Origin of the sequence: Neorhizobium galegae, assembly GCF_021391675.1 — a bacterium.
In the GTDB taxonomy this organism is placed as follows: Bacteria; Pseudomonadota; Alphaproteobacteria; order Rhizobiales; family Rhizobiaceae; genus Neorhizobium; species Neorhizobium galegae_B.
Genome location: NZ_CP090096.1, coordinates 576,033 through 633,703, shown reverse-complemented (window position 1 = coordinate 633,703; position 57,671 = coordinate 576,033). Strand labels below are relative to the sequence as shown.

Here is a 57,671-nt window from a genome sequence, read left to right as displayed (position 1 = left end):
ACACGCCGTTCAAGCAGGATCTCGAAAAGGCCAAGGCGCTGATGGCCGAAGCCGGGCTGAAGGACGGTTTCGACATCACACTCGACCATTATTCGGCGCAGCCCTATCCGGATCTCGCCCAGGCGATCCAGGCCAATCTCGGCGCCATCGGCATCCGCGTGAAGCTGCAGTCGGCCGAAAACCGCCAGGTCCTGACCAAGATGCGTGCGCGCGGCCATGAAATGGCGCTGTCGGCATGGGGCACGGACTACTTTGATCCGAATTCGAACGCCGAAGTGTTCTGCATCAACAAGGACAATTCGGACGACGCCAAGAAGAAGCCTTTCGCATGGCGCTCGAGCTTCAAGAGCGACGAGTTTACCGCCAAGGCGGAAGCCGCCCGCGACGAGAAGGATCCGGCCAAGCGTCTGGCTCTCTATGAAACGCTGCAGCGCGACTTCATGGCAAACAGTCCGTTCGCGGTGATGTTCCAGACCACCAGGACCGCCGCCTGCCGCAAGAACGTCAATGGTTTCCAGCTCGGCGTTCTCTCGGAAGGCAATTCCTACCTGGAGACCAACAAGGCGTGAACCGACGTTTCAAGAGCCTTGCAGCAACACTGAGCAGCGTCCTCCTGACGCTGTTCGGTTTGACTGTGCTGACATTCCTCATCGGCCGGGTCATGCCGGTCGATCCGGTGATTGCCGCCGTCGGCGACAATGCGCCCGAGGACGTCATTCTTCGCGTACGCACCGAGATGGGCCTCGACCAGCCCATTCCGGTGCAGTTCCTGCATTATCTCTACCAGCTCGCCCACGGCGATTTCGGCATGTCGGTTCTGACCAAGAACCCGGTGGCGCAGGACATCGTCCGTTTCTTCCCGGCGACGTTTGAGCTTGCGACGGCCGCCCTTTTGCTGGCCGCCCTGATCGGCATTCCGCTTGGTGTCTGGGCTGCCGTCCGCCGGGGCTCGTTCACCGACCAGGCGATCCGCGTCGTCTGCCTCGCCGGCCATTCCGTGCCGGTCTTCATGCTGTCGCTGATCTCGCTCCTGGTCTTCTATTCGGCGCTCGACATCGCGCCCGGCCCCGGCCGCCAGGACATCGTCTATGACGGCATGATCGACACGGTCACCGGCATCCTGACGATCGATACGCTGATCGCCGGCGATCTCGGCGCCTTCTGGGATGCACTGGCGCATATGGCGCAGCCGGTCATCATCCTTGCCTATTTCTCGATGGCCTATATCGCCCGCATGACGCGCGCCTTCATGATCGATGCGCTGAAGGGCGAATTCGTCATCACCGCCCGCGCCAAGGGCCTTACGCTGACCAAAGTCATCTGGGGCCATGCCTTCCCGACCGTTGCCGTCCAGCTCGTCACCGTCATCGCCCTGACCTATGCCGGCCTTCTCGAAGGCGCCGTCGTCACCGAGACGGTATTCTCGTGGCCGGGCATCGGCCAGTATCTGACCGTATCGCTGATGAATGCAGACATGAACCCGGTCATCGGCACGACGCTGCTGATCGGCCTGATCTATGTCGGCCTCAATCTGATTGCGGACATTCTCTACCGCGTCCTCGATCCACGGGTAAAATAATGATCGCCACCTTCCGAAACTGGGCGCTGGATGAAAGTCCGTCATCGCGCCAGCAGGCCGCCTGGGGCAACCGCTACCGTATCTGGCTGAACCTGCGCGGCAACGCGCTCGGCATGATCGGCCTGACCATCGTTCTCGTATTCATCGGAATCTCGCTGTTCGCGCCGCTGCTGGCGACGCATGATCCCGCCGCCCAGGAACTCGGCAATCGCCTTGCCGCGCCGAGCGCCGCCCACTGGTTCGGCACGGACGAACTCGGCCGCGACATCTATTCGCGCCTGTTTTACGGCGGCCGCGTCACGCTTGGCATGGTCATCGCCGTCGTCGTGCTCGTCGCGCCGATCGGGCTCGCCATCGGCTGCATCGCCGGCTATTTCGGCGGCATCGTCGATACGATCCTGATGCGCATCACCGACATCTTCCTGGCCTTCCCGCGCCTTGTTCTGGCGCTCGCCTTCGTGGCAGCGCTGAAGCCCGGTGTCGAAAGCGCCGTCCTCGCCATCGCACTCACCGCCTGGCCGCCTTACGCGCGCATGGCCCGCGCCGAAACGCTGACGGTGCGCGGCAGCGACTTCATCGCCGCCTATCGCCTCACCGGTGGCTCTTCCTGGCGCATCATCTTCCGGCATATCATGCCGCTCTGCGTACCGACGCTGATCGTTCGTGTCACGCTCGACATGAGCTCGATCATCATCACCGCCGCCTCGCTCGGCTTCCTCGGCATGGGCGCCCAGCCTCCGTCACCGGAATGGGGTGCTATGATCGCCACCGCGAAACGCTTCATCTTCGAACAATGGTGGGTTGCGGCCATTCCCGGCATTGCCATCTTCCTCGTTTCGCTCGCCTTCAACTTCTTGGGCGACGCGCTGCGCGATGTTCTGGATCCGAAGGGGAACTGACGGATGCTGGTCGAAATCAACAATCTCAAGATAGGTTTTCAGTCGCGTACCGGCTTGCATCAGGCGGTCAAGGGCGTCTCGATGACGCTCGGCACGGAAAAGCTCGGCATCGTCGGCGAAAGCGGTTCGGGCAAGAGCCTCACCGCCCGCGCCCTGATGAAGCTGCTGCCGAAGCAGACGGTCATCGAAGCCGACAAGCTCGCCTTCGACGGGATCGACATCCTGGCTGCCTCTGAAAAGCAGATGCGCTCGATCCGCGGCAAGCGCGCCGGCTTCATTCTGCAGGACCCGAAATATTCACTCAACCCGGTGAAGACGATCGGCAGCCAGGTGGCCGAATCCTGGCACACCCACAAGGGTGGCAGCAGGCGACAGGCGCTGGAAGCCGCAATCATGCTGCTGGAACAGGTGAAGATCCGCGATCCGAAAAAGGTCGCGGCCTCCTATCCGCACGAGGTTTCGGGCGGCATGGGCCAGCGCGTCATGATCGCAATGATGCTGGCACCCGATCCGGAACTCTTGATCGCCGACGAACCGACCAGCGCGCTCGATGCGACCGTGCAGGCCGAAATCCTGCGCCTGATCGAGGAACTGGTGTCGGAACGCGGCATGGGTCTTCTGCTGATCAGCCACGATCTGCCGCTGGTCTCGCATTTCTGCGACCGCGTCGCCGTCATGTATGCCGGCCATGTGGTGGAGGAGCTGAAGGCGTCCGAACTTCTCTCCGCCCAGCATCCTTATACGCGCGGGCTTCTGAACTGTATGCCCTCGCTGATCCACCCCAAGGAGCGCCTGCCTGTGCTGACCCGTGATCCGGAGTGGCTGAAATGACGATCGAGATCGACAATCTGCGCATCAGTTTCGGTGACCGCGAAGTCGTCAAAGGCGTGTCCTTCAATGTCGCGAAGGGCGCCAGTTTCGGCATCGTCGGCGAAAGCGGCTCGGGCAAGTCCACCGTGCTGCGCGCCATGGCCGGCCTCAACAACGAATGGTCGGGCCGCATCGCCTTTTCCGGTGAAGACGCTCCGCTGCATCGCCCGCCGGCCTTCTTCCGCAAGGTGCAGATGGTCTTCCAGGACCCCTATGGTTCGCTGCATCCGCGCCAGACGATTGACCGCATCCTGTCGGAACTGCCGCTCGTGCATGGCATGAACAAGATCGATGATCGCATCGCCAAGGTTCTGTCGGCGGTTGCCCTGCCTATCAGCGCGCGTTTCCGCTATCCGCATCAGCTGTCCGGCGGCCAGCGCCAGCGCGTGGCGATTGCCCGCGCCCTGATCGCCGAGCCGGAAGTGCTGCTGCTCGACGAGCCGACCAGCGCGCTCGACGTGTCGGTGCAGGCGGAAATCCTCAATCTGCTTGCGGATCTGAGGGCCGAGCGAAACCTCACCTATGTGATGGTCAGCCACAATCTCAGCGTCATCGCGCATCTTTGCACCGAAGTCGGCGTGATGATCGACGGCAACATGGTTGAACAGGTGACCGCCGAAGATCTGAGACTTGGCAATGTCAGTCACGCTCACACCCGCGAATTGCGCAGCCTGAGCGTGGAGCTCGAAGAACCGGCCTGACCTTTAGAAGGGTCTGGCCACCCGGTCCGGTTCAAGAGCAGTCAGCGGAGAACAGCATGTCGATCACGGCCTATTGGGGGGCGGCACAGGAAGCCGCCGGGAAATTCGCTGGCAGTTGGGGCGCCGACCAGCCTGGAGGCGCCGTGATCGGCTTCGATGCCAATGGCATCCGCTTTGCGGAAGTCGGCGGCGTCGGAAGTCTCTCCACCATGGCCCCGTTCTCGGCCGAGACGGTGGTGCGTTATGCCTCCGTAACCAAGCATGCCTTCTGCGCCATGATATTGTCGCATCCGGAAGCAATCTCCCTCGACGACACGCTCGGCCAGCATCTGCCCGAATTACAGGAACCGTTGGCAAGCGTTACGATCGGCCGCGCCCTCGACATGAGCGGCGGCCTGCCCGATACGCGTGAATGCCTGTCGCTGCTCGGCCTGTCAGTCTATACCGAAACCAAGGCCGGCCCCCTGATGGAGTTTCTCACGCGCCAGACGCGCCTGAACTATGATGCTGGTACGGAGATTTCCTATTCCAATACCGGCTACCGCCTCGTCGAGACCGCGCTCGAGCGCAAGGGATTGTTCTTCCGCGATTTCATCCGTACCGCCGGAATAGGAGCCGGCGCAGTCCTCGACGCCCCGGATGGCTGGAACGACGCCGTCGCAGGCCTCGTTCCCGGCTACTGGCACGACGGGAAGACGTGGCAGCTGTCCGCCGCCGGCCTGCACATCTCCGCTTCCGGCAGCATGACCGGCAGCGCAACGAGCCTTGCCAACTGGCTGCGCCTCCTGCTTGGCGGCGAAGGGTCTTTTGCCAGCATACTCGATCGTCTCTCGGCACCGCGCGCACTCGAAGGCGGCCGCGAAAGCGGTTACGGCCTCGGCCTGCGCCGTACCCTTCTCGGTGGTCGTCAGTTCACCGGCCATGGCGGCTCGCATCCGGGCTACAAGTCCTATTTCCTCCTCGACCACGAAAGCAAAAGCGGCTTCGTCATCGTCTCCAACCGCGAAGACACGAACGGCAACAAGATTGCCCAGGAAGCCATGGCAGCCCTCTTGGGCCTTGCCCTGCCCGCCCCTTCCCCCACGCTCACCGACGGCATCTATGTCTCAGAAACCGGTCCCTTCTGGGCCGAGGTCAAGGGCTCGACCGTCACCTGGCTCGATTCCGACGATACAGTTTACCAGGATGACGGCGAGTTCGTATCGTCGTTTTCGGCCTCGTCGCCGATGCGCCTGAAGATGGATGGATCCGCCATCGTTGGCGAGATCGGCCATACTGTGCGCCGCCTGCTGCCATCAGTCGATACAGGTGTCCCGGCCTCGCTCTCCGGGCGCTGGTTTTCCGATGAAGGCGCGTATTTCGAAATCGATGGCGGTGCCGTCGTAATGGGCGTTGGGCCGGTGCGTCATCGCATGCCGCTCATGGCGCTGGGCGGCGGCCGTTTTCTCTTCACGCTGAAGGATGGGCCGTGGACGAAGCGTGTCTGCCTTCACCTCCTGTCCGAAAATCGCCTCGAACTCGTCTTATCTCGTGCGAGAATGATCGAGTATAGCCGCGTCGGCTGATTGCATTTTTCCATCAATCATACCAATGGAGAACCGCGGTCGGTTTTCAATTGGAGCTTGTGGTGGAAGTCAAATGGCTTGAAGATTTCCTGGCGTTGGCCCAGACGCTAAACTTTACCAAGGCGGCGGAAGAGCGCCACGTCACCCAATCCGCCTTCAGCCGGCGGATCCGGCAGCTGGAAGCCTGGGTCGGAACCAGCCTGATCGATCGCGCCACCTATCCGTCGCGTCTGACCGATGCCGGCGAACGCTTCGTGCCGATCGCCGAACAGACCCTGCAAAGCCTCTATCAGGCCCGCCGAAATCTGCAGCACGAAGAGGGTAGTGACGCGCGCACGGTCACCGTGACGGCGCTGCATACTTTGTCCTTCACCTTCTTCCCGAACTGGCTGAACGAGCTCAACGCGAAGCTCGGACCAATCGTTACGCATATGCGGCCCGATTCCGGCAGCATGGAGGAGAACCTGAACTCGCTCGTCGACGGCGATTCAGATTTCCTGCTGACCTACCAGAACCAGCATGTGCCGATGCTGCTCGATCCGCAGTTCGAACATCATCAGCTGGGCGCAGAAACAATCATCGCAGTTAGCGCCCCCGACGCCTATGGACAGCACCAACACCATATCGAGCCGGGTTTCGCACATGTCAGCTATCAAAAGATCTCGTTCTTCGGCCAGCTCGTCGCCGGCGCAATGGGGGATCGGCTGCCGGTGGAAAACCGTGTCCATGTCGGAAGCATGTCGGTCGGCCTGAAGGGCATGGTCATGGCGGGCTGGGGGCTTGCCTGGATACCGGAAAGCCTGGTTACCGCGGAACTTGCCGATGGCCGGCTCGTCAGGGCGGCGGAGCCTGACTGGGATATCGATGTCGAGATCCGGCTTTATCGTTCAAAAGAAAACCGGCGGCCGATTGTCAAACGCATCTGGGACGTTCTGGCCGCCGGCTGATTTCATCAAACCGCGGTGCGGCGGGCGTTGTCCATGTATAGCGTGCGCAAGCGCTTGAACATCGGACCAGCCTTGCCATCGCTGACCGGCTTGCCGTCGATCGAGGTGACAGGCACGATGAAGTTCGAGGCGCTGGTCAGGCAGACTTCACGCGCAGCCATGGCTTCCTCAACAGAGAACGGGCGCTCTTCAATCGTCAGGCCCTGTTCGCGTGCGAGATCGAGCAATGCAAGGCGAGTGCAGCCCGGCAGCGTGGCATTGCCGTTGCCGCGGGTGACTATCTTGTCGTCATGGGTGATGATATAGGCCGTCGATGACGCGCCCTCAGTGATGAACCCGTCCTCGACCATCCAGGCCTCGTCACAGCCTTCGGCCTTGGCTATACGCTTGGCGAGAACCTGCGGCAGAAGGCAGACAGTCTTTATGTCGCGGCGTTCCCAACGCTGGTCCGGCACGATCTTGACCTTCAGGCCCTTTTCGACGGCGGCCACATGTTCCAGCGTCTTTGCCTGGGTGAAGAGCAGCAGGGTCGGCTCGAGATCGTCCGAATAGAGGAAATTGCGATCTTCGGCACCGCGCGTATATTGCAGATAGATCACGCCTTCGGTCAGCTTGTTTTCCTCGACCAGACGCTTTTCGATTGAAACGATCTCATCGGTCGAAATCGGCAATGTGCCGCCGATCTCCCGCACGCTGCGCTCCAGGCGCGCCATGTGCAGCGGGCTGTCGATCAGCTTGCCGTCGAGAACGGCAGTCACCTCGTAAATCCCGTCGCCGAACAGAAAACCACGATCGAAGATCGAGATATGCGCCTCGTTTTCGGGCAGGAAGGCACCGTTGAGATAGACGGTGCGGGGCATTGCGGCAGGCATGGGAAACTCCAGTCTAGAAAATCAGCGGCGCTTGAGGGCGTCGAGGGAAATCGCGTGAATGGTCGAAGGCTTGTCGGTCCCGGCATTGTAGCCGTGCGTGGTCGTCGCCATCGTCATCGAATTGAGGATGGCCTCCTCGCTCGCCTCGATGACGGCTTCGAAGAGCGGCGAGACGACGTCGTTGGAGAGAACGGGATAATTGGCGACCGACTTGCGACGCTCCGGCGTACGACGCACCTCTTCAGCCGTCGAGAAGGCGAGCGCATAGTCGCCGGACCCGTTGCTGAGTGCCGCGCCAGTGCGCGCCAGACCGCCAAAGCAGCGTTCGGCAAGACGGTTGAGGTTTCGTGAGCAGAGCGGTGCATCGGTCGCGACGATCATGACGATCGAACCGTCCTTGTCATGGCCTTCCGCCTCGTAAGATCGGCCGGCGACGGTCAGCTTTCCACCGTAATTCGACTGGACGAGAATGCCGACCACATAGGACGTGCCAGCGACTGGCACGATGCGCGAGCTGGTTCCGATACCACCCTTCAGTCCGAAGGCGACCGTGCCGGTGCCCCCGCCGATTGCGCCTTCCTCGACCGGGCCGGCCTTGGCAGCGGAGAGTGCTTCCAGCATTTCATCGACGCTCGGACGCGCCGCGCGGATATCGTTCAGCCGGGAATCGTTGGTCTCGCCGACGACGGCATTCAGCGAAACGATGCGTTCGTTGCCGGCCTGTGCCAGCGTATGGCGGTTGATAGCTTCGATTGCGCGACCGACGGCCAAAGTATTGGTGAGCAGGATCGGTGTCTCGATCTCGCCAAGCTCGGCGATCTGGGTCGAACCCGCGAACTTGCCGAAGCCGTTGAAGACGGCAAGTGCCGCCGGCACCTTATCCTGAAACAGATTGCCGGCATGCGGCAGGATGGCGGTTGCGCCCGTGCGGATCCGATCGTCCTCGACGCAGGTGACATGGCCCACTGAAACACCGGCAACGTCGGTGATCGCGTTCAGCTTGCCTACAGGATAATGGCCAACGGATATACCAAGCGAACGCAAAGGGGCACGATTTTCGTAAGTCATTGAATGAGCTCTGATATCGAAGTTACCTGCAGGTTACTTCAGACAAAGCGGTACGGACATGATAAAAATGGAATAGTTTCATGCCGGCTTTGCAATAGCCGCCGCGGTTGATCATCGCGGCCATCGAATAGCCGATGAAGGGCGTTGTTGCATCGGTCGATGAATGAATGGGTTCCAGTCGTTGATGCAGTGTCTATGCGGTCGCTGTCACGCACCGGACGGATTTCGGGCGCGCGCATGCCAGCATTCGATTGAGGATGATGCAGCTGATGGCAACTTCCGTCCGTTGCGCGGCGAATGAGCGTGCCCTCAGTCGGTGTCCGGTAATCGACTTGTAGCGACCGATCGCGGTCTCGACCAGAGTGTGAAACAGCACCGAAGGTTGACCCCGTTTGAAAAGGCGGTAAGCGCCTGACTCTACTTGCAAACTCGCAACGAGGGCGGGATCATCATCGGTGGCGATCGTGACCCTACCCGATCTGCATTTCATCTCAGGAGATCAAGGCTTTACGGGACCGATTATAGGGGTCAACCTTCGACACTGATTCACAGCCAAGCGACAAAAACATTCGACCGACGTATCCAGATCAGTGTGGCTCACACAGAGCCTTTGTTTGGAAGAGCGTGAGTATTTTTCTCGGCTGGCGCGGTCTTGGCTTCATGGGCGACGACGGCCTGCAAGAACCGCTCGAGCAGCGAGTTGAAGCTTTCCGGATTTTCCCAGAAAGGCGCGTGACCAACACCCTCCATCACATGAGCTTTGCCCTCGAAGAGCAACTGGATGTTCAAGCCCGGCAGATAACTGAGTTTGACAAAAGGATCCCGTGAGCCGTTCACGAAGGCAATGGGCATGTCCGCCTGTTCGACTGTGCGGCGCTGATCGATCCCCTGCCCCCTCAGCATTGCGCGCGAGAAAATGGCCCGCAACCTTCCATCGGAGCGCGTGATCGCGTCTCGAAAAGATGAATTGGTCGTGCCTCCGAAGCAGAGAGACTGAAACCGCTCCACGTCCCTGGAAGTAAAGTTCTGTTTTGATGCAAGAAGAATATCGAAAGACGGGCTAAAACCGCGCAGCATTCCGAGGAGACCATTGGGGACGGGTGGCGTCCCGCATAACATGAGGCCGGAAATGCCCTTACCGCTGGCCGCCATTTCGACCGCGACATGGCCGCCAAGTGACCATCCTAATACCGGGAAGCGGTGAAGGCCCAAGCGGGCGGTCACCTCGCCTATGCAGTCCGCAAGACCGGTGACGGTGTAGGTCGATTGCGGATCTCGGGCGTCGCTCGATTCGCCGTGCCCCGGAAGATCGATCGCTATCAGCCGCCAGTTCCGGGATAGATGGCTTTGCAATTGCCGTGTAAACACGTGCCTGGAGCTGCCGGAGCCGTGTATCATAACCAGCGGCGCTGCCCCAGCCATTGTGTCGCTGATGCACACGGACCCGTGGCGGGTGTCGATTGTACGGTCAAATACGGCCATAAGCTGCGGATTCCGAAAATCACAGCTTCAAGTCTTGCACAATAATGTCTACGGCAGGTGCATGATCATCGTAAACCGGATATAAACAAGGTTGCGTCGGTACGAAGCATTTCGATGCAGTCACGTGTCATACATCGATCATTTGCCTTGGCGATGCACACGGGTTAGGTCTGTCGGCAGCAGCAATTGTAACCAACCTTAAAATGGTGGGCATCAAGATGCACATTCTTCTCGACTTGATCGTTTCGATTACCAGCCTGACTGTCGTCGGGTTCTACGCGTGGTCGTTGCGCGGCCATTTCAACTCACCGAAGATGGAAGCCGGAGCAAAGCTGATCTCGGTGGTGGTCATCGTCACGACAGCGCTTTTCCTGTACCTGGTCTGGTCCGGGGCACAGACGCGATGGGTACAGCTAGTTGGACTGGGATTTGAGCTCGGGGCGGCGAGCTTATTCTGGTGGGCGGTGTCGGCGTCGAGAAAGGCCAGGTTGCGCTTTGCGTTCGACCCAGAATACCCAGATAGTCTTGTCACCGACGGCCCCTACCGATACTTGCGGCATCCGTTTTACACGTCCTACCTGCTGTTCTGGTGCGGCTGGGCCCTGGCATCTTGGTCGATATGGTCGATCCTGCCGGTATTATTTTTTACGATTGTCTATGTCACTGCAGCCCGCAACGAGGAGAGGAAGTTCTCTCTATCACCGCTGGCATCCGAATATGAAGCCTATCGGCGCAAGACTGGCTTCCTGACGCCACGGTTTGATCAGCGATAGCCTGCCTCCGAGGGCGGGGTAGCGCGTGGCGCGTTCTATGGACGTTTCCGGTCCAACGGTTGTCCCGGGTTGCGGGAACCAAGGCTTTTAATCGAGGCTCCGCCTGCCGAGCATGGGGCCAACTGGCTCACTGTATTCACAAGGCTTTACCTCGGCTCCAAACGAGCCTGCGATTTGGCCACCACGCACGGTTTTCCTCCGACCCCCGCGCCGCCACTCTTAATTCCTGCATCCACACCCGGCATTTGCCAGGTGCCACAGGTCGAGTTACTTTCATAACGTAAGCATCAGAAATGCCGCAATAGATCTTAGCATCAACCACCCCAATAGCTTTGAACGCGCCATATGTCACAGCCAACCCTTAGAGAATTCTCCTCGGTGGTCGACTTGTACTACCGTGCGGCCTACGAGGGGGATGGCTGGAAAGAGGCCTTAGACGCTACAACGCGTCTTTTCGGGGGCTCCCGTGCTTGCATCATTTTAACGGATCCCATCTCTGGTTTTCGTTCCGTTGCTTCAGTCGAGGACCCCGAATTTATTGGAACCGAGGCGCTTGAACTTTCCCGGAACGACATGTTGACCAAGGCATGGCTGCGAGCACCCCTCAACAGGGCGCAGCGTTATCGAGAGATGGTCGATCTGGACGCGTTTCGACAGGGCGACTATTCGAGGAGGTTCTTCAAACCCCGCGATATGGACAACGGCTTGTTGTGCGTATTCCGTAACGGACGAACCACACGCTGGTCTGTCGACATATCCCGGAGCAAGGCGCAGCCGGAATTCGAGCATAAGGACGTTGATCTACTTGAGCAGTTGGCGGGTCATATCAGATGTGCAAAGGAGCTGGAGATTGCCCTCCGTCATGCCGCTTTTCCCGGGATCGTCAATCTGTTGCATGCCTACATGGTCGTTGATGGACGCGGCCGTTCGGGTGACGTAGGGATACCTTCGCACGACCCGTGACGCGGACTGGCCGAAGCTTGAACGGCTTGTTGTGCAGTCATGTGCCCCCCGGATGACAAGCGATCCGGTACCGGAGGCATGGCTATGATCGCCTCCGATGACACCGGCATGTTGACGTCCCGACAAGTTGTTTCCGTCACTCCCTTGCCTATGGCTGGCTCCATAGAAATCTTGCCCGAACGCTGTGCCCTTCTCCTGATCAGAAAGGAGCCTGCTAGATAGCCAGTAACGGCTTAAATTTCCTTGATGACGTACGAGCATCTGTGGCGGTTTTCACCGAATTCGACGACGAGACAGTAGAGATCGTCGTGCATTCCGCTGCCTACCAGGTGTTTGGCATCGATGCGGAAACTTTGTTCACGCAAAACATCAAATGCTGGCCGAGCACTTTATCTTCGAACACGGAACTATCGTTGCAACTGAACGTTGTGCCGCGAAGATATCCCAATCGGCGCGATGGCACAAAGAACGTAAGGGCTTCCACTTCTTCTTGGAGCCATCTAAGGGGCAGCAAGCTTCTGGCCTCACCCGGTGGATAGCTCAACGACCTGCCGAAGGATCAAGCGCGGAGGAAGTAATGATGACACACCGAGCCGTTTTGTCGATCCGAGCGCAACGCGAACGCAGGAACGAAGGCCCGCGGCTTGGTCTTAACGGCAGACAGAATAAGGCCATCAGGTTCCTTGGACGGTATCATCCCGAACCTCAGCCGACCTCCGTCATCCCTGGAGTATCCGACATAACCATGGAAGAGCTCATCGCCCGAAACGTCGTCGCCGAAGTCCAAGCTCGTGAAGGAGCGGAACGTATGTTCGTTCTCATTGCACTTGGAGCGGACGAGGTTCGTCGGCTCGTTCTTCAAGAGAAACTGCTCCGCGACGACCTCGGAAACCGCCGTGACGGGCTGGCAGTTCCCTCGCCTCGGCGAGGTAGCCGTCTCCACGGAAACAACGGTGGGTCGTGCGTCGGTACGATTTCGTACCAAAGTTGTTGCGTGACTCAATTTTTAAGAGCATCCTTATATACAGCGTTGGCCACGCAAGGGCGCTGACGTTTGGAAGATCATCGTGCTTTCGCCCCCTGGAGAGCCCGATGACCCCCGAGAATTTAAGTGCATCCAAAAACCGCTTATTGTCAGCCATCACACCCGACGATAGGCGCCTGCTTGCGCCATCTCTGGAAAGGATACAGCTCAACCTTCGCCAATCGCTTGAGAGCGCCCATCAGCCGATCGAGTTCGTCTACTTTCTCGAGGCCGGCCTTGGTTCTGTAGTGGCGAGCAAAGAGGGCGGTTCCACAGTCGAAGTCGGCCTTTTCGGCCGGGATGGCATGACGGGCACATCGCTTGTTCAAGGTGATACCGAAAGCCCATTCGACTGCTTCGTCCAAATGGGCGGCTCGGCATTGCGCGTTTCTGCCGACAATCTGCGAGACGTCTTGTCAAAGAGTATCCCCTTGGCAGCGCTTTTGATGCACTACGCCCGAGCGCTCGGCATCCAGACCACCTATACGGCGCTTGCCAACGGCCAGATCAAGCTGGCGGAACGGTTGGCGCGATGGATCCTCATGGTTCACGATCGCATGGACGGCGACAGCTTTTCGGTGACGCATGAATTTCTTGCCATGATGCTGGGGGTTCGGCGGCCGGGTGTGACCGTCGCGCTGCAAATTCTCGAATCAAAGCGCTTCATCGAATCGCAACGAGGCGAAATTCTCGTGAGAGACCGCAATGGGTTGATCGATCTCAGCCAGGGCACCTATGGCCCAGCCGAGACAGAATATGAACGCCTTACCGGTATTCCCCTTGGGAAATCCAAGCAGCCAATTCCTGATGATGACGCTCCGTTGAGACGGCCCGCCTGATCGACAATGGAACTTTTTGAGGACGCCGCATGACCTCATTTTACAGCAAACGTGTTAGCGAGACCCTCTTCGACAGCAATCCCGCATGCCTTTCGGGAGGTATGCGCGCGGCACTACAACTCATCTCGGGGCCGACGCGACAAGAAGGCTCGGATCCATTCTTCTCTTCTTCAATCCTGCCGGGAAGATCTCTCAAGAGGGATAGGGCGGCCAGATGTTGAAGATAGAGAAAAAGTCCCAAGGTCAGATCATCGCTGAAGGCGAAGTCGAGGGGTTTCGCGAGGATCTGGGACCATTCGTCGTCGCGACCGAAACCACCCGCATGGCCATGGTATTCACAAATGCCAGGGAGGCGGACGAGCCGATCATCTTCGCCAATGACAGCTTTCTTGCGCTGACTGGATATGAGCGGGACGAGGTGCTTGGCCAAGGCTTCAATACGTTGATGGCCCGCGGTTCCGCGCCCGCCGTGTTGGCAAAGCTTGCGGCGATCTTCTCGGACGGTGGCGATAGCGATCTGGAGGTATGCTACTCCCGCAAAGATGGCAGCGTATTCTGGGCGGCCATCTTCATCAGCCCGGTTCGTGATGATCACGGTCAGGTCGTCCAGCATTTCATTTCTTTCGTCGACCTCTCAAGACACAAGCAGGAACTGGCGCGGTCGAGAATGTTCATCGATGAGTTGAATCACCGTGTGAAGAATACCCTGGCGACCGTGCAGTCGATGGTCTCACAGACCTTGCGACAGACATCCCACCCTGAACTTATCCGCGAAGCGATCGAGTCCAGAATATTTGCCCTTTCCCGATCGCACGATCTCCTTAGCCGAGAAAGCTGGAACGGTGCCGAACTTCGCGATGTGGTTGCCGCAGCGCTGGCACCGTTCAGGAACCCATCTTCACAGCGGGAGCGTTTCGTCATCACCGGACCGAAGATCCGCTTGCCTTCGAAAGCAACCCTGGCGCTCGGAATGGCGTTCCATGAACTCGCGACAAACGCCGTCAAATACGGTGCGCTCTCTAGTGTTGGCGGTTCCGTTCTCGTCAACTGGGTGGTGAAGCAAACCTCGGGCGGCCGAGAGCTGAACATCTTATGGCAGGAGAAGGATGGTCCGACTGTTGCGCTCCCATCCCGGAACGGCTTCGGTACCAGGCTCCTCGAGCGCGGCCTGGCTCATGAGTTGGACGGTTCGGTCGTGTTGCGATATCATGAGGATGGCGTTTCCTGCGCGATCACCTTTCCGGTGGTGGACGATCTAAATGAATAAGCTGCTGACGGCCCAGCGCCTACTGATCGTCGAGGACGAGATGATGCTTCTCATGCTGCTGGAGGACATCCTGACCGACCTAGGCTGCCGAAGCGTCAGTATCGCAGCCACCGTGAAACAGGCGCTGGCCTTGATCGACAGCCAACCATTCGATGTCGCTATTTTGGACGTGAACCTGAACGGCGAAAAGAGCTTTCCGATCGCCGAGGCACTCGCCGCGCGGCACGTGCCATACATCTTCGCGACAGGCTACGGCATCGACGCGTTCCCTGAAAATTATCGGGACCGCCCGCTGTTGCCGAAACCGTACAGTTTTGCCGACGTGGGGAACAGCCTCGCTCGGCTTCTGTCAGATGCGAGGACTGAACAGGCACTCGGGCGATCGGAGCATATTTAACCCCGATCCGCTCGCGCGCTTTGGCCAAAAGTCCTGGGACAAGTTGCGGCTGTTCGATTCCTTCAGGCTGCCGAAAGCAGCGCAGCGATGGCCGCCGCCTCAACCGGTCGGCTGAAGTGGTAGCCCTGTATCTCGTCGCAATGGCTTTCGCGCAAGAAGGTCAGTTGCTCGTCCGTCTCCACCCCTTCCGCGATCACCTTCATCTTCAGCCTTTGTCCAAGCGAGATCACCGCCGCAGTGATGGTCCTGTCGTCCTCATCTTGCGCGAGGTTACGAACGAAGGACTGATCGATCTTGAGCCTCGATACAGGCAAGCTCTTCAAAGCAGAAAGGCTTAAATAACCGGTTCCAAAATCGTCAATCGCGAAATGAACGCCGAGGCTCTGCAGTTCCTTCATTGTCGCGATGGCTTGCTCGACGTCCCGCATGACCAGGCTTTCGGTAAGTTCCAGTTCGAGATATTCGGCGGAAAGTCCGCTTTCCGTTAAGGCGCTCGTGACGTTTTTGATCAAGTTCTTGTCCTGGAACTGGCGGGCCGAGACATTGACGCAGACGCTGACAGGCAAAAGGCCGCCGTCCTGCCATGCCTTGTTCTGGCGACAGGCTTCGTTGAGAATCCAATCACCCAGGGGAACGATTAGCCCGGTTTCCTCGGCCAGCGGGATGAACCTGTCAGGAGAAACCACCCCAAGTGTTGGATGCCTCCAACGAACGAGTGCTTCCACTGCAAAGATCTCGCCCGATTTCAAATCAATCTGCGGCTGGTAAAGCAGATAAAATTCCGACCGGGCAAGGCCGTCGCGCATGGCATCCTGCAATTCCAGCCGCTCGTGCACCGTGATATTCATCTGAACCGTGAAGAACTGGAATCCGTCGCCTCCGGCTTCCTTGACCTTGTACATGGCGGCATCTGCGTTCATCAGAAGAGTCTCTGCATCGGCACCGTCATGCGGAAAGGTCGCCACGCCCATGCTGCAGGTGACGTGGAAAACCCGGCCGCCGATCGTTATCGGCTCCGAAATCGCCGTCCGGACCCTGTCGAGTGTAACCGAAATCGCGTCGGATCCTTCTGGTTGATCGACGAGCAGGATCACGAACTCATCGCCGCCGAGCCGCACCACCGCATCGACCGGCCTGACGCACTCCACCATCCGATGTGCAACGATCTTCAAGAGTTCGTCGCCGGCAGAGTGGCCCTGGCTGTCGTTGACCGATTTGAAGTTATCGAGGTCAATGAAGACGACGGAGACGCAAGGATTGTGACGTTCAGTCTGCAGCATTGCCTGGACAAGGCGATCTTTCAGAAGGCTGCGATTGGGAAGTCCCGTCAAGATATCATGATGTGCCAGAAAGCTTATTTGATCTTCGGCCAGCTTGCGTTCAATGGCGATGGCAGCAATACGAGTTGCCATATCGGTGAGGTCTGTCTCAAAATTTCCGGGTTCACGCACCGCGTAAGAATACATCGCAAATGTGCCGAGCACGGCACCCTGATGCGACAGGATAGGAGTTGACCAACAGGAACGCAGCCCGTGCTGGGCGGCCAGTTCACGATAATCGGCCCATAGGGGATCGCCCATGATGTCGCTGACGACGACATTCGTCCGCCTGTGGACGGCGGTGCCACATGAACCAGCCTTCGGCCCGACAGCAACACCGTCGATCGCCCGACAATAGGCCGGTGGCAGGTTTGGAGCCGCGCCATGCTTGAGATGGTTCCCACTTTCATCAAGCAGCAGAATGGAGCCGAGGACGCCTTCGAGCTGCGCTTCGATCAGCCTTACGATCCGGTCGAGCACTTCTTCCAGCGGCGAATTCATCGCAATCATCTCGAGGACGAGAGCCTGTTCGTCGCGCAAAAGATCGGCCCGTTTTCGCACGCTTACATCGCGTGATATCCCCACGAGCCCAATGATCTGGTGTTGATCATTGCGCATGGCGACCTTGGAAGTCGAGAGCCATCTTTTTTTGCCGGTCTCGGCATCAACGACGACCTCCTCCATGTCGATCATCGGGCATCCGGTCTCTATTATCGCCTGCTCAATTTCGAAGAACCCTGAAGCGCGATCAAACGGATGAAGGTCAAAATCGGTCTTGCCGATGAGCATATCAGGGTCGCGGAAGCCATGGATGTGGGCCACCGCGGTGTTGACGATGAGAAAGCGGCATTCAAGATCCTTGACGAACAGATAATCCGGAACTTGGTCAATCATGGCGCGCAGTAGCGCGCGCTCGTCGCCCCACTCCGCTTCCGCCGTCAGACGAGCTTGAAGTTCCGCCTGCAGCCGCTCCACGATCGCCAGCGGTTGGTCGCCTGGCCGCCCCCCAATAGGAATGGCCCTCACATGCGGAGATGTTGTGCTTGGCATAAAATTCCCTTTGTATGACTACTTGGGATTTCGTGGATCACGACGACTGAGGAAATTCTCTTGGAGAACTTTCCGATAGAAATACACTATCTGAACTTGATTTAGAATTAGAACATACATCCTTTGATGGCGAAACTTAGAGCACTTGCGACGTCGCGTGTGGAGATCGCACAAAGTACCGCCCCGCTTCGGCAAGGAGTTCCCGGTTTCAAGGAAAACATGCCGCGATTGTGCTACCACGGCTCCCCGGACCTACACCTTAGCGAGCGCACCAGGGCCAGCGGCGGACGCATCGCGAACCCGATGCGGGCCAGGCCGCAGCGGGTGATGAACAGTTGCAGCCTTCCCCAAGCGGGCAACCGCTGGCCCTCACGGTGCTTGCCGCTTCTTTCGAAAAGACAAGCATGACACTCATGCCGGCTTCGGATGACGAACTGACCGCGATCTCCGCGCGGGCATTTTGTTTCAGCGACTGGACGATCATTTCGCTTAACTTACCGCGCTTCGGCCAGCTCATATCTTGGGGGAGGCCTACCCCGTTGTCAGCGACGATGATCCTGCACCCGTCATCGCTGACGACACAGCGTAGCTTAATTTCTCCGGTGTCGCGCGCAACGAAGGCATGCTTCAAGGCACTGGTCAGGAGTTCATTGAACACGAGCCCAGCTGGCATGGCAACGTTGACAGACACCTAGGCTGTTGGCACTGTCCCTCCATCGATCGTATACTCGGTGCCAGTGATCGATGCGGCCCGGTCGGAGGCAAGGAACGCAATCAGGTTTGCGACCTCTTCCGGTTTTGCCGGACGACCGAGCGGAATGCCGCCCAGCCCGTCCATGATGATCTTTTTGCCGCCCTCGAGGTCAGTTCCGGCCTGCTTCGCCAAGCGTTCGGCAAGACGGACGGATGCTTCCGTTTCGATCCAGCCCGGCGACACCCGAACGACCCGGACACCTTTTGGCGACACTTCCTTCGACATCGCCTTGCTGTAGGTGGAAAGTGCTGCCTTGGCTGCAGCATAGGCAGTCGTCGATTCCGGAAGCGGGAGGACCCTCTGGATCGATGTGACGTGCACGACCACACCGTTTCCTCGGGTGACCATGTCCGGAACGAGCAGCCGATCCAGGCGAACGGCTGGAAAGAGGTTGAGCGACAGCTCCTTATGCCAGTCGTCTTCCGACAGTGCAGAAAATCCACCTCCGGCCGCTGAAGAGCCACCCAGCATATGGACGATGACGTCGACGCCGCCAAGGCGCCGCCGCGTGGCCTCTGCGACGATTGCACATCCCTCTTCGGTGGTCAGGTCCGCCTCGACGAACAGCTCTTCCGACAGGCTTTCCGGACGGGCCCGAGCGGTTGTCAGCACCTTTGCGCCGAGCTCCCGAAACAGGCTGACGGTCGCAGCGCCGGCACCCTTGGTTCCAGCCGTAATGAGTGCACGTTTGCCCCTCAGGTTGAGAAAGTCGGTCATGAACGGATCTCCAGCCTGACGATCCTGTCGTCCTTGATGGTGAAGGCGTGGGTGAGCATCACCGGGCTACCGGGAAACTGGCCGCTCACCCTCGCCCGGACGAGTGCCTTGTCGCCGTCAACCGTGGATTCCACGGGTTCTGCACGGTATTGGGTCGCCTTCTTCGCAGCCAACCACCATTCACGGACTGCAACAATGCCCTGATGGCGCGCATTTTCGTCCTCGACCGCCGCTTCGACCGCAAGGGTTTTCAACAGCGTATCGGCATCATTGCGACTGTCGGCGTCAAAATACATGTTCACAATAGAGGGCATATCCATCGTATTTCTCCTTCTGAGCTGCCCCTAAGTTAGCGCTCGACCATTGCATAGATAAGTGGGATAAGCCGGCATGCGCTATTGAACAGATCGGGACAATGGAACACGCTAGCCTGAAGGAACTCGAAGCGGCCGTTGCGATTGCCCGGCGCGGGACCTTCCGCGCAGCGGCCATTGATCTCGGGATGTCAACGACTGCGCTGAGCCACACGATAGGCAGGCTTGAGGCGGGGCTGGGTGTGCGATTGTTCAACCGCACCACACGCAGCGTGTCGCTGACAGATGCCGGCAGGCTCTTTGTGCAGCAGGTCGCGCCATCGCTCCAGGATCTCCATGCCGCTCTGGATCTGGTGCGCTCGCAGCGCGAGACACCTTCCGGAACGATAAGGATCAACGCCGCCCCGTTTGCGGCGCGCGCCATCATCTCACCGCTCGTGCTTGAGTTCCTGCGCCGCTATCCCGACATGAATGTCGATATCGTCACCGAAGGAAAAATGGTCGATATCGTCAAGGACGGTTTCGATCTGGGCGTCAGGGTTGCAGGCCTCGTTCCCAGCGACATGATCGCGGTTTCGCTCGGCCGGCCTCAACGACACGCCGTGGTGGGTTCTCCTAAGTATTTCGAGCAGCATGGCAAGCCCATGGTTCCTCCTGATCTTCTCAATCACAGATGCATTCGTGTTCGGTTGCCGGACGGCTCCTTGTTTAGATGGCGTTTTGAGAAGGACGGCGAGCAGGTGCAGATTGATGTGCGGGGACCGATTGCGCTCGATGAAGCCAGCCTGACACGGACTGCGGTGCTTGAAGGTGCCGGCGTCGGCTATATCTTTGAACAAGACATTCTTCCGGAGATCGAGGCGGGGCGCGTCATCCGTATTCTGGAAGATTGGACGCCCCCATATCCGGGGCTTTGCCTGTATTATCCTGGGCGCCGAAACCTCTCGGCCGGAGTCAGAGCGTTCTTGGAACTAGCTCGTGAACTCTCGCGACCGGCAGCCGGGTGAACCGCTCACGAAGCGCCAGTTAAAACCAACTGTCTCGCCTTGATGGGATCTGAACCGGCGGCGCCTTAGTCAGGTGAGTCGAGTGCTTGATAAATCGGACCTCGAGGTAAAGTCTATTTGTGAGGCTTGAGCTCAAAGCATCAACGCTATTCCGTCGGCAGTTCGGTGCCCACCTTATCCCCTCGCTCGTCATCGCCCGCCTTGCTCATACAGAACTAGCGCCCCTTGAACAGCCTGTCCCGGTTGGCACGGGACAACCCACTACTCCCTGGGTGGATAATCGATGCCGCCGCCTCCAGGCCAAAAGCCTGCCGAAGAAACCTCCCGGTCGTAGGCTTCCTGCGCCACATCGTCTGGTAAGGCTGGAAAGCCGCCGGGATGTATCGGCGCCTGCCGTCCCGAAAACCGTGTAACGGCCAGATCGAAACTTCCCCAAAAGAGGCGCACAGGGCTGGACTTCCCGAGAAAAGACGTCCGAAACGACTTGAAAACCGCGTCCACGGCCATCAACGCCTGATGAAAACGTCGAACGGCATCACGGTCATAGGGGCGGTCACGATAGTCCTCATCGAACGGGACAGGATCCGGCACCTCATTGGGTTGGCCGTGGAAGTCCGGGGTACCTCCAAGATCGGAGATGAGCCGAGCGAAATTGGCATGGAACTCCGCGACCGTGGATGTCGCCAACGCAAAAGAGGCCCGACGTCCGTCGCCGCTGGTACCGACGACCGCATGGTCATGAAAGTCGAACACAATCTCGATGCCAGGGCCATCAGGGATAGGCGAAGATGTCAGCGGGAAAGCGATGGCGGCGATATAGCGGATCACGGGCAAGTTTGGTCATGCCACCAGATCCCACATTTTGATCGTTGCTCGATTAACTTTACGATGTCGTCCACATTGCTTCCATGCCTCGTCGAATCAAATCAACTGCATGGAATCACAAGCGAATCATATCATTCAACTTCGTTATGGACTGACACTTAGAGTGTCACCTAACCTGTTGTTCGATAAATGCATCGGATAATTATTCCGATTTGGAATGGGCCATCTTGTTTTCTCATTAGACAGAAAGGCCTAGATCGCCTCACTATGCACATAGAATTGGCATGCCTATAAAATAGGCATGCAGTGTTGCGCATTGGAGTGGGCGAATGCAGTCGCAGCAGCAGGGTGAACGGAGCTTCTATCTCCCGGTGGACGAGGTTCGGAGCCTCTATGTCGAGGAGCATGGCAATCCTGAGGGTATCCCTGTCGTTGTTCTTCACGGCGGGCCAGGTGCTGGCATGTCCCTGAAGCAGGTTGAAACCTTTGACCGCTCTACGTTTCGGATCGTTATCTTCGATCAGCGCGGCGCCGGCCGGTCGACGCCGCATGCGAATCTCGACGGCAACACGACGACGGCCCTGGTCGCCGACATGGAATTGCTGCGAGACCATCTCGGCATCGACAGATGGCTGGTTTCCGGCGGATCCTGGGGCAGCTGCCTGGCGCTGGCCTATGGGGAGGCGTATCCCGACCACTGCCTCGGCTTTCGCCTTCACGGCATTTTCCTCGCCGGCAAGGAGGATATCGACTGGTGGTTCAATGGTGTGCGGGCCATTTTTCCGGATCAGTGGGAGGAATTTGCGGCCTTCATTCCCGAAGCCGAGCGTGGCAATCTCCTGTCGGCCTACTACCGGCGGCTGACCAGCGGCAATGCCCATGAAGAGGTGGCCGCGGCGCTCAGCCTGCGAGGCTTTTCCGCCAAGACCCAGACATTTCTGCCGGACCCCGGCCATGTCGCAGCCCTGATGGAGCCGACTGCCGCGCTCGCCGTTGCCCGGCTGTTTACGCATTACTGCATGCACGGCGCGTTTCTCGCTCCGGGCCAGCTGCTTCGCGATATCGGCCGGATCTGCCACCTGCCCTGCGAGATCGTCCAGGGACGGTATGATACGGTGACCCCGATGGCGTCCGCCTGGCAGCTCTATCGGGCCTGGCCGGAAGCCGGCTTCTCGATCGTCACGGAAGCCAATCATCAATCGACCAAAGGTCCGCTTTTCGAAGAGCTGAAAAACGCCTCCGAGCGGCTGCGCGGCAAGCTTGTCGCGGTCAACGCGCTTGAATGCCGGAGGGTGTGATCGGATGACGTCGTCGTTTGAGGCTGAAACCATCGCTCCGTTCCTGGAGATCCAGTCCGTCAAATCGCCGGCCGTGTCGCCCGACGGCCAATGGCTTGCCTATCTCTCGAATGCCACCGGCTTCAGCCAGCTGTGGGTCAGGCCATTCGCCGGCGGGCCGGCACGGCAGGTTACCGCCATGCCCGAACCCATCGGCGCATTCGCCTTCAATCCGAAGGGACCGGGAATCCTCTTCACCATGGATTGCGGCGGTGACGAGCGGCATCAGCTCTGGCTTTTGCCGGACATCGAAGCCCAACCCGTCGCGCTGACGCAGGCGCCGGGTGTCGTGCATATCTGGGGCGCCTGGTCTCCGGAGGGTGAGCGGATCGCCTATGCGTCCAACGCTCGTTCCCCTTATGACATGGACATCCACGTCATGAATGTGACGACGCGCGAGGCGTCGACAGTCTTTGCCGGCATCGGTATGCGCGAGGCACTTGCCTTCTTCCCCGACGGAAACGCTTTGCTGGTGCGGGAATCGCTACGCTCCGGCAACGATCAGGACATGTATCGGCTGGAGATTGCCAGCGGCGAACTAACGCCGATCATGCCGCATGCCGGGAAAGCCCGTTATCTTGCGGCACGGCTGTTCAAGGACGGCAGCGGCGGCGTGGCCGTCTGCGACCAGGGCCGCGATTTCATGGCTATTTGCCGGTTTGCTGCCGAAGACGGCAGCGTCGCACCCTTGGTCGAGCTTTCCGACCGGGATATCGAAGCCGTGGCCCTGTCGCCCGACCAGCAGCGCATTGCCTACGTCTCCAACGAAGACGGCTGGAGCCGCATCGGCCTGTGCAACCGTGACGGCAGCGATATGCGGTCATTCGAAGGGCAGCCGGTCGGGGTCATCACCTCCGTCGCATTCACGCCGGACGGCCAGTCGCTGGTCTTCCCGCTTGAAGGGGCGGCGACACCGCCGGGCATCTGGAGGCTAGATCTGGCCAGCGGGCGTTTCGAACTGACGGTCGCTTCCGACACATTGGGGCTGGACGTCGTATCCTTCCGGGAGCCGGTGGTCGAACGCTTTGAAAGTTTTGACGGACGGCTGATACCGGCCTTCGTCTACACACCATCCTCGCCGGCGCCTGCCGCCGGTTACCCTGTTCTTTTCATCGTGCATGGTGGGCCGGAAATGCAGTGGAAGCCGGATTTCCGCGCCGACGTCCAGTTTCTCGTTTCGCAGGGTGTCATGGTGGTGGCACCGAACGTGCGCGGCAGCACCGGCTATGGCCGTGCCTTCCACGAGCTCGACGACCGCGAAAAGCGTCTGGATTCGGTGGCCGACCTGCGGGCGATCCGGCTCGCCATCGGGGCGCGAGCGGATGTGGATGACAGCCGTATCGGCGTGTTCGGCCGCTCCTATGGCGGCTTCATGGTTCTGTCGGCGCTGACCGAAGATCCCAAACTCTGGAAACTCGGCGTGGATTTCTACGGTGTCGGGAATTTCCTGACCCATCTTCTTGCGACCGGCCCTTGGGGCCGGCAGCAGCGGGCCGCCGAATATGGCGAACCATCCGTCATGCGCGACGCTTTGGAGCGGTTTTCGCCGATCAACCGGATCGCCCGGATGAAGGCGCCGCTTCTGATCGTCCACGCCAACCGCGACCCCCGCGTGCCGATGGGGCAGAGTGAAGACGTCTATTCGTGCCTGAGCGGTCTCGGCCACGATTGCGAATACCTGCGCATCGACCACGAGGGGCATGGCTTTGCGCGCCGGGAAAACCGCTTAAAGGCGTTTTCTGCCTTCGCCCGGTTCCTTGAAAAACACCTTTGACATCAAGCCGTATGGAGACTTCGAAATGCAGAATAGCGAGCGAATCTGGGATCTGGTGGACGAGCACAGGGCGGAATTCGTCGCCCTGAGCGACCGTGTCTGGGGCATGCCAGAAATCGCCTATACGGAATACGCCTCGGTTGCCGAACACGCCGCCATGCTCCGGGAACAGGGCTTTCGCGTCACCGAAAACGTCGCGGGCATCCCCACCGCGGTGATGGGCGAGGCAGGCAAGGGCGGGCCGATCATCGCCATTCTCGGCGAATACGATGCGCTGCCGGGCCTGAGCCAGGAGGCAGGCATCGCCGAACCGAAGCCTTTGCCCGGCAACGGTCACGGGCATGGCTGCGGTCATAACCTGCTCGGCTCAGCAGCGATGCTGGCCGCGACGGCGATCAAGGACTGGCTGGCCCAGTCCGGCAAGCCTGGCCGGGTGCGCTATTATGGCTGCCCGGCGGAAGAGGGCGGAGCGGCGAAGTCGTTCATGGCGCGCGAAGGCGCGTTCGACGGCGTCGATGCGGCCATCACCTGGCATCCGAGCGCCTTTACCGAGGTCGCCAAAGCCCTGTCGCTCGCCAATACCCGGATGGATTTTCGCTTCACCGGCCGATCCTCGCACGCTGCCGCGGCGCCGCATCTCGGTCGCTCCGCGCTGGATGCCGTCGAACTGATGAATGTCGGGGTCAATTACCTGCGCGAACACGTGCCGGATTCCAGCCGTATCCATTATGCCATGCTCGATTCTGGCGGGATTGCCCCGAACGTCGTGCAGGCAAAGTCGGCGGTGCGGTATGCGATCCGCTCGCGGGACCTCAAAGGCATGCTGGATCTCAACGAGCGAGTCAAACAGGTGGCGCTGGGCGCGGCAATGATGACCGGAACGACGGTCGATATCTCCATCATGAGTGCGGTTTCCAACCTGTTGGCCAACCGCCCGTTGGAAGAGGTGATGCAGCGCAATCTGGATCGGCTCGGGCCCGTCCCTTTCGATGCGGAAGACAAGGCGTTTGCGGCACAGATCCAGGCAACGCTCAGCGAGGAGGATATCGACAACGCCTATCTTCGCGTCGGCCTGCCGCGCAAGGAGGAAACCCCGCTCTGCGACTTCATCGTGCCGCTGGATGTCGATGGCGAACCGATGATCGGGTCGACGGATGTCGGCGATGTCAGTTGGTTGATGCCGACCGTGCAGGCGCATGCCGCGACTATCGCCATCGGTACGCCTGGCCATTCCTGGCAGGTGACGGCGCAGGGCAAGACGGCTGCTGCCCATAAAGGCATGACCCATGCCGCGAAAATGATGGCCGGCACCGCCATCGATCTTCTCAGCGACAGCCAGTTACTGGCTGCGGCCAAGGCGGACCATCAGGCGCGTTTGGGCAAGACGTCTTACGTTTGCCCGATCCCGCCGGACGTCAACCCGCCGCTGCAGCCGCGTCCGAAGGAGGCCGCCTGACCCTTGAAGACCGGGGGCGGTCCAGCCCCCGGCCCAGATCAGAGCTTGAAAGTCACAAAAATAAAGGGAACGAAAAGCATGATTACCAGAAGCATTTCCAAGATCAGCTATCTTGCTGCCGTCGCGGCCCTGTCGGCCTCGATCAGCCTGCCGGCGCGGGCTGCAACGCCGGACACGGCGCTTGTCATGGCGTGGAATATCGATGCCATCAGCACCTTCGATCCGGCGCAGATCGGCGAAGTCGTGACCAGCGAGCTGATGCAAAACACCTGCGATTCCCTGGTGGATTTCGATCCGAAGGACGAGTCCAAGGCCTTACCGCTTCTCGCGAAAAGCTGGGATGTGTCCGAAGACCGCAAGCAGATCACCTTCCATCTCAATACCGGCCTGAAATTCCCAGGCGGCGCCCCGGCGACGGCGAAGGAATTGGCCTGGTCGATGCAGCGCGTCGTGCTGCTCGGTTACGGCAATGCCGCAACGCTGACCGAATACGGCTTCAGCAAGGACAACGTGAAGGAACGTATCTCCGCGACCGACGACAACACGCTCGTGTTGTCGCTGGATAATCCCTATCCGACCAACCTCATCCTGCAGGCCATCGGCGCCAATCGCGTGTCGGCGCTCCTCGACCAGAAGACGCTGATCTCGAAGGAGATCAATGGCGACATGGGCAACAAATACCTCGCCACCAACACGGCCTGCGTCGGTCCCTACAAATTGGTGCAGTGGAACTCCGGCGAGTCCATCGTGCTACAGGCTAACGAGGACTATTACGGCGCCAAGCCGAAGCTGAAGCGCATCCTGATCCGTCACGTCGCCGAGCCGGGCACGCAGCGCCTGCTGTTGACCCAGGGCGACATTGATATTGCCCGCGACCTGTCGCCCGACGATCTTGCCGATCTCGACGGCAAGCCTGGCTTGAAGGTTGAGCGCGTGCTGAAGCCACAGCTGTTTTTCTGGACCTTCAACGCCGCCGACCCGATCTTCAAGAACGAAAAAGTGCGTCTGGCGATGCGTTACCTGATCGATTACGACGGTCTTGCCAAGTCGGTCATGACCTATCTCGGCGTGCCGCGGGCAAGCTTTGCCCAGCTCGGCGCCACCGGGGCTCTCGATACCAAGGAAGGCCAGCCGTTCAAGCTCGATATCGAGAAGGCCAAGGCGCTGCTGACCGAGGCCGGGTATCCGGATGGCTTCGAAGCGAACGTGCTGATTGGCACCTTGCCGCATTCGGCACCGATCGCCCAGAGCATCCAGCAGAACGCCTCCAAGGTCGGCGTTAAGCTCAACCTCGAGCGGATGGCCAATGCCCAGCTCTTTGCCCGTATCCGTGGCCGCGAGTTCCAGACCGGCATGCTGGCCTGGCAGACCGGCGTCCCGGATGCGCACGGCAATGCCTCGCGTCTGGTCTATAATCCCGACAACCGTCCGGAAGCCAAGCTGACCCAGATCCCGGCCTGGCGCTCCGCCTACCAGAACGAGGACTTCAACAAGCAGGTGAAGGCAGCACTTCTGGAAGGCGATCCGGCCAAGCGCAACGAACTTTATTACGCGCTGCAGAAGGACGTCATGCAACAGGGCCCGATGGCCATCATGTTCCAGATGTACAATACCGTCGGCATGAGCGGTAAGGTCAAGGATTGGACCTGGAACGGCTTCCGCGTCTATTACGACCTCGTCTCCAAATAAGGGACAGGCGTTCATGACGGACCCCACCTTCCCGGTTCCCCGCAGCGATGCGGGGAACGTGGCCAGGCCGAACCCGGCATTCGCCCTGCTGAGCATTCTCGGCAGGACGCTATTGCCGGTGTTCGTGACGCTGTTCGGCCTTGCGGCCCTGACATTCTTCATCGGCAGGATGCTGCCGATCGATCCCGTCGCTTCCATCCTCGGCGACAATGCCACGCAGGAAGCCTATGAGAAGATGTCTCGCGCGCTCGGCATGGACAAGCCGCTCTGGTACCAGTTCGGCGTCTACGTGAAGGGTATCCTGTCGCTCGATTTCGGCGACGCGCTGACCACCGGCAAGCCCGTGATGCAAGACATCGCCCGCGTGTTTCCGGCCACCATCGAGCTTGCCACGCTGGCAATCGTCATCGGCACGGGGCTTGGCATTCCCGCCGGCGTGCTGTCGGCCATGTACCGCAATTCCTGGCTCGACAATGCCATCCGCTTCACGGGCCTGATCGGCTATTCGGCGCCGAATTTCTGGCTCGGCCTGATGGGACTGGTGCTGTTCTACGCGACGCTCGGCTGGATCGGCGGGCCGGGGCGCATCGACTTCATCTATGAGTTCGATCTCGAGCCGGTCACCGGTTTCCATCTGATCGACAGCGCACTTGCCGGCAACTGGGAGATATTCCGCAACGTCTTCGGCCATATCATCCTGCCTGCCTCGATCCTCGGCTTCGGCGCACTTGCCTATATCAGCCGCATGACGCGCAGCTTCATGATCGAGCAGCTCGCGCAGGAATATATCGTCACGGCCCGCGTCAAGGGCCTGTCCTGGGCACGCACCGTCTGGGTGCACGCGTTCCGCAACGTCGCGGTTCAGGTGCTCACCGTGGTGGCGCTATCCTATGCTTTCCTGCTCGAAGGCGCCGTGCTGACCGAAACGGTGTTCGCCTGGCCCGGCTTTGGCCGTTATCTGACCAACGCGCTTCTCGTCGGTGACATGAATGCCGTCGTCGGTTGCTCGCTTCTGGTCGGTGTCATCTTCGTGACCCTCAACCTCATCTGCGACCTCCTCTATCGCGTCTTCGACCCCAGAACCCGGTGAGGCAGCCATGACAGACAAATCCCTTTCCCGGACCGCAAAGATCGCCGCTTCGTCCGGTAGCCTCGGTCTCTGGCTGCGGGCGCCGGTTCCGACTTCGCCCTTTCATGCCCGCATGCAGCAGCTTTGGCTGCAATGGCGGCGGCTGCGGTCCAACGCGTCGGCGCTGTTCGGCCTTTGCGTCGTCGTCGTCATGCTCGTCGCGGCGTTGCTTGCGCCCATTCTGGCGACGCATGATATCTACGAGCAGGACCTTGCGGCGCGGCTGCTGGCGCCCTCCTTCCAGCATTGGCTCGGCACCGACGAACTCGGTCGCGACGTCTATAGCCGTCTGCTTTTCGGTGCTCGCATCACTCTCTACATCGCGCTTCTGACGACCGTCATCGTCGCGCCGATCGGGCTCATCGTCGGTACCACGGCAGGTTATCTCGGCGGCTGGGTCGATACGGTGCTGATGCGCATCGTCGATGTGTTTCTGGCCTTCCCGAACCTCATCCTGGCGCTGGCCTTCGTCGCAGCGCTCGGACCGGGCATCCAGAATGCCATCATCGCCATTTCGCTCGCCTCCTGGCCGCCGATCGCCCGGCTGGCGCGCGCCGAAACGCTGACGATCCGCAAGTCCGATTACATCGCCGCCATGCGCCTTCAGGGTGCATCCAGTGCGCGCATCATCTTCGGACACATCATGCCCATGTGCATTCCATCGGTAGTGGTGCGCGTCACGCTCAACATGGCAGCCATCATTCTTACCGCTGCCGGCCTCGGCTTTCTCGGGCTTGGCGCCCAGCCGCCGAGCCCGGAATGGGGCACGATGCTGTCCTCCGGCCGCGAATTCGTGATGACCAGCTGGTGGATCGCCGCCATTCCCGGCACCGCCATCCTCCTGACCAGCCTCGCCTTCAATCTTCTCGGCGATGGCCTGCGCGACATTCTGGATCCCCGCCATGGATAAGCCGCTCATCGACGTCAAGGACTTGAGGATCCGCTTCCACGGCGCGCAGCGCAGCCATGATGCCGTGCGCGGCGTCTCGTTCACCATCGGCCGCGAAAAGGTCGGCATCGTCGGCGAATCCGGCTCGGGAAAATCGCTGACCGGCCGGTCGCTCCTGAAGCTGACGCCGAAGGGCGCGGAGATCAGCGCAACGCATATGCGCTTCAAGGATATCGACCTTCTGTCCGCCAGCGAAAGGGAGATGCGCAAGATCCGCGGCAACCATATTTCGATGATTCTCCAAGATCCGAAATACTCGCTCAATCCGCTGATGCGGATCGGCAACCAGATCGTCGAGGCCTATCGCCTGCATCACAAGGCGCGGCCGGCCGAGGCGAAGGAAAAGGCGCTGGCCATGCTGGAAGCAGTGCAGATCCGCGATCCGGACCGGGTGTTCAAGCTCTTCCCGCACGAAGTGTCGGGCGGCATGGGCCAACGCATCATGATTGCCATGATGCTGATCCCCGAGCCGGATCTCATCATCGCCGACGAACCGACCTCCGCCCTCGATGTGACGGTGCGCCGGCAAGTTCTGACCATCCTCGACGAACTGGTCACCCGCCGTGGCACCGGCCTGATGTTCATCAGCCACGACCTCAATCTCGTTGCCAGCTTCTGCGACCGGGTTCTGGTCATGTATGCCGGCCGGATCATGGAAGATCTGCCGGCGAGCGAACTGCACAATGCCCGGCACCCTTATACGCAATCGCTGCTCGAAAGCCTGCCACGGCTTGATGTCGCCGTTGAAAACCTCACGGTGCCGGTTCGGGACCCAAGCTGGCTCGACGGCCCCGTCTATCGCAATGGAGCGCTCGCATGAAACCGACGAGACCGCTGATCGAGGCCGTTGGTCTTTCGATCAGTTTTGGCCCTAAACATGCCCGCACCCGCGTCGTGGACGACGTATCGTTCCGGATCAACAAGGGTGAGGCCTATGGCCTGATCGGCGAATCCGGTTGCGGCAAGTCGACGATCCTGCGGGCCTTGAGCGGGCTCAACGGCGACTATGACGGTGCTTTGACGCTGGCCGACAAGGAACTGCCGAAGACGCGGAGCAAAGATTTCTTCCGCCGAGTGCAGATGGTGTTCCAGGACCCCTATGGCAGCCTCCACCCCCGCAAGATCGTCGAAAAGGTTCTGGCCGAACCGCTTGCCATCCACGGCATCGACCGAGCCTCCGAGCGCATTACCGAAACGCTCGATGCCGTGGGCCTCGGGCCGTCCTTCCGCTATCGTTACCCGCACGAGCTTTCCGGTGGTCAGCGGCAGCGCGTTGCGATCGCCCGGGCGCTGATCACCGAGCCGGAAATCCTGCTGCTCGACGAACCGACCTCGGCGCTCGACGTCTCGGTGCAGGCGGAAATCCTCAACCTTCTGAGGCGGCTGCGGATCGAGCGTAACCTTACCTACCTCATGGTGTCGCACGATCTCGCCGTCATCGCCCATATCTGCGAGCGCGCCGGCATGATGCACAAGGGCAAGATCATCGAGGAACTGACCTCGCATCAGATCCGCCAGTCGCAAGCCAAGGAAGACTATACCCGCGAGTTCCTGCAGGCCACGATCGAGGCCGTCGCGAGGCGTGACGAGGCGGTGGCATGACCGCGCTTCAGGCATATGCTATCGACAGGCCCGGTGAGCCCTCCGGGGCGTGGGAGCATTTCGACACGACGCGCGACACAGGCTTCCATGCCGCCGGGCTTGAAAAGCTGCGCGCCATCGCTGCGTTGCAGGCCACCGATATGTTGCTGGTCATCCGTCATGGCAGAGTGGCTTTTACTCTCGGCGATCCGACGAAGAAATTCCTGTGTCATTCGATCCGCAAGAGCTTTCTGGCGGCGTTGATCGGCACGGAGGTCGAGAGCGGCCGGATCGACCTGTCGAGCACCATGGAAACCCTGGGTATCGATGACCGGGAGGGGCTGAGCGAGGTCGAAAGGCAGGCGACCGTCTACGATCTGCTGACGGCGCGCTCTGGCATATACCATCCAGCCGGATACGAGACGCCCTGGATGCGCCGGATCAAGGAGCGACGTCATGCCCACGGGCCGGGCACCTTCTGGTGCTACAACAACTGGGATTTCAATGCGCTCGGGACGATTTTCGAAAAGCTTACAGGCGAAAGCCTTCACCAAGCTTTTGCCCGGCAGATTGCCGGTCCCACCGGCATGCAGGACTTTTCGCTGACCGACGAACGATCCGGAGGCCGGCCCGACGGATGGCACGAGAGCTTCGATATCAGCGAGCACCGCGCCTATCCATTCCGCATGTCCAGCCGGGATCTGGCCCGTTTCGGACAGCTTTTCCTGCGCCACGGAGTCTGGAATTCGGCCCAAGTGCTGCCGGCCGGCTGGGTGCAGGAATGCGTCATGCCCTATTCGCATGCAGGGACGCATGGCGCCTACGGCTATATGTGGTGGCTCGAACGGGACGGCGTTTTCCTGCCGGGCTTGGTGACGCCAAAGGGAAGCTATGCCGCGATGGGGGCCGGCGGGCACTATTGCCTTATGATGCCCGCCCTCGACATGGTCGTCGTCCATCGCGTCGATACGGAAATAACAGGCCGTCAAGTTAGTGCATTCGGCATGGGCCGGTTGCTGCGCCAATTGCTCGCGGCGGTGGACGAGTCTTCCTGAAACCAAAGCCAAAAATCTCGGTCGGCAACCGTGCCCGTCAGGAGCGCGAACGTGACCGCATGTCTTCCCATCAAGAACCAGCGAGCTTCCCATGAGAACCGTTATCGAGACTATCGCAGCCTGGTGTGCCGCCCCGCCGGCAATCTCCGACGATGCGCGCCGGCTGGCCCATCAGGCCATCGCCGACACCATCGCCTGTTTGTATGCCGGTCGTGCCGACAAGAGCACGCTTGCCGTCGCGCAGGCCTTCGGTCGGCGACCGGACGGTGAAGCGCCGCTCGTCACCGGCGGACGTCAGTCGCCGTCGGTGGCCGCGCTGGTCAACGGCACCGCCGCACATGCGCTCGATTACGACGACAATTTCCGTCCCGGCATGAGCCACGCCTCGGCCGTCCTCGTGCCGGCGCTTCTGGCCGTCGCCGATGGGTTGAGCGTCAGCGGGCGGGCGCTGACGGATGCGTATCTCGCCGCTCTCCAGGCCCAGGCCTTCGTCGGCAGCGGCGTTGCCGGATCGCATTATACTGCCGGATGGCACGGGACGTCGACGGTCGGCAGTATCGGCACCGCAGCCGGCGTCGCCAAGCTTTTGGGAATGGACACGGACGGCATTGCCCGGGCGCTGTCGATGGGCGCCAGCATGGCTTCGGGAACGAAGGGCCAATTCGGCACACCGGCAAAACCCTTCCATGCCGGGATGGCGGCCCGCAATGCCGTGGAGGCAGCACTTCTGGCCGGGACGGGGCTTCTGGGACGCCTCGACATTCTCGAGGGCCCGCAAGGCTTCCTGGAAATGTTCGGCGGCGAGGCGCCGAAGGGCTACGACCTTGCGGATATCTCAGGCACACGCGAGCATACGATCGAGACGGTCGGCGTCATGCCGAAATTGCATCCATGTTGTGGCTCGACGCATCTGATCGTCGATGCGGCCCTCGACCTGATGAAGGACGCGCCGATCGATCCGGATGCGATCGTATCCGCCGAATGCCATGTCGGGATTGCCAACTACCGCAACCTTGCCTACCCGCAACCGCGTGACGAGATGGAAGCCCGTTTCTCCATGCAGTATTGCCTGGCACTGGCATTCCGCAACAAAAGCCTGTCGCTGCTCGACTTCACGCCCGCAAGCGTCGACATCGTGGCAAAGGACCCGCTCCTCGCAAAGATATCGATGACCCACTACAGCGCCGCGGAAGAAGCCTGTGCAACGAGCTACCTGCCGCACCGCTTGCGGATCACGCTCCGCGACGGACAAGTGTATGTGGTGGAGCGCAGCTTTGCACGCGGCGGCCTGGCCGAGCCGTTTTCGGAGGATGACCGCAGGACGAAGTTTGCAGACTGCCTGGAAGGTGTTGCAAACCCTATGTCCGTCTATGCCGCTCTCGCTGCCCTGGACGAGCAGCCGGACCTTGCATTTCTGGCCCCCGTTTTCGACGGCGGTGCCAGGAAATGACCGAGACCTAGCCAGGAAGGGTCCGTAGTCTAGCGATTGGCTTGCAGCGCGACCTCTTCCGCCTGTCTCCAGAACTGACCGGCGCGCTTGCCGCGCAGGCGATAGGAGCGGTAGAGCCTGATTTCGACTTCGATATCGAAGGAGGGATCGGCCGCCCGGACGAGTTGACCGGTCCGCAGTTCCTGAATGGCCAGGCTTTCCGGGATCCACGCCACTCCGTGGCCAGACACGGCCATCGCCTTCAACGCCGCCGACATCGCATTCTCGTAGACCGTATTGAACCGGAGCGCTTTCTTGTCGAAGACGGCATTCGGCAAGGCCTGCGCGAAAAATGAATTGTCCCGGTAGCTGAGGTAGTCGATCAGCCTACCATCGGATTGCACGCCATGCAGCGGATCGCCATTCTCGGCCGGTGCGGACACGGCGATCACCTGCTCGGCTCCAAGCGTCAGATAATCGTGTTCGGAAAGGTCCTGCATCGCCGGAACAGAATCGTGGGCGTAGATCAGCAGGAAGTCGCACTCGTTGCGGAAAAGTGTCGCGACGTTGTTGGAAAACGATGAGTAGGCTTCCGTGAAGCGTGTGCGGAACGGTTCTCCGAGCGCCTCGACCTTTTCCATCCAGGCCGGGAAGAATGTCAGCACGAGGGTACTCATCGTGGCAAAGGAGAGGACCTCCTCCGCCGAGCCATGCGCTTCGATCGTATCTTCGCGCAAGGCGCAGAGCATGTCGACGCTCTTGCGCGCCTTCGGCAGGAAGCTGTAGCCTGCCGGCGTCAGCTTGACCGGATAGGTTGAACGATCGATCAGGGGCAGCCCGACCCATTGCTCAAGTTGCCGGATACGGCGGCTGAGTGCCGACTGGGTGATGTTTCTGTCATGGGCCGCAAGCGTGAAGTTCATGAAACGCGCCAAGCTGACGAAGTCTTCAAGCCACTTCAGTTCCATCCAGCTTCTCCAACCATTCGCAGTGTTTCCAGCCGGTCTTTGCCGACGCAGATATTGCCAAGGCACTGGCGCAAACTGAGGATTATGCACAGCGACGGCTATGTAATCAAAGAGAAAGCGGACGGACAATCGCAGTCCGGCGGTTCATATTCCTCGCGGCCTTGGTGCATCGCCCCCGGCGTGAATGGATTCTGCTCTTTGATGTCGTGACTATGCCGTTGTTGTCTTGGACCGGACGGACTTCGGGACATCTGGTTAAACTTCAAACGGAGATTTCAGGCATGCCTGCCACATCCCGGAGGTTCAAACCATTCTTAAGCCTGCTATCGCTTGCCGCGCGCGCCTGCCGCAAGCCATTTCGATTTCGTCAAGTCTTCCCCTGGTGGTCGATTTGGCGCCAGGCGACCGTGTCGCCGCCTCGCGCCTGTGGGGTCATATCCGCACTACAGCTTGTTGATGCGGTCGATCATGCCCTGCGGCCAGGACGAGGACAGCGGCGAGCGGGCATACTGCTTCTGGGCGTAGTCGCGGAAGGCGGCGACATCCGGCTCGTAGACCTCCAGACCCTTTTCCTTGAAGAATTGGATCAGCTCGCTTTCCTGCTTGAGGTATTCGGCCGTACTCCAGGCGAAGGCCTTCTTGGCGACGTCCCGCATGCGCTTCTGCTCGGTTTCGGGAAGCTTGTCGAAGACGGAGGAGCCGATCAGCAGCATGCCGAATCCGACATTGTGGCCCGTCAGTACAATCTGGTTCGTCACCTCGTAGAACTTCATCAGCTTGTCGTTGGGCAGCGGATTGTCCTGCGCGTCTATCGCACCGGTCTGCAGACCGGTGTAGACCTCGGCGTAATCCATGGCGACGGGATTGGCGCCAATCGCCTTGCCGAGGAACTGCCAGCTTTCGCCGCCCGGCATGCGAAGCTTGACGCTGGCTAAGTCCTCCGGCTTGGACACCTTCTTGTTTCCCTTGAGGTTGACGTGGCGTGCTCCGTAATAGGCGGGCGCCAGGATCTCCACCTTCAGTTTTTCGCGAGCCGTTTTTCTGAACTCCTCGCCGACGTCGCTCTCGAAGATCTTGTTGAGATGATCGGCGTCGCGAACCACATAGGCCGCGCCGAGGATATCGAATTCGGGCGCCTGCTTGGCAAAATCCGAAGGCGGCAACATTGCCATCTCCAGGTTGCCGCGCTGAACGGCGACCAGTTCCGTGCCCTGCTTGAACAGCGTCGATCCGAAATAACCCTGAAATTCGTAGTCGGCTCCCATCTCCTTCGCGAAGATGTTGGTCAGTGCGAGCGAACGCGGCGCATCTGCGGTGGTCACGTCCGCAAAACGCAGCTTGGTGGCCGCAAGTGCCGCACCGGGCAGTCCGGCCGAAGCCGCAACCGCGGCCGCGCCCGCCAGAACGTTTCGTCTCGATAAGGCTTGCATGTCTTCCTCCCCTTCAGCGCTCCCGGCGCTCCTCAGATTGCAAATCGGTGTTCCGCGAATCCCTGCGCCACGCCCTCGAGGGCGAAGACAGCGCCCGCCATGGGCTCGGCCGCCCGCTGTTCCTCCGTCAGGAATTTCGATGCAGTGGTGATGAACAGCGTTCGGTAGTCTCGCCCCCCGAAACAGACGCAGGTCGGATTGCTGACCGGCATGGATAAAACGGTGTCGATACGTCCATCCGGGGCGTAACGTACCACCCGTCCTCCGCCGAAGAAGGCGGTCCACAAACCGCCGTCCACATCGAAACAGGCTCCGTCCGGCCGATCGCCCGTCGCCGAATAGTCCGCAAACATCCGCCGTTCCGCGACCGAGCCGGTAAGCGGATCCACGTCGAGGACCCAGCTCTGATAGCGGCGTGTATCGGTAAAATGCATGCGGCGCCGATCCGGCGAGAAGGCGATGCCGTTGCTCACGATCACCTGGTCGAAGATCCTCTCCACAGTGCCATCCGGATCGATGCGGTAGAGCGCGCCATTCGGGCGGTGGAGCTGGTTGTCCATGGTCCCGATCCACAGCCGGCCCCAGGCGTCCACCCGTCCGTCGTTAAGGCGATTGTCGATCCCGCTTTCGATCTCCGCGAAGAACCGAAGCTCGCCGTCGTCGGAGCGAGTAAAAAGCGACAGGTCACGAGCGAGGAGGTGGCCTCCCGAAGAGGTAAACGCCTGGCCGCCGAGATAGGTGACGTTAGGATCGAGGAAAACGTCATGGTGGCCGGACGAAAGGTCGAAGCTTTGCAGCTTCGGCCTTTCGATGTCCACCCACCATAATTTGCGCGTCCTGTCGCACCAAAGGGGCGTTTCGCCCAATTGGTCCGCCGTACGCACCACGCAATCCAGTTTTTCGGCGGAGATCATCCTCTCAACCATCAAAACCTCGCATATCGACTGGGGCCTTCGCCTGAACTCATTAATCAGCAGCAGCCTCGCCGTGTCCTAGACCAGCGCGATCGCACGCGTCGGGCCGCCGGTCGCACCCTTGACCTTCGGCGTCCCCAGAAGCAGGTGCGTGCCCTTTTCGGGAATGGCATCGAGGTTGGCGAGGCATTCCACACCCCACCGGCCGCTGCCGAGCCATTCGTAATGCACCGGGAAGGCGCCGCCGGAATTCAGACCCGTGTCGAGCGACAGCGTATCGACGCCGATGCCCTTGACCTCCCGTTCCGAAATCAGGAAATGCGCCGTCTCCGCATGGAATCCGGGCGTGTGGTTGCGCTTCTGCTCATCGTTGCCGGTGAACTTCTTGTCGCCGACCAGCTTATGCCAGCCGGAGTTCATGGCGACGCAGCATCCGCTCGGGAGGCGACCGTTCTTGGCTTCCCATTTCTTTATGTCGTCGGGCGTCAGGGACGTGTCCGGATCGTCGGCGGCACGGGCCTGTATGTCGATCACGACGAGCGGTACGATCATATCGGAAATCGGGATCATGTCCGCCGTCATTCCGTCGGCAGAAAAGTGGATCGGAGCGTCGATATGGGTGCCGCTATGCTCCACGATCGTCCAGCGATGCAGGTTCACCTTATCCTTCTCGAATGTCGCCAGGTGCTCGACCGTGAACCACTTGTCGCCGCTAAAGGTGGGGAACCCTTCGTAGAGAACATGTGAGAGATCTATGGTGTCGCTGAACGCAAATCGCGGCGTGGTTTGGGCCGAGGTGACGGACGGGAACGCGGCCGCTCCGATGCCGAGCGCGAAACCGGACTTCAAAAGTCCCCGCCGCGTCGCAGTCTGGCAAATGGAATGAAGGCATCCTGGTGGGCACATGGAAATACACTCCGTCGTTCGATGAGATGTCTGCTTCTGCCGTGGCGAATGAGAAGATGACGCGGCGATCCGTCGAGATCGCCACCTCCGATATCAGTCACGTGGTCCGGTGCCGGGAACGCGGCCGGGGGCAACTCCGGGCGCGGCCTGCGGCAGGGGATTGGCGGCAATGAAGTCGATACCTGCGGGGTTGGACGGCGTAGTGCCGATCGCCGCATCGAGGGTGAGCGCCGCGTCGTTGGAGGTGCTCCACGGCTTCCAGTTGATGTCGCTCGTCTTGGGATCGCCTGTCTTGGCGAAGGAGATCAGGCTCGCCATCATCTTTTCCGAAAGCGCGCGGTCGGTGTCGGTCCAGGCGCGTCCCTGCCGGAGCTTGTTGAAAGTTTCGAGCGTGCCGAACCAAAACGGAATGTCAGCCGTGTGGTAGGCACCGATCGTCTTCTCGTCGATGTCCGCATAGTCTACGCCGGGCGCGAAGGAATGCTTGCGGGAAAACATGCTCACATAGGCCGGCGACTTGTTGTGCTTGACCTGAAGGGCTGCACAATCGCGCGCATTCTTGGCAAGCCGCGAGTCGAGGGCGATTTGCGTCGCCCGCGCCGCGACGTCATCGTCGGATGCGGCGGGATAGAGTTTGAGGAACGCTTTTGCCTTGTCACCATAGATGCGTTCGGCGAGTTCATTATAGTCTTCGAGGTTTTTGACGCCCGAGAAAGGCGAGTTGGTCTCGTCGCGATTGTAGTGCGCGATGATCGGGACGTCCGACATCTCCCCCGCGGCCAGAATTTCCTTGTGGCTCTTCGGCGTGAAGTAACCGTCAATCACACCGTTCGCCTTCACGCCCTCTCTTTTGGTGCCGACCTGAGATTCGCTCTGGATAGCGAGGATTTTGTCCGCCGGGATGTTGCGCATCGCGGCGAGGTTTTTCGCCCCAAGCAGTTCCTGGGCCTTGAGCCCGGTCTTCTCACCGTCGGCCAGGCTGTCGGTGGCGATATTCCAGGTGCAGCCGGAGGACATTACCGCGCCGCTGAACAGGCCCTTAGACAGGGGGCTGAAGATCTGCTCGGTAACCGAACGCGCCCCGGCCGATTGCCCCATGATGACGACCCGGTCGGAATCGCCGCCGAACTTGGCGATGTTGCTCTTGATCCATTTTAGGGCGGCGTTCTGGTCGAGGTAGGCGTAGTTGCCCGAATGGCCACCCTGTTCAGCCGTCAGTTCCGGATGCGCCATGAAGCCCATGAGTCCGACGCGGTAGTTGAAGTTCACGAACACCGCGCCGCGCTTGGCCAATTCCTCGCCCTTGTAGGAATCCATGCCGCTCGAACCGATCGTGCCGCCGCCGCCGTAAAGGAAAACGACGACCGGAAGCTTACTGTCGGCCTCGGCCGCGCCCGGCGACCAGATGTTCATGTAGAGGCAGTTCTCGGAGGTGGGCTCCTCACCAAAATAGTGGTTGATGTCGTGCGGACGCAGAACTTGAATGCATTCCGGACCGAGCCTGTCCGCGTTCCATACGCCTTCCCAAAAAATAGGCTGAGGCGGCCTCCAGCGAAGATCCTGAACCGGTGGTGCCGCATAGGGCATGCCGAGCCACGCCTTGACGCCCGACTTGAGGGTCTGGCCGGCCACATGACCGGATTCCGTCGTCACCGGCGCCAGCGGAGACACGACCTGCGCTGTCGCTGACGGCGCAACCGCTATTACCGCAGCCAGCCCCAGCCCCTGCAGGTAACGTCGGAGCCATATCAGGCCGGAGCTCCGTGGTCCTGTCGCAATCATGCCTTCCTCCTCATTCCGATGGCTCGGGTGAGCTGACGCAGTGTGGAAAGCTCACCCGCCGTGATCCTCGTCACTACCCGCATGCCCCCTGTCCACCATGGACGCAGATCCTGTGGTCAGTAGTCGGGAGATGGTGTGATGCTCCTCCAAGCTCTGTGACGGTCGGTGAACATACGGCCCGCCGTTCGAAGCTTTTGGCTCCGGCGAAAACGAACTGAATGTCGAGAAGCTTGGTGCCTCTCCTCCCCAGAAAATAAATTAACGTACTATTTGGTTAATTCAAGCGGAAGCGAGCGGCGCTCCGATTTTTCTGGGCCGTGCCGGTCTCTTCACCTGTCGGAAAACGGATGGCGTCGGCGCGCAGACGCAATCAGATAGCTCAGGGCGGCGTCCGAAATCATCTGCTTGTGGCGCAGCACCAGCCCCGGCTTGTGGTTCTCCGGCGTGACCTGCCAGAGCTCCTTCAGGCCGATGCCGTATTTCTGCGGCTCGCGATCCTTCTGCAGGTCGAACTTCTGGATCAGCTGCTTGGCGAGAGAATCCCGCACGCCCTCGCCGATCACCACATATTTTCCATGAAGCTCCATGCCGCGGGTGAAGTTCGGGGGCTAGCCGTTCTTCTCGATGCCCATGTCGCCGATGGCGACGCCCTTGACTGCCCCGTTCGCGTCGTACAGCACTTCGGCGGCCGCAAGGCCCGGACAGATCTCGACGCCCAGAGCTTCCGCCTTTTCGGCGAGCCGGCGACAGACGTTTCCGAGCGAGAAGAATTCGAATCCTCAGGGCTTGATCAGTCCTGACGGATCCAGGTGGACGGACCGGGAATCCTTTTGGCCTTCAAACGCCGATCTTGAGTTTGGTCCCGTCCTCCTGAGCCCGTGCCCGTCGAATGCGGGATAATGGTGCAGCCGCGCGAGAGCGGCGACCACCGTGGCCGCAGCGACGCGCCTTGATGGTACTATCAAGCGGAAGTCTTGAGACGATGGGAACCGTCTCCCCTCTCGGTTGGCTTAGGGCGGCAGTCTCGGCGCCAATGACGGTATCGTCTCGATGGCTTGCCCGATCGTCGTGTCTCCTCGGTCGCCGCTGACAGCTCTGAAATACTATCGCCAGCAAACGGTGAGGAAAGAAAACCATGGTTTATCCGAGCTCCGATCGCCTGAAGTCTGCACTACTCCTCTTGGCCGCATCAGGCCTTGCGCTCGGGCTGCTTGTCTATGCCGTCGATATGCCCGATATAGCCAAACTCGCGTGGCAGGCGGGTGTCATCCCGGTCCTCGCCGCACTGATCATCGAAATCATGCGCGGTCTCTGGCGTCGAGAAATTGGACTGGACATCGTGGCGGCACTTTCAATGTCTGCGGCGTTGTTGTTCGGGGAAACGCTCGCCGCATCCGTCGTTGCCCTAATGTACTCCGGCGGGACATTTCTGGAGAGCTTTGCCGAGGGGCGTGCACGGCGCGAAATGAGCGCACTCCTCTCGCGTGTGCCGAGATCCGCCACGCGTCACACCAAGGAGGGCCTCGAAGAGATCGGGTTGCAGGATATCGAACCGGGCGATCTGCTGATGATCCACCAGGGCGCCGTCGTGCCGGCAGACGGTGACATCGAAAGCCCGCGGGCGATCCTCGACAAATCGGCGCTGACCGGCGAATCCATGCCTGTACGACTGGAGCATGGTCAGGAAGCAATGAGTGGGTCGACCAATGCCGGCGATGCCTTTGACCTGCGGGTCCGGCATCGTGTGGCAGACAGCACCTATGCCGGCATCGTCCGGCTGGTCGAGGCAGCTCAGGCATCCAAGGCGCCGATGGCCCGGCTGGCCGACCGGTATTCCCTGCTGTTTCTGGCCGTCACCATCGCATTATCGACAGCGGCCTGGTGGCTCACCGGTGATCCCATTCGCGCGGTGGCTGTTCTGGTCGTGGCAACACCATGCCCGCTGATACTTGCAGTTCCAGTGGCGTTGGTGGCTGGTCTGTCTCGAGCGGCACACTTCGGCGTCCTCATCAAAGGAGCAAAGCCCCTGGAGGCTCTGGCAGGGATCAGCACGTTGATCCTCGACAAGACCGGTACACTGACAGATGGACGACCGCAGATCGTTTCCATCGAAACCCACAACGGCATGTCAGAAAGCGAGGTTCTTTATTTCGCGGCCGCTCTGGAACAGGCGTCGAAACACCCGATGGCCCAAGCGATTGTCGCGGCAGCACACCGACAACGGGTCTTGCTGCCTGTCCCGGAACATGTGAGCGAACGGGCCGGTGAAGGCCTTGCCGGAACAGTCGACGGCCGGGAGGTCGCCGTAGGAGGTGTTGCGTTCGTGAGTACGAAGGTCGGCGTTGAGCCGACAGGGAGCCTGGCCATGACGGCGGGGACCGTGGTCGTCGCCCTTGCGGTTGATAACAGGATCGCGGGGTATCTCACCATGGCGGACGCGCTGCGATCAGGCACCGCCGAGCTCATCGCGGGTCTACGGCGGTTAGGCATCAGCCGCATCTTGCTGGCGACTGGTGACCGCCGGGCGGTCGCCGAGACAGTGACCAGAGGGTTGCGGCTGGACGCAGTCCGCTCAGACCTCACACCGGACCAGAAGGTTCTGCTGGTATTGACAGAGCGCAAGAATGGGCCGGTCATGATGGTCGGCGACGGGGTTAACGATGCGCCAGCTCTTGCTGCCGCCGATATTGGGGTGGCTATGGGCGCCCGGGGGGCCGCCGCCTCCGCAGAGGCGGCGGATATCGTACTTCTGGTCGACCACCTGGACCGCTTGCTCCCAGGCATTGAAATAGCGAAACGCTCGCGGCGTATCGCGCTGGAAAGCGTGGTAGCCGGAATCGGAATGTCCATCTGCGGAATGATCGCAGCCGCACTTGGATATTTGACGCCCGTGCAGGGGGCTCTGCTCCAGGAACTGATCGATGTGGCCGTTATCCTGAATGCTCTTCGGGCGCTGAGGATCAAGCCAACGTTCGATCAACGGTCCGGTGCACCCAGTAGACCCCCGCAATGATATGCTTCAGCGCCCCGAATTTCTCAGGTTTAATCTGGCGATCGCTGGTTCGTTGCATATTGGTAAACTGCGAAACCGCAGGCTACGAGATGCAAAGGACAGGCGGAACCACAAATCCGAGCACTCCCAGCACCCAGCAACGAAACCCGCCGCCGTTTCCCTCATCTAACCGTCCTTCGTGGATCGCAGCTCAGAGACCGGAGCCAATCCAACCATCCCCACGCCGATCCTGAAGGGCGACCTCATCGGCTGCCGAATAGATAAAGCCGGACGCTCAGCCTCGCACCCCCGCCCGGTGCATCGTCGATTTCCAGTGTGCCCCCATGGGCTTCCACCAGATTGCGGGCGACGGCGAGGCCAAGACCGGCCCCGCCGGTCTTGCGGGCACGGGAGGGTTCCAGACGCACGAAGGGCTCCGTCAGGACCTCGCGCCAATCGGCTGGAATCCCCGATCCCTCGTCGTCGACCGTCACTCGCAGCCACTCCGCCTCGATCACAAGCGCCAGATGCGCCGCACCGCCGTATTTGAGCGCGTTATCGATCAGGTTTGCGAATACCCGCCGCAGAGCCAGACGATCGCCAATTACCATTGCCGTCTCGGGCGGAAGGGCGGCCAAGGTGATATGCGCGCCTGCCGCCCGGCGGTCCATTACCTCCGCTTCCAAAAGCGGCACGAGGTCGAGGAGTTCCTCGTCCAGAGCTCCGACACCGGCGCGGCCGGCCAGTAGCGCATTGTCGAGAAGCTCGATCATATCGTCTATGTCGGCTGCGGCCTTTTCCCGTTCCGTCTTGTTCGGGATGTGCTCGACGCGAAGCCTCAGTCGGGTCGCGAACGTGCGCACATCGTGCTGGATACCGCCAATCAGCGCCAACCTGGCGCGGACGATCGCATGCAGGCGCGTCTGCAACCGATCAAAGGCCTTGAGCAGCGCCTGAGTTTCGGGCGCTGCTCCTTTCAGTTTCGGCAGCACGACTGGCGCCCCGATCGGGTCGATCCGATCGACGACGGCGGCGAGCCGGGTCAGCGGGCGGATTTCCCGATGGAGGACGATCAGCGCCGCGACGGCGAACAACGTCCCGATCAACCCGGCGCCGAGCCCCGCCGGCAGGCCGAACCAGGCGACGATGAAGGGCGTGCGGGTTTCCATCACCAGCACCCGATCCGGCGAAAGGCGGATGCGGAACTGGACGGGATTGAGCACGCCCTGAAACAGACGCGGCCGCCGGAACCTGCGCTCCGGAACCAGAAGGCGGATCGACAGCAGGTCGCTGCCGAGAACCGCTCGATATATCCCGTAGTCTGGATCCTCCCAGAGATCGAGGGCGTTTTCTGGTCCCAAATCATTCTCGACAACGCTCAGATCGAGGATTGGTGAGCTCACCGCGTCGAGCAGCGCCGGCCAACGGGCGGAAGGTTCGCTCTTCAAAAGCGTGACGATGGCGGCAATCTGGCCGGGCGGCGGGTTGGACGCGGTGCGGCTAAGGCCGTTGGCAAGATAGTAGAACGAAATCAGCACAATCCAGAGCGCCAGGAAACCCGCCCCTCCGATTGCGATGAGCCGCCTGGAAAGGCTCAGGCGAAACATCATGTCACCTGCCGCACCGGCACCGTCAGCAGATAACCGCCGTTGCGCACGGTACTGATCAGGTTGCTGCCAGGGCTTGCCGCTTCCAGTTTCTTGCGCAGCCGCGAGACGAGAATATCGACAGTGCGGTCGAAGGGATCGGCGGTGCGGCCATGGGTCCAGTCAAGAATCTGGTCACGCGAGAGAACCCGGCGCGGCCTGATCACGAAGCAAGAGAGAAGTTCGAACTCTCCACTCGTCAGTGAAACGACGCCTTCCGACCCGGCTTCGAGCTGGCGTGCATCGAGATCGGCGACGAAACGGTCGAAGGCGTAACGCCGGCTCGGCCGCTGGAACACCTGGGGCGCGGCGCGGCGCAACAGTGCCCGGACGCGCGCCAAGAGTTCGCGGGGGCCGAACGGTTTGACAAGATAGTCGTCGGCCCCGAGTTCGAGGCCGACGACGCGGTCGGTCTCGTCGCTTTTCGCGGTCAGCATCAGGATCGGCAACGGCCGCGTTGCACGGATGCGCCGGCAGACCGAGAGGCCGTCTTCGCCGGGCATCATCAGATCCAGGATCATCAGGTCCGGCTCACGCCGCAGAAGCACCTCGTCCATGGCGCGCGCATCCTCGGCCGCCTCGACGGCAAAACCTTCGCGCAACAGCAGATCGCCAACGAGCTGCCTTATGTCGGCATCGTCATCGACGATCAGAATCGTGGGCATGGATCGGTCCATGGCACAACCATGAACAAGCGATTTGCCGAAATCAAGCGCCGGCGGGCCGTTGATACAAAACGCTACAAACCGGCGACAAAGGCCTACAAATCGAAACCGGCGCGACATAACCGGCATACATCGCGCCGCCATCCTCACTCACGTCGACGATCGATCCCCTGCTTTCGTCGACGCGACGATCCACATCGAAACGAGGATGAAACGATGACCAAGACACTGACAGCCGGCCTGCTCGCCGGCACTTTCGCTCTGCTTTCGGTCGGTCAGGCAAATGCCTGGACCCGCGACGGCTCGACTAGCAGCCCACGCGGCACCGCATCCGTGCATGCGAGCGGCGGCTGCGCAGGCGGCTCTTGCTCGCGCAGCATCAATCGCACTGGCCCAAACGGCTACAGCATGTCGCGCAACGGCTCGGCCTCGTGCGACGGCGGCTATTGCACCGGCTCCCGGACCACGACCGGCCCGAGCGGCAACACGGTTACCCGCTCGGGCAGCTTTCATCGCTACTGACCCGAGGCGCGGCGCCCGGCGGCTTCCCGCCCCCAGCACGAGCCGCCGGGCAACTTTTTTTCGCGAGGTTCTCCCATGTTCCAGAGTTCCGTCGATCCGTCGCTGCGTGCCGGCATCCTTATCATTGCGGCCTGCTTCATGCTGCTCGAATATCTGATCGGCAGGCTGGCGAGGCACGACACGCATGACCTCAAAGAATCGGCTGCGTCCTTCGGCGTCGCGGTGATCCATGGCCTCGTGCGCCCTCTCGAAGCCGCCCTCGTCGCTGTGCCGTTCATGTTCGCCTACCGGCACCGTCTGTTCGACATAGACATCACGACAGCGGCCGGGCTGCTGGCGCTCTTCGTCGCGGTGGACTTCGTCTATTATTGGCATCACCGTGCCTCGCATCACATCCGCTGGCTCTGGGCGACGCATGCAGTGCATCACTCGCCGACCAGGCTCAACCTGACGGCGGCGATCCGGCTCGGCTGGACCGGTGATATTTCCGGCCATTTCCTGTTCTTTGTGCCGCTTGCCTGGGCAGGCTTCCATCCGTTCGGCATCGTCGCGATGCTCGGCCTCAACCTCGCCTATCAGTTCTTCATCCATACCGAGCTTTCGCCGCGTCTCGGCCCGCTCGAATGGGTGCTGAACACGCCTGCGCACCATCGAGTGCACCACGCGTCCAATGCCGGCTGCCTCGACAAGAATTTCGGCGGCATCCTGATCGTCTTCGACCGGCTGTTTGGCACCTTTACGGAAGCGCCGAAGACCGAGGCCTTGCGCTACGGCCTGCGCGGCCGCCCGGCCTCGCTCAATCCGGGGCGAATCGCGCTTGGCGAATGGGCCATCCTTTGGCGGGATTTCCGCCGCACAACCGGCCCGACCGCCAAGCTCCGGGTGCTATTCGGACCGGTCGGCCCCGCACCGCGGCCGATCGAAAGACCTGCAAATGACAGTCTTCCGACCGACAACAACTCCACCACCAGAACCGAAGGACTATCCCCATGATCCGCAAGCTCCTCGTCGCGCCCAGCGTTCTCGCCCTCATCCTCGCGGCGCTCGCCGGCACGGCCTCGGCCCAGACGCAGGTATCGCCCGAAATGCGGCAGCAGGCGTTCAAGGTCGCCCGCGCCTGCCGCACCGACCTGAAAACCTATTGCGACGGCGTCGAGCGCGGCGATGGCCGCATCGCCGCCTGCCTCAGGGACAATGCGCAAAAGCTCTCCTCCCCCTGCCGCTCGGCGCTGAGTGACGTGATCCAGCACTGAATTCTCACCTTCGAAAGGAAAATCCGATGTTCAGGAAACTGCTTCTCGCACTCGCGATGCTCGCCGGCATGACATCCGTCGCAGCCGCCGCTACCGCCGCGATCGCCACCGGCAATGTCAATCTGAGGGCCGGCCCCTCGACCGCCTATCCGGTCGTCACCGTCGTACCGGTGGGCGCCCGCATCACCACCTACGGCTGCCTCGACGGCTATAGCTGGTGCGATATCGGGCTCGGCGCCATGCGAGGCTGGGTCTCGGCGAACTATATCCAGGTCGTCTATCGCGGTGCGCCCGTGGTGCTGACGCCGGCCCTTGCCCCGCGCATCGGCGTCGTGGTCGTCGGCTACAATCGCGCCTATTGGGATCGCCACTACGTGCGCTACCCGTGGTACTCGAGCTGGCGTTATGACCCGCCGATTGTCGCGCCGCGCGTCAATTCCTTCGACCGGACGGTGGAATGCGCAAACGGCACCTGCACCGCAACCCGCTCGACGACCGGCATCTATGGCGGCACGGCCACCCATAACCGCACCTGCGCAAACGGCGAATGCACCGCGACTCGCGACGTCGACGGTCCCCGCGGCAACACGGCGTCGAGGGTGCGCAATTGCAGCCGGGTGGACCAATCCTGCTCCGTGACCCGCACCGGCCCGCGCGGCAACAGCCGCACCCGCGTCTTCGAACGGTGACGTGGACGGCAGAGGCCAGGCGATCCCCATTGCGGTGTGCCGCGTGAGTGCGATGAACATCACCGCCGTTCCATTTGAAGAGCATGTTAGCGAAATTGAAATGGCAGAGCTCACGCTCCGGTCGGGTAGCAAGATCGCGTGCCCTGCCATAGCTGAAGCCCCCGCCTCACTGGAATGCCGGCTCCACTCCTTCGTCGACCTCGGGCAGGTCACGAGAAGTTATACTCGGCGAAATCGTTGCTGCGCAGCTGAGGAGCGACATGATAAATGATCGATATCATATCGACCCCGTGATCCTCGATGCCGTCGGAAGAATGGGGGGAGCACGTATTCGACGACGCGGGACTGCTTCGAACTTAAGCCACTCTCCGAGTGATACGGAAAGGCAGAATATGTGGCATGCGCCAACTATGTCGGCAGGTAGACCCGCCAGACCAATATTGGCGGCACGTTTCGTGATACAGGCCAGTAGTACTCAGCCGGCAAAAGGGATTGAGCCAATGCCGATGCGCAGGTATGCACAAGGCCGAACATCATCGCAACAGCAGGAGACAGGGCGTGTCTGGGCGGAAATGCGAGAGGGCAACGCGTAAAACCGATATTGGGTGGCTTTCAGGGACCAAAATGACTTTTTCAATCGAAACGCTCGGCGCCGAGCCATCGCGAATAACAAGCCTCATAGAGATGCTACAGGAAATGCAGGCGCATTACGACGTGCCCTGCCCTTCAGCAGATGACATTCTGCGGGGCTTGATAGAACGACCGAAAGGCGCGGAAATCATTGTCGCAATGGATGCATCGACTATGGCGGGGTTCGCCGCCTTCAGCGCCATCTATCCCGGCCCCTATCTGCAAGCTGGCCTTTTCCTGAAAGAGCTATACGTGCGTGGCGCCTATCGCGGCCGTGGAATAGGTCAGGAAATGCTCGCCCACCTCGCACGCCTAGCAAGAGATCGTGGATTGTCGCGGATCGACTGGACCGCCGATGCTAACGACGAGCGCCTGCTGCGTTTCTATGACAGCATTGGCGGACAGCAAAAACCTGACAAGATCTTCTATCGGCTGGATGGCGATGCCCTGAAGCGTCTCGCCTCCTGATGTCGGGATGATCCCGATCTAATCTTTCGTTGAACGGGCTTCTTCGTGCAGCCATTGTTCAAAAAGACGCATCGACTGGCTAGTGGGAATGTTGCCCGGCTTGGTGAACCAGTATCCATGGTCACTCCGGAAGCCCAGACCTCCGGGATTGACGAGGCGGCCGGCAGCAAGTTCATCGACAATCAGGCCATGTGGGATCAGCGCCATGCCCTGCCCTGCCAGGGCCGCGCGGATAACCATCGTATAATAGCCGAAACGCATCGTGTGACGAACCTCCAGCCCGAGCAATCCATTCGCCTGCACGAAGAATGGCCAATGGAACGGCGTCTGTGGATGCTCCAGCATGACACCCCGCGCTACGGCTTCGATGGTCGCGGGATCTCCAAGCTTTTCCCAGTAGGATGCGGCGCTGACGAGACGAATGTCATTGCCGAAGAGATATGTGCCCTCCTCATCCGGTGCCGGGGCCACGAAAAAACGTACGCTTCCATCGGGAGTTTCCGTCTGCGTCTTTGAGACGAAGGTCGTAAACTGCACTTCGATTTCGGGATGGGCCTCAGTGAATTGGACAAAGCGCGGCAGAAGCCAGCGATCACCGAAGATCGGCGGCACCTGAAGACGAAGAACACGCGGCCCCGGCTTGAGGCGAGCGACCTTTAGGGCTGCATCCTCCATTGCCTTGATCGCCGTGCGGGCATGCTCGATGTAAATGGCGCCCAACTCGGTTGGAACCATACCGTTCGGCGTGCGCTGGAAAGCTGGGCCACCGATGAGTTCTTCCAATCCGATCAATTGCTTGCTGACCGCGCTTTGCGAGAGCGCGAGCGGCTCTGCGGCAGCACTCGTCGAGCCACGCTCGCCCACAGCCAGCAGAACCTGTAGCGCCGTCATGGAGGGAAATTGCTTGCGGCCAGACATACTCACCTCGCCCATTCAGTCGTTTTCAGACTAAGCATCCAAGGCATGGCTGGCTAGTCGTTTTTGTCATAGGCCAAGGAATTAACTTCGCTTGCCTTAATTAGCGCCAAATAGGAGCATTGCCTCAATATTAAACATAAAAGGGAACTATCATGTCGGAGCCGACCCAGCTCTGGGGTGGACGCTTCAAGTCCGGCCCCTCGGAAGCGCTTGCCAATCTTTCACGCTCGCACCCCTCTTACTTTCGGCTTTACCGCGAAGACCTCGCCGGCTCGCGTGCTCATGCCTCCGAACTGAAGCGCGCCGGCGTGCTGGATGAGGCGGAGTTCGCCACGATCCGTGAAACGCTCGACCATATCGAGACCGATGTCGCAACCGGGAACGAAAAGCCCATCGCCGCAGACGAAGACATTCACACCTTCCTTGAACGCTTGCTGATGCAGCGTCTCGGCGTGCTGGGTGGCAAGCTGCGCGCCGGGCGCTCGCGCAACGACCAGACCTCCAACAATACCCGCCTTTACCTGCGCCGCATGGCGCGGGAATTGTCGCGCGGCATTGTCGAAATCGAACTGGCGCTCATCTCGCAAGCCTCCAGGCATACCGAAACGGTGATGCCGGGCTTCACGCATCTGCAGCCCGCGCAGCCTGTCGTGCTCGGCCATCATCTCATGGCGCATGCGCAGAGCCTGCTGCGCGACCTGGAGCGTTTCGAGGATTTCGACCGGCGCTTCGACCGTTCGCCGCTTGGCGCCGCCGCTCTGGCCGGTTCCGGTATCGCCTGCCGCCCGGATCTGTCGGCGGTCGAACTTGGCTACGCCGCGGCCTGCGAAAACTCCATCGACGCCGTTTCGGCCCGCGATCATGTGGCCGAATTCCTGTTCATCTGCTCACTGGTCACCATCAGCCTGTCTCGCCTTGCGGAAGAAATCTGCATCTGGAGTTCCAAGCAGTTCAGCTGGGTCAGGCTGCATGATTCCTACTCGACCGGCTCCTCCATCATGCCGCAGAAGAAGAACCCCGACATTGCCGAACTGACCCGCGGTATGAGCGGCACGCTGATCGGCAACATTGCCGGGTTTCTGGCAACGATGAAGGCCATGCCACTCGCCTATAACCGCGACCTCGCTGAAGACAAGCGGGCGCTCTTTGAGAGCATCGATGTTCTCGAACTCATCCTGCCCGCTTTCGCCGGCATGGTGGAAACGCTGGAATTCGATGTCGCGAAATTGCGCGAAGAAGCGCCGAGGGGCTTCACGCTGGCAACGGAAGTGGCGGACTGGCTGGTATCCCAGAACGTGCCGTTCGCGCAGGCCCATGACATTACCGGCGCCGTCGTGCGCTATTGCGAAGAGCGCGGCCATGATCTTGCGGGTCTGAGCGAGGAAGACCTGCCCCGTATCGACGCCCGCCTTACGCCCGCTGTTCTCAAGGCCATTACACTGGAAGGCGCGCTCACCAGCCGCACCGGCTTTGGCTCGACGTCGCCAGCCAGGGTGCGGGAACAGATCGAGCGCTTCACCGGCGCGCTGGAGGCAAGAAAGGACTTCGCAGAGAGCACGCTGAACCTGCCGGGCAGAGTTTCCCCCTCCGAGAACGCACGAGGCGTCCGATGACCATGCCAGCACCCCAAGCGGCATCGCTCGACCAGAAATACGAGATCGCCCACCTGACGCTCGTTCCCAAGCGCCATATCGGGCGCATGGTGACCGCCGCCTTGGTTCTGGCCGCTCTTGCCGCCCTCGTCCGCGCCTTCAGCGTCGGCCAGATCGAGTGGAGCTATGTCCGCGACTTCCTCTTTGCACCTGCCATCCTGCAGGGGCTGCAGAGCACGCTGGTGATGACCGTGGCCGCCATGACGCTCGGCATCGTTCTTGGCGTGGTCATCGCCCTGATGCGCGTTTCGGGCAACCCGGTCCTGTCGTCCATTGCGGTGGGCTATGTCTGGATCTTCCGCGGCGCGCCAGCGCTCCTGCAACTGATGATCTGGTTCAACCTGGCGCTCATTTTTCCAACCATGGGCATTCCCGGCCTGTTCGAATTCCGCACCGTGGACATCATGACGCCGTTTGTGGCAGCCATGCTGGGGCTTGGAATTTCCCAGGGCGCCTACACGTCAGAGGTCGTCCGCAGCGGCCTTCTGTCAGTGGATAGCGGACAGTATGAGGCAGCCCGCTCGATCGGCATGACGCAGATGATGATGCTGCGCCGCATCGTGCTGCCACAGGCCATGCGCGTCATGGTGCCGCCGATCGGCAACGAAGTGATCGGCATGGTCAAGCTTACTTCGCTTGCCAGCGTCATCCAGTATTCGGAGATCCTGCACAACGCCCAGATCATCTACTTTGCCAACACCCGCGTGCTGGAACTGCTCCTGGTTGCGAGCTTCTGGTATCTCGCGGTCGTCTCCGTCCTCTCGATCGCCCAGCATTATATCGAGCAATATTTCGGCCGCGGCAGCAAAGCCGTCAGCGCATCGATGTGAGGGGATGAGATGAGCAAGGATATCGTTGTAAAGGCCGTTGACGTCACCAAGCTTTATGGGACTTTCACGGCGCTCGACAAAGTCAGCCTGGAAATCCCCAAGGGCGAGGTCTGCTGCATCATCGGCCCTTCCGGATCAGGCAAGAGCACATTCCTGCGCTGCATCAATCAGCTTGAGAAGATGAACTCTGGTGCGATCTGGGTGAATGACGAACTGGTCGGTTATCGCCGCGAAGGCAACAACCTGCATGAAATCAGCGATGCGGAAATGTCGCGGCAGCGCCGCCACATCGGCATGGTTTTCCAGCGGTTCAACCTGTTTCCGCACAAGACCGCGCTGGAAAACATCATGGAAGGCCCGGTCCAGGTTCTGGGCGAGCCGATAGCCGATGTCCGCAAACGGGCGAAAGACCTACTGGTCCGCGTGGGGCTGGGCGACAAAGCCGGGCATTATCCCTCGCAATTGTCCGGCGGCCAGCAGCAGCGCGTAGCAATTGCCCGTGCAATGTGCATGCGCCCGGAATTGATTCTGTTCGACGAACCTACGTCCGCACTCGATCCGGAACTCGTCTCCGAAGTTCTGGACGTGATGAAGGATCTCGCCGCAAGCGGCATGACCATGATCGTGGTGACACACGAACTGGGCTTCGCCCGGAGCGTTGCGAATACCGTCGCCTTCATGGAGGCGGGTAAGATGGTCGAGGTCGGCCCCGCCTCTGAAGTTCTCAGTTCGCCGAAGAGCCCTCGCACTATCGAGTTCATCAGGGCTGTTCACAGCTGAAATCAATCGGGCCGGTCACTCCGACCGGCCCACGCTTCAAGACTACACCAATCCAGCCAGCTTAAAAAAGGGGAATTCGCATGAAAACAGCTCTTATCACCCTCGCCGCCCTTCTTGCCTCTACGGTGGTGCATGCCGAAGGCCTGCCGGACCGCATCAAGTCTGCGGCCAAGGTCGTCGTCGCAAACCAGCCCAACTACCCGCCGATGGAATACAAGGACCCCGCCACCAATACGCTGATGGGGGTCGATATCGATCTTGGCGTGGCGCTTGCCAAGCAGCTTGGCACCAAGGTCGAATGGGCGGATATCGGCTTCGAGCAGATGATCTCATCTCTCGAGACGGGCCGCGTCGATCTCATCCATAGCGGCATGAGCGACCTTCCGAAGCGCCGTGATACGCTCGATTTCGTCGATTACATGAAATCCGGCGCGCAGTTCTACACCTCGGCGGCGCGCAAGGAGGAGTTCAAGACCCCGGCCGACTTCTGCGGCAAGACGGTGGGCATGAGCCGCCGCACATCCTTCCCGGATGAAACCGCCAAGTGGAGCGCGGCTAACTGCGAGGCCAAGGGTCTCGCCGCCATCAAGGTCGTTGGCACGGAGGGCTCGGCCGATGCGCGCGCTCAGCTTAAGCAGGGCCGCCTCGATGGCGCCGTGCAGGGCTCTGAAACGCTGCCCTACCTGATGGCTCTGGAGAAGAATACCTACGCCATCGTCGGTGAACCGATCACGGCCGTTTACCAGGGCATCGCCTTCTCCAAGAAGGATCCTGCCTTGCGCGATGCCTATGCCGGCGCGCTGAAGGCCATCATGGCATCCGGCGAGTATAAGGCGATCTTCGTAAAGCACGGCCTGGAAGGCACGATGCTGGACGGCATCTACATCAACGGCGAAGCCGCAAAGTAAGCGGCAGGACGTCCACGACACAAATCACCGGTCGCGATAGCCTCGCGGCCGGGATTTCTCCCGCGTTGACGTTGCCGGCCTTCCCTTTATTTCAGAGTTTTCTCATGAACCGTTCTCTCGCCGACACGCCGATTGACAGGCTCGCCCGTTTCATTTCCGATCTTGACTATGGCTCCATACCGGAAAGCGTCGTCGCCAAGACAAAAGTCCACATTGCCGATACCCTGGGCGCAGCCATCGCGGGTGCTCGCTCTCAGGAGTTTGCAAGCGCGTTGCAAGCGATGCACTCAGCGGGCAGTACACGGCTTTGGGGAACAGGCCTTACCGGTTCGCCGCGTGACAGCGCCTTCATCAACGGTGTCGCAGCCCATGCTTTCGAACTCGACGACGCGGGCGGTTGCGATCATTCCGGCGCTGTCATCATGCCCGCCGTCTTTTCAGCCCTGCATGAAGTGGCACGGCCCGTGGATGGCAAGCGCATGATCACCGCCGTTGTCGCCGGTTATGATGCGGGACGCCGCATCCTCGAAGCCACCGGCGGCTATGATGCCCATAACGGGCTCGGCTGGCATTCGACCGGCACCTGCGGCACCTTTGCCGCGGCAGCCGCCGTTGCAAACCTGCTTGGCCTCGATGCCTCCGCCACCCGTGATGCCATGACCCTGTCCACAAGCTTTTCCTCAGGTCTCTGGGCCTTTATCCATGACGGTTCGCAGGCAAAGAAGTTGCATGCGGGGCGCGCAGCAGAGGGCGGCCTGCTTGCAGCCTTACTCGCCGCTAAGGGCTTCGCCGGACCCTCACGCGTGTTCGATGACGTCTGGGGTGGCTTCTTCACGTCGTTCAACAAGTCCGCCTGCCAGCCTGACCTCTTGTCGGAGGGGCTTGGCGATGTCTGGAAGGTCAACCGGGCGGTGCTGAAACCCTATGCCTCCTGCCGAGGCGCCCATTCCGCCGTCGATGCGCTGGAGGACCTGCTCGACGAAACCGGTCGAGTGCCGCAGGAGATCGCCCGGATCGGCCTTCGCATGAGTGGCATGCTGGCGAACATGTGCGGCGCAAAGGTGGCGGGCGCGATGGCGCCAACCCAGATGAGCCTGCCTTTCGCGCTTGCCGCCCGGTGTGTCTTCGGCACCGCCGGCCTTCAGGCCTATACCGAGGAGCGGCGCCAGCATCCAGACGTGCAGGCGGTGATGGAACGGATCGACATTTCCGTCGACGCATCGATGGACGCCATGGCCGAGCCGGTGGTGACCTTGACCTTCCGCGACGGCTTTATTGTCGAGCGGATGGCGCCACGCGCCACGGGCTCTGCCGAGCGACCGATGCCGGCTTTCGCCGTCGCGGCCAAATTCCGTGAACTTGCCACCATGAGTCTGCCCGAAGACCAGGTGGAGACGCTCTGGCAAAAGCTCGGCAACCTTGAGCAGATCAGGGACTGCACGGAGATCGAGGCGCAAATGACCGGCCACGCAGAAACGCTTCCCACCTTCCGCTGAAAGGCAATTCCATGACCTTCGATCTGACACCACGCCCCCTCAACCCGGCAGCGAAGACACCGGACATGACCTGGCCGAACGGCACGAAAAGCGCGCTATTCATCGGATTTGACGTGGATGCCGAGACCGCCTGGATCGGTAACAACCCATCCAATGTCGATCGCATGGTCACCACGTCGCATGGCGGTTATGATGCCCGCGTCGGCATTGCCCGGATCCTTGGCCTGATGAACGAACTCGGCTTGAAGGCCACTTTCTTCACGCCTGGCTGGACGGCGCTCGCGCATCGGGCCGAATGCGAAGCCATGCTGGCAGCCGGCCACGAGATCGGTCACCATGGATACCTGCACAAGCTGCCTGATCGCACCAGGCTCGACGAAGCCATGGAAGAGATCGACCGGGGGTTTGAGGCCCTGCAGTCGGCGCTCGGAGTTCGCCCGGTCGGCTATCGCGCCCCATCGGGCGAGAATTTCCCTGAGCTTCTCGCCTATCTCAAAAAGTCCGGCATCCGCTATTCCAGCTCCTTCCGGGACGACATTTTGCCCTACCGGCACGCTGCAAACGATGGCGTGCCGGGTCTGGTCGAAATCCCCGTCAACTACGCGTTCGACGACTGGAATTTCGGCATGACGAGCCGGACCAGCCCGCGCCCGATCTTCGGGCGCGATATGATCCTGCCACTTTGGATCGACGAGTTCGAGGCAACCCATGCCTGGGGCGGGGTGACGACGCTCGTGCTTCATCCCCAGGTCTCCGGCCGTCCGATGCGCTGGCACCTGCTGCGGGACTTCCTGAAGCACGTACTCACCAAAGGCGATGTGTGGATCGCGACCGGCAGCCAAATCACCGACCATTTCGAGGCCCAGGAAGCGGCCCGTCGGTGCCATCCAGCCTGACCTGGGTGATCTCGACGTCGCCCTGATCGGCATACCGATGGACCTTGGTCGGGACCGTTCCGTCGGGATGATCCACATCAATGCCCATTGCGACACCGGCGGCGCCTATGATCTTACCAACTGCCACCACGGTGGCCCGTTCCGTAACGCGGTTCTCGACGGCGTCTCGATCCCACCCGCGTGGTCCAGATCGGCATTCACGGTGCGGCGCAGTATCTCTGGGAGTTTTCCGACGCGAGCGGCATGACCGTGATCCATGCCGAGGATCTCGGCAGGATAGGCATCGATGCCATTATCAAGACGGCGCGCGCAGTGGTCGGCAAGGCTCGACAGATCGTCCGAGAGATCGACGAGCTGCCGGCGACCAGGTGAGCCACGTCTTATTCGAACTGCCTATCGCCCGGCCCCGGTTGGCGGCTCGCTGCCTTCCGGGAGCGGGCTCTGATACACCCGGCCACCGCGCCGTGCACGTAGTTCGTTCTTGGCGCGCGACAGCAATTCCGGATCGGCGATCACCCTGGCACCGGTTGCCGCCATCACTTTGGCGGCCGTGACCAGGGCCTTGTGGGCGGCCGGTAGCTTGCCTTGGGTCACGGTCTGCCAGGCATGGAACGGCGTGCCGATCGCCGCGGTCGCCGTCAGGCACTGCGCAGTGGGTACGACCCAGCTGACATCGCCCACATCCGTCGAACCGAAGAGCAGGCCGGGCTGTTCCGGCAGCGGCAGAATCCCGTCATGCAGGGATTTCGGATAATCGGCTGGTCCGCCAAAGGCTTCGGCGCTCGCGCGGACGTCGTCATCCGTCAATGCGGCGGCGCGTAACCTGTCGGCGAAGTCGAAGTCCGCCGCATCGAAGCCGGGGGCACCCAGTCTCTCGAACTGCCGATGCATCGCCTCCTCCAGGGCCCGGTTCGGGAGGATATTCGAAGTGGCGCGGTCAAAAACCATCTCGACCTTCGTCTCCGTCATCAGCGCAGCGCCTTCGGCGATCTTGCGCACCCGCTCGAAAAGACTGCGGACATCGCCGAGCTTCGGCGCACGGACCAGGTAGAGGCCCTCCGCGGAAGCCTGCACGACATTGGGAGAAATGCCGCCCGTCTGGGTAATTGCATAATGTACACGCGCGTCCGAGGGCATGTGCTCGCGCATATAGTTGATGCCGACATTCATCAGCTCGACGGCATCGAGAGCGCTGCGACCGACCTGCGGGCTCATCGCGGCATGCGCCGCGCGCCCGCTGAAGCGGAAATAGGCCTGGATATTGGCGAGCGTCGAGGAGGACATGACGGCGTTGTATACGCAAGGGTGCCAGCAGAAGGCGGCATCAAGATCATCAAATGCGCCTGCGCGCACCATGTATGTCTTGCCCGATCCCCCTTCTTCGGCAGGGCATCCATAATACCGAACCCGTGCTTTCACACCGCTCTCGGCCAAGACATCACGCAGCGCGACCGCCGCAAGAAGCGAGGCCGCGCCCAGGAGATTGTGATGGCATCCGTGGCCGTTGGCGCCCGGCTCGGCAGCCCGCTGTTCCGTGATGCCGGCTTCCTGTGAAAGCCCGGCCAGAGCGTCGAACTCCCCCAGGAACCCGATCGTGACGTCACCCTCGCCTGCCTCGGCCATGAAAGCGGTTTTCATTCCTGCAATGCCGCGAGTGACACGGAAACCTTCCGCTTCCATGGCGGCAATATGCTC

At 60.7% G+C, this 57,671-nt stretch carries 50 protein-coding genes and 5 pseudogenes (2 of these 55 cut by a window edge); 36 read left to right on the top strand and 19 right to left on the bottom strand.

Annotated features, from left to right (window positions below):
• The 7 genes from LZK81_RS25710 to LZK81_RS25680 form a co-directional block, all read left to right on the top strand.
• Nucleotides 1-569: the final stretch of an ABC transporter substrate-binding protein gene (locus LZK81_RS25710; RefSeq protein WP_233956722.1), read on the top strand. 1,030 nt of this gene lie to the left of the window's left edge; only the last 569 of its 1,599 coding nucleotides appear in the window; its start codon lies beyond the left edge, outside the window; its stop codon occupies nt 567-569.
• Nucleotides 566-1,579, top strand: coding sequence for an ABC transporter permease (locus LZK81_RS25705; RefSeq protein ID WP_233956720.1), 1,014 nt, complete (start codon nt 566-568; stop codon nt 1,577-1,579). The genes LZK81_RS25710 and LZK81_RS25705 overlap by 4 nt, the downstream gene beginning before the upstream one ends.
• Nucleotides 1,579-2,478 (top strand): nickel transporter permease, encoded by a 900-nt coding sequence (nikC, locus tag LZK81_RS25700; RefSeq protein WP_046604924.1) that lies wholly within the window; start codon nt 1,579-1,581, stop codon nt 2,476-2,478. The genes LZK81_RS25705 and nikC (LZK81_RS25700) overlap by 1 nt, the downstream gene beginning before the upstream one ends.
• Nucleotides 2,479-2,481: 3 nt before the next feature.
• A complete protein-coding gene (locus tag LZK81_RS25695; RefSeq protein ID WP_046604925.1) occupies nt 2,482-3,309 on the top strand; it encodes an ABC transporter ATP-binding protein in 828 nt (275 codons plus the stop codon).
• Complete coding sequence (locus tag LZK81_RS25690; RefSeq protein WP_046612198.1) at nt 3,306-4,049, top strand: ABC transporter ATP-binding protein; 744 nt, start codon at nt 3,306-3,308, stop codon at nt 4,047-4,049. The genes LZK81_RS25695 and LZK81_RS25690 overlap by 4 nt, the downstream gene beginning before the upstream one ends.
• Before the next feature lie 56 nt (nt 4,050-4,105).
• Nucleotides 4,106-5,614, top strand: a complete 1,509-nt coding sequence (locus tag LZK81_RS25685) for a serine hydrolase domain-containing protein (RefSeq protein WP_233956718.1) — start codon at nt 4,106-4,108, stop codon at nt 5,612-5,614.
• Nucleotides 5,615-5,676: 62 nt separating this feature from the next.
• Nucleotides 5,677-6,561, top strand: coding sequence for a LysR family transcriptional regulator (locus LZK81_RS25680; RefSeq protein WP_233957811.1), 885 nt, complete (start codon nt 5,677-5,679; stop codon nt 6,559-6,561).
• A 5-nt stretch (nt 6,562-6,566) separates the two neighbouring features.
• Here LZK81_RS25680 and LZK81_RS25675 read toward each other — a convergent pair whose 3' ends face one another.
• From LZK81_RS25675 to LZK81_RS25660, 4 genes and pseudogenes are all read right to left on the bottom strand, one after another.
• Nucleotides 6,567-7,433 (bottom strand): D-amino-acid transaminase, encoded by an 867-nt coding sequence (locus LZK81_RS25675; protein ID WP_233957810.1) that lies wholly within the window; start codon nt 7,431-7,433, stop codon nt 6,567-6,569.
• 21 nt (nt 7,434-7,454) lie between these two features.
• Nucleotides 7,455-8,501: a P1 family peptidase gene (locus tag LZK81_RS25670; protein WP_233957809.1), complete on the bottom strand. Its 1,047-nt coding sequence runs from the start codon at nt 8,499-8,501 to the stop codon at nt 7,455-7,457.
• Nucleotides 8,502-8,694: 193 nt separating this feature from the next.
• Nucleotides 8,695-8,865, bottom strand: a pseudogene (locus tag LZK81_RS25665) (IS5/IS1182 family transposase); the annotation flags it as partial.
• Nucleotides 8,866-9,098: 233 nt separating this feature from the next.
• The gene (locus LZK81_RS25660; protein ID WP_233957808.1) at nt 9,099-9,983 is read right to left on the bottom strand and encodes an alpha/beta fold hydrolase; all 885 of its coding nucleotides are present in this window, start codon (nt 9,981-9,983) and stop codon (nt 9,099-9,101) included.
• Nucleotides 9,984-10,201: 218 nt separating this feature from the next.
• Here LZK81_RS25660 and LZK81_RS25655 point away from each other — a divergent pair, with 218 nt between their 5' ends.
• The 5 genes from LZK81_RS25655 to LZK81_RS25635 all read left to right on the top strand — a co-directional run bounded on the left by LZK81_RS25655 (nt 10,202) and on the right by LZK81_RS25635 (nt 15,246).
• Nucleotides 10,202-10,756, top strand: coding sequence for a methyltransferase family protein (locus LZK81_RS25655; protein ID WP_233957807.1), 555 nt, complete (start codon nt 10,202-10,204; stop codon nt 10,754-10,756).
• Between the two features lie 387 nt (nt 10,757-11,143).
• Entirely contained in the window at nt 11,144-11,719 is a 576-nt protein-coding gene (locus tag LZK81_RS25650) for a hypothetical protein (RefSeq protein ID WP_233957806.1), read from the top strand.
• A 1,092-nt stretch (nt 11,720-12,811) separates the two neighbouring features.
• Nucleotides 12,812-13,582: a Crp/Fnr family transcriptional regulator gene (locus tag LZK81_RS25645; protein ID WP_233957805.1), complete on the top strand. Its 771-nt coding sequence runs from the start codon at nt 12,812-12,814 to the stop codon at nt 13,580-13,582.
• Between the two features lie 214 nt (nt 13,583-13,796).
• Entirely contained in the window at nt 13,797-14,849 is a 1,053-nt protein-coding gene (locus LZK81_RS25640) for an HWE histidine kinase domain-containing protein (protein ID WP_233957804.1), read from the top strand.
• Entirely contained in the window at nt 14,842-15,246 is a 405-nt protein-coding gene (locus LZK81_RS25635) for a response regulator (protein ID WP_233957803.1), read from the top strand. The genes LZK81_RS25640 and LZK81_RS25635 overlap by 8 nt, the downstream gene beginning before the upstream one ends.
• A 62-nt stretch (nt 15,247-15,308) precedes the next feature.
• On the opposite strand, the gene LZK81_RS25630 is transcribed toward LZK81_RS25635, so the two are convergent.
• The 4 genes and pseudogenes from LZK81_RS25630 to LZK81_RS25615 form a co-directional block, all read right to left on the bottom strand.
• The gene (locus LZK81_RS25630) at nt 15,309-17,615 is read right to left on the bottom strand and encodes an EAL and GGDEF domain-containing protein (RefSeq protein ID WP_233957802.1); all 2,307 of its coding nucleotides are present in this window, start codon (nt 17,613-17,615) and stop codon (nt 15,309-15,311) included.
• A 376-nt stretch (nt 17,616-17,991) separates the two neighbouring features.
• Nucleotides 17,992-18,306, bottom strand: a pseudogene (locus tag LZK81_RS25625) (ATP-binding protein); the annotation flags it as partial.
• Complete coding sequence (locus LZK81_RS25620) at nt 18,307-19,086, bottom strand: SDR family oxidoreductase (protein ID WP_046604937.1); 780 nt, start codon at nt 19,084-19,086, stop codon at nt 18,307-18,309.
• Complete coding sequence (locus LZK81_RS25615) at nt 19,083-19,406, bottom strand: nuclear transport factor 2 family protein (RefSeq protein ID WP_233957801.1); 324 nt, start codon at nt 19,404-19,406, stop codon at nt 19,083-19,085. The genes LZK81_RS25620 and LZK81_RS25615 overlap by 4 nt, the downstream gene beginning before the upstream one ends.
• 95 nt (nt 19,407-19,501) lie before the next feature.
• On the opposite strand from LZK81_RS25615, the gene LZK81_RS25610 reads away from it, so the two are divergent.
• A complete protein-coding gene (locus LZK81_RS25610) occupies nt 19,502-20,407 on the top strand; it encodes a LysR family transcriptional regulator (protein ID WP_233957800.1) in 906 nt (301 codons plus the stop codon).
• A gap of 273 nt (nt 20,408-20,680) precedes the next feature.
• Here LZK81_RS25610 and LZK81_RS25605 read toward each other — a convergent pair.
• A pseudogene (locus tag LZK81_RS25605) lies at nt 20,681-21,202 on the bottom strand (DUF5996 family protein); the annotation flags it as partial.
• Nucleotides 21,203-21,561: 359 nt separating this feature from the next.
• Here LZK81_RS25605 and pip point away from each other — a divergent pair.
• The 10 genes from pip to LZK81_RS25555 all read left to right on the top strand — a co-directional run bounded on the left by pip (nt 21,562) and on the right by LZK81_RS25555 (nt 33,652).
• The gene (gene pip, locus LZK81_RS25600; protein WP_233957799.1) at nt 21,562-22,530 is read left to right on the top strand and encodes a prolyl aminopeptidase; all 969 of its coding nucleotides are present in this window, start codon (nt 21,562-21,564) and stop codon (nt 22,528-22,530) included.
• Nucleotides 22,531-22,534: 4 nt separating this feature from the next.
• Nucleotides 22,535-24,343, top strand: coding sequence for an alpha/beta hydrolase family protein (locus LZK81_RS25595; RefSeq protein WP_233957798.1), 1,809 nt, complete (start codon nt 22,535-22,537; stop codon nt 24,341-24,343).
• Between the two features lie 25 nt (nt 24,344-24,368).
• Nucleotides 24,369-25,799, top strand: coding sequence for a M20 family metallopeptidase (locus tag LZK81_RS25590; RefSeq protein ID WP_046604942.1), 1,431 nt, complete (start codon nt 24,369-24,371; stop codon nt 25,797-25,799).
• A gap of 78 nt (nt 25,800-25,877) precedes the next feature.
• Nucleotides 25,878-27,488: an ABC transporter substrate-binding protein gene (locus LZK81_RS25585; RefSeq protein WP_233957797.1), complete on the top strand. Its 1,611-nt coding sequence runs from the start codon at nt 25,878-25,880 to the stop codon at nt 27,486-27,488.
• Nucleotides 27,489-27,501: 13 nt separating this feature from the next.
• Nucleotides 27,502-28,578, top strand: coding sequence for an ABC transporter permease (locus tag LZK81_RS25580; protein ID WP_233957796.1), 1,077 nt, complete (start codon nt 27,502-27,504; stop codon nt 28,576-28,578).
• Between the two features lie 7 nt (nt 28,579-28,585).
• Entirely contained in the window at nt 28,586-29,527 is a 942-nt protein-coding gene (nikC, locus tag LZK81_RS25575) for a nickel transporter permease (protein WP_233957795.1), read from the top strand.
• Entirely contained in the window at nt 29,520-30,386 is an 867-nt protein-coding gene (locus LZK81_RS25570; protein WP_233957794.1) for an ABC transporter ATP-binding protein, read from the top strand. The genes nikC (LZK81_RS25575) and LZK81_RS25570 overlap by 8 nt, the downstream gene beginning before the upstream one ends.
• Entirely contained in the window at nt 30,383-31,168 is a 786-nt protein-coding gene (locus tag LZK81_RS25565; protein ID WP_233957793.1) for an ABC transporter ATP-binding protein, read from the top strand. Before LZK81_RS25570 ends, LZK81_RS25565 begins: the two co-directional genes overlap by 4 nt.
• Nucleotides 31,165-32,202 (top strand): serine hydrolase domain-containing protein, encoded by a 1,038-nt coding sequence (locus LZK81_RS25560; protein WP_233957792.1) that lies wholly within the window; start codon nt 31,165-31,167, stop codon nt 32,200-32,202. Before LZK81_RS25565 ends, LZK81_RS25560 begins: the two co-directional genes overlap by 4 nt.
• A 91-nt stretch (nt 32,203-32,293) precedes the next feature.
• Nucleotides 32,294-33,652: an MmgE/PrpD family protein gene (locus tag LZK81_RS25555; protein ID WP_233957791.1), complete on the top strand. Its 1,359-nt coding sequence runs from the start codon at nt 32,294-32,296 to the stop codon at nt 33,650-33,652.
• A 29-nt stretch (nt 33,653-33,681) separates the two neighbouring features.
• On the opposite strand, the gene LZK81_RS25550 is transcribed toward LZK81_RS25555, so the two are convergent.
• From LZK81_RS25550 to LZK81_RS25525, 6 genes and pseudogenes are all read right to left on the bottom strand, one after another.
• Nucleotides 33,682-34,599: a LysR family transcriptional regulator gene (locus tag LZK81_RS25550; protein WP_233957790.1), complete on the bottom strand. Its 918-nt coding sequence runs from the start codon at nt 34,597-34,599 to the stop codon at nt 33,682-33,684.
• A gap of 443 nt (nt 34,600-35,042) precedes the next feature.
• A complete protein-coding gene (locus LZK81_RS25545; protein WP_233957789.1) occupies nt 35,043-36,029 on the bottom strand; it encodes a sialic acid TRAP transporter substrate-binding protein SiaP in 987 nt (328 codons plus the stop codon).
• A gap of 32 nt (nt 36,030-36,061) precedes the next feature.
• On the bottom strand, nt 36,062-36,955 hold the full coding sequence (locus LZK81_RS25540) for an SMP-30/gluconolactonase/LRE family protein (protein WP_233957788.1): 894 nt from the start codon (nt 36,953-36,955) through the stop codon (nt 36,062-36,064).
• Nucleotides 36,956-37,021: 66 nt separating this feature from the next.
• Nucleotides 37,022-37,792: a cyclase family protein gene (locus tag LZK81_RS25535; RefSeq protein ID WP_233957787.1), complete on the bottom strand. Its 771-nt coding sequence runs from the start codon at nt 37,790-37,792 to the stop codon at nt 37,022-37,024.
• 150 nt (nt 37,793-37,942) lie between these two features.
• On the bottom strand, nt 37,943-39,631 hold the full coding sequence (locus LZK81_RS25530) for a carboxylesterase/lipase family protein (RefSeq protein ID WP_233957786.1): 1,689 nt from the start codon (nt 39,629-39,631) through the stop codon (nt 37,943-37,945).
• 416 nt (nt 39,632-40,047) lie between these two features.
• Nucleotides 40,048-40,395 (bottom strand): annotated as a pseudogene (locus LZK81_RS25525) (NAD(P)/FAD-dependent oxidoreductase); the annotation flags it as partial.
• A gap of 371 nt (nt 40,396-40,766) precedes the next feature.
• On the opposite strand from LZK81_RS25525, the gene LZK81_RS25520 reads away from it, so the two are divergent.
• Nucleotides 40,767-42,644, top strand: coding sequence for a heavy metal translocating P-type ATPase (locus LZK81_RS25520; protein ID WP_233957785.1), 1,878 nt, complete (start codon nt 40,767-40,769; stop codon nt 42,642-42,644).
• Between the two features lie 242 nt (nt 42,645-42,886).
• Here the strand turns inward: LZK81_RS25520 and LZK81_RS25515 are convergent, their stop codons facing one another.
• Together LZK81_RS25515 and LZK81_RS25510 are read right to left on the bottom strand one after the other, a co-directional pair.
• Nucleotides 42,887-44,230 carry a sensor histidine kinase gene (locus tag LZK81_RS25515; protein WP_233957784.1) on the bottom strand — a complete coding sequence of 448 codons (1,344 nt, stop codon included), beginning with the start codon at nt 44,228-44,230 and terminating at the stop codon, nt 42,887-42,889.
• On the bottom strand, nt 44,230-44,934 hold the full coding sequence (locus tag LZK81_RS25510; RefSeq protein ID WP_233957783.1) for a response regulator: 705 nt from the start codon (nt 44,932-44,934) through the stop codon (nt 44,230-44,232). The genes LZK81_RS25515 and LZK81_RS25510 overlap by 1 nt, the downstream gene beginning before the upstream one ends.
• A 216-nt stretch (nt 44,935-45,150) precedes the next feature.
• Here LZK81_RS25510 and LZK81_RS25505 point away from each other — a divergent pair, with 216 nt between their 5' ends.
• The 5 genes from LZK81_RS25505 (at nt 45,151) to LZK81_RS25485 (ending at nt 48,496) form a co-directional block, all read left to right on the top strand.
• A complete protein-coding gene (locus tag LZK81_RS25505) occupies nt 45,151-45,456 on the top strand; it encodes a hypothetical protein (RefSeq protein ID WP_233957782.1) in 306 nt (101 codons plus the stop codon).
• A gap of 75 nt (nt 45,457-45,531) precedes the next feature.
• Nucleotides 45,532-46,449, top strand: a complete 918-nt coding sequence (locus LZK81_RS25500) for a sterol desaturase family protein (protein WP_233957781.1) — start codon at nt 45,532-45,534, stop codon at nt 46,447-46,449.
• Nucleotides 46,446-46,709, top strand: a complete 264-nt coding sequence (locus LZK81_RS25495) for a cysteine rich repeat-containing protein (RefSeq protein ID WP_046612136.1) — start codon at nt 46,446-46,448, stop codon at nt 46,707-46,709. The genes LZK81_RS25500 and LZK81_RS25495 overlap by 4 nt, the downstream gene beginning before the upstream one ends.
• A 26-nt stretch (nt 46,710-46,735) precedes the next feature.
• A complete protein-coding gene (locus tag LZK81_RS25490) occupies nt 46,736-47,398 on the top strand; it encodes an SH3 domain-containing protein (protein WP_233957780.1) in 663 nt (220 codons plus the stop codon).
• Between the two features lie 624 nt (nt 47,399-48,022).
• Nucleotides 48,023-48,496: a GNAT family N-acetyltransferase gene (locus tag LZK81_RS25485; RefSeq protein ID WP_233957779.1), complete on the top strand. Its 474-nt coding sequence runs from the start codon at nt 48,023-48,025 to the stop codon at nt 48,494-48,496.
• Nucleotides 48,497-48,514: 18 nt separating this feature from the next.
• Here LZK81_RS25485 and LZK81_RS25480 read toward each other — a convergent pair whose 3' ends face one another.
• Nucleotides 48,515-49,414: a LysR family transcriptional regulator gene (locus LZK81_RS25480; RefSeq protein ID WP_233957778.1), complete on the bottom strand. Its 900-nt coding sequence runs from the start codon at nt 49,412-49,414 to the stop codon at nt 48,515-48,517.
• 152 nt (nt 49,415-49,566) lie between these two features.
• Here LZK81_RS25480 and argH point away from each other — a divergent pair, with 152 nt between their 5' ends.
• The 7 genes and pseudogenes from argH to LZK81_RS25445 form a co-directional block, all read left to right on the top strand.
• Entirely contained in the window at nt 49,567-51,027 is a 1,461-nt protein-coding gene (argH, locus tag LZK81_RS25475) for an argininosuccinate lyase (RefSeq protein ID WP_233957777.1), read from the top strand.
• Between the two features lie 2 nt (nt 51,028-51,029).
• Nucleotides 51,030-51,896, top strand: coding sequence for an amino acid ABC transporter permease (locus LZK81_RS25470; RefSeq protein WP_233957821.1), 867 nt, complete (start codon nt 51,030-51,032; stop codon nt 51,894-51,896).
• A 9-nt stretch (nt 51,897-51,905) separates the two neighbouring features.
• Complete coding sequence (locus LZK81_RS25465; protein ID WP_233957776.1) at nt 51,906-52,676, top strand: amino acid ABC transporter ATP-binding protein; 771 nt, start codon at nt 51,906-51,908, stop codon at nt 52,674-52,676.
• An 80-nt stretch (nt 52,677-52,756) separates the two neighbouring features.
• Nucleotides 52,757-53,584, top strand: coding sequence for an ABC transporter substrate-binding protein (locus LZK81_RS25460; RefSeq protein ID WP_233957775.1), 828 nt, complete (start codon nt 52,757-52,759; stop codon nt 53,582-53,584).
• A 104-nt stretch (nt 53,585-53,688) separates the two neighbouring features.
• Entirely contained in the window at nt 53,689-55,080 is a 1,392-nt protein-coding gene (locus LZK81_RS25455) for an MmgE/PrpD family protein (protein ID WP_233957774.1), read from the top strand.
• Nucleotides 55,081-55,091: 11 nt separating this feature from the next.
• Nucleotides 55,092-55,976 (top strand): polysaccharide deacetylase family protein, encoded by an 885-nt coding sequence (locus LZK81_RS25450; protein WP_233957773.1) that lies wholly within the window; start codon nt 55,092-55,094, stop codon nt 55,974-55,976.
• Nucleotides 55,977-56,019: 43 nt separating this feature from the next.
• A pseudogene (locus LZK81_RS25445) lies at nt 56,020-56,297 on the top strand (arginase family protein); the annotation flags it as partial.
• A 72-nt stretch (nt 56,298-56,369) separates the two neighbouring features.
• Here the strand turns inward: LZK81_RS25445 and LZK81_RS25440 are convergent.
• Nucleotides 56,370-57,671, bottom strand: partial view of a M20 family metallopeptidase gene (locus LZK81_RS25440; RefSeq protein WP_233957820.1) — the 3' portion only. Its footprint extends 159 nt past the window's final position; only the last 1,302 of its 1,461 coding nucleotides appear in the window; the start codon falls outside the window, past its right edge; it ends in the stop codon at nt 56,370-56,372.

Excerpts from the sequence above, each read along its gene's own strand:
- nikC (WP_046604924.1), top strand. The coding sequence starts at position 1,579 with ATGATCGCCACCTTCCGAAACTGGGCGCTGGATGAAAGTCCGTCATCG.
- LZK81_RS25695 (WP_046604925.1), top strand. The coding sequence starts at position 2,482 with ATGCTGGTCGAAATCAACAATCTCAAGATAGGTTTTCAGTCGCGTACC.
- LZK81_RS25690 (WP_046612198.1), top strand. The coding sequence starts at position 3,306 with ATGACGATCGAGATCGACAATCTGCGCATCAGTTTCGGTGACCGCGAA.
- LZK81_RS25685 (WP_233956718.1), top strand. The coding sequence starts at position 4,106 with ATGTCGATCACGGCCTATTGGGGGGCGGCACAGGAAGCCGCCGGGAAA.
- LZK81_RS25675 (WP_233957810.1), bottom strand. The coding sequence starts at position 7,433 with ATGCCTGCCGCAATGCCCCGCACCGTCTATCTCAACGGTGCCTTCCTG.
- LZK81_RS25670 (WP_233957809.1), bottom strand. The coding sequence starts at position 8,501 with ATGACTTACGAAAATCGTGCCCCTTTGCGTTCGCTTGGTATATCCGTT.
- LZK81_RS25660 (WP_233957808.1), bottom strand. The coding sequence starts at position 9,983 with ATGGCCGTATTTGACCGTACAATCGACACCCGCCACGGGTCCGTGTGC.
- LZK81_RS25655 (WP_233957807.1), top strand. The coding sequence starts at position 10,202 with ATGCACATTCTTCTCGACTTGATCGTTTCGATTACCAGCCTGACTGTC.
- LZK81_RS25645 (WP_233957805.1), top strand. The coding sequence starts at position 12,812 with ATGACCCCCGAGAATTTAAGTGCATCCAAAAACCGCTTATTGTCAGCC.
- LZK81_RS25640 (WP_233957804.1), top strand. The coding sequence starts at position 13,797 with ATGTTGAAGATAGAGAAAAAGTCCCAAGGTCAGATCATCGCTGAAGGC.
- LZK81_RS25635 (WP_233957803.1), top strand. The coding sequence starts at position 14,842 with ATGAATAAGCTGCTGACGGCCCAGCGCCTACTGATCGTCGAGGACGAG.
- LZK81_RS25630 (WP_233957802.1), bottom strand. The coding sequence starts at position 17,615 with ATGCCAAGCACAACATCTCCGCATGTGAGGGCCATTCCTATTGGGGGG.
- LZK81_RS25620 (WP_046604937.1), bottom strand. The coding sequence starts at position 19,086 with ATGACCGACTTTCTCAACCTGAGGGGCAAACGTGCACTCATTACGGCT.
- LZK81_RS25615 (WP_233957801.1), bottom strand. The coding sequence starts at position 19,406 with ATGGATATGCCCTCTATTGTGAACATGTATTTTGACGCCGACAGTCGC.
- LZK81_RS25610 (WP_233957800.1), top strand. The coding sequence starts at position 19,502 with ATGGAACACGCTAGCCTGAAGGAACTCGAAGCGGCCGTTGCGATTGCC.
- pip (WP_233957799.1), top strand. The coding sequence starts at position 21,562 with ATGCAGTCGCAGCAGCAGGGTGAACGGAGCTTCTATCTCCCGGTGGAC.
- LZK81_RS25595 (WP_233957798.1), top strand. The coding sequence starts at position 22,535 with ATGACGTCGTCGTTTGAGGCTGAAACCATCGCTCCGTTCCTGGAGATC.
- LZK81_RS25590 (WP_046604942.1), top strand. The coding sequence starts at position 24,369 with ATGCAGAATAGCGAGCGAATCTGGGATCTGGTGGACGAGCACAGGGCG.
- LZK81_RS25585 (WP_233957797.1), top strand. The coding sequence starts at position 25,878 with ATGATTACCAGAAGCATTTCCAAGATCAGCTATCTTGCTGCCGTCGCG.
- LZK81_RS25580 (WP_233957796.1), top strand. The coding sequence starts at position 27,502 with ATGACGGACCCCACCTTCCCGGTTCCCCGCAGCGATGCGGGGAACGTG.
- nikC (WP_233957795.1), top strand. The coding sequence starts at position 28,586 with ATGACAGACAAATCCCTTTCCCGGACCGCAAAGATCGCCGCTTCGTCC.
- LZK81_RS25570 (WP_233957794.1), top strand. The coding sequence starts at position 29,520 with ATGGATAAGCCGCTCATCGACGTCAAGGACTTGAGGATCCGCTTCCAC.
- LZK81_RS25565 (WP_233957793.1), top strand. The coding sequence starts at position 30,383 with ATGAAACCGACGAGACCGCTGATCGAGGCCGTTGGTCTTTCGATCAGT.
- LZK81_RS25560 (WP_233957792.1), top strand. The coding sequence starts at position 31,165 with ATGACCGCGCTTCAGGCATATGCTATCGACAGGCCCGGTGAGCCCTCC.
- LZK81_RS25555 (WP_233957791.1), top strand. The coding sequence starts at position 32,294 with ATGAGAACCGTTATCGAGACTATCGCAGCCTGGTGTGCCGCCCCGCCG.
- LZK81_RS25550 (WP_233957790.1), bottom strand. The coding sequence starts at position 34,599 with ATGGAACTGAAGTGGCTTGAAGACTTCGTCAGCTTGGCGCGTTTCATG.
- LZK81_RS25545 (WP_233957789.1), bottom strand. The coding sequence starts at position 36,029 with ATGCAAGCCTTATCGAGACGAAACGTTCTGGCGGGCGCGGCCGCGGTT.
- LZK81_RS25540 (WP_233957788.1), bottom strand. The coding sequence starts at position 36,955 with ATGGTTGAGAGGATGATCTCCGCCGAAAAACTGGATTGCGTGGTGCGT.
- LZK81_RS25530 (WP_233957786.1), bottom strand. The coding sequence starts at position 39,631 with ATGATTGCGACAGGACCACGGAGCTCCGGCCTGATATGGCTCCGACGT.
- LZK81_RS25520 (WP_233957785.1), top strand. The coding sequence starts at position 40,767 with ATGGTTTATCCGAGCTCCGATCGCCTGAAGTCTGCACTACTCCTCTTG.
- LZK81_RS25515 (WP_233957784.1), bottom strand. The coding sequence starts at position 44,230 with ATGTTTCGCCTGAGCCTTTCCAGGCGGCTCATCGCAATCGGAGGGGCG.
- LZK81_RS25510 (WP_233957783.1), bottom strand. The coding sequence starts at position 44,934 with ATGCCCACGATTCTGATCGTCGATGACGATGCCGACATAAGGCAGCTC.
- LZK81_RS25505 (WP_233957782.1), top strand. The coding sequence starts at position 45,151 with ATGACCAAGACACTGACAGCCGGCCTGCTCGCCGGCACTTTCGCTCTG.
- LZK81_RS25500 (WP_233957781.1), top strand. The coding sequence starts at position 45,532 with ATGTTCCAGAGTTCCGTCGATCCGTCGCTGCGTGCCGGCATCCTTATC.
- LZK81_RS25495 (WP_046612136.1), top strand. The coding sequence starts at position 46,446 with ATGATCCGCAAGCTCCTCGTCGCGCCCAGCGTTCTCGCCCTCATCCTC.
- LZK81_RS25490 (WP_233957780.1), top strand. The coding sequence starts at position 46,736 with ATGTTCAGGAAACTGCTTCTCGCACTCGCGATGCTCGCCGGCATGACA.
- LZK81_RS25485 (WP_233957779.1), top strand. The coding sequence starts at position 48,023 with ATGACTTTTTCAATCGAAACGCTCGGCGCCGAGCCATCGCGAATAACA.
- LZK81_RS25480 (WP_233957778.1), bottom strand. The coding sequence starts at position 49,414 with ATGTCTGGCCGCAAGCAATTTCCCTCCATGACGGCGCTACAGGTTCTG.
- argH (WP_233957777.1), top strand. The coding sequence starts at position 49,567 with ATGTCGGAGCCGACCCAGCTCTGGGGTGGACGCTTCAAGTCCGGCCCC.
- LZK81_RS25470 (WP_233957821.1), top strand. The coding sequence starts at position 51,030 with ATGCCAGCACCCCAAGCGGCATCGCTCGACCAGAAATACGAGATCGCC.
- LZK81_RS25465 (WP_233957776.1), top strand. The coding sequence starts at position 51,906 with ATGAGCAAGGATATCGTTGTAAAGGCCGTTGACGTCACCAAGCTTTAT.
- LZK81_RS25460 (WP_233957775.1), top strand. The coding sequence starts at position 52,757 with ATGAAAACAGCTCTTATCACCCTCGCCGCCCTTCTTGCCTCTACGGTG.
- LZK81_RS25455 (WP_233957774.1), top strand. The coding sequence starts at position 53,689 with ATGAACCGTTCTCTCGCCGACACGCCGATTGACAGGCTCGCCCGTTTC.
- LZK81_RS25450 (WP_233957773.1), top strand. The coding sequence starts at position 55,092 with ATGACCTTCGATCTGACACCACGCCCCCTCAACCCGGCAGCGAAGACA.